The following is a 56,799-nucleotide window of genomic DNA, read 5'->3' on the forward strand; positions in this document are numbered from 1 at the left end:
CGGCCGGTGAGCGGCAGGATGGGCCGGGGTCGGGGTCGGGAAGCGTTCGGGGGAACGGGGACCATGACGGAGACAGGTTCGGCGGGGGTGCCGCGGGTGACGGGCCAGGGGGCGGGCCGCCGGGCCACCCGGTTGCTGCATCGGGCGCGGGAGGCGCGGCTGGCGGGCGAGCCGTCCGGTGTGGTGCCCCGGGCGGAGATCGACGCCTCCTGGGACCGGGTGGTGCGCAGCGGAATCGACCCCGACCAGTCGCCGGAGAGCGAGCTGCTGGAGGCGGACGAGATCGAGCACCGGCGGCGCAGCACGGCGCTCGGTGAACTGATGCCGTTGCTGCGGGCGGGACTGGCCTCGATCGCGGACGCCGCGCAGCAGATCATGGTGGTGACCGACACCGAGGGCCGGGTGCTGTGGCGGCAGGGCAACACGGGGGTGCTGCGCCGGGCCCACGACATCTGCCTGGAGGAGGGCGCGGCCTGGGCCGAGGCGGCGACCGGGACGAACGCGATCGGGACGGCGCTGGCCGCCCGGGTCCCCATCCAGGTGCACTCCGCCGAGCACTTCATCCGGGCGCTGCACGGCTGGACCTGTGCGGCGGCCCCGGTGCGGGATCCGCGCGACGGGCGGCTGATCGGGATCGTCGACATCAGCGGTCCCGCGTCCACGTTCCATCCGGCGACGCTGGCCCTGGTCGACTCGGTGGCCCGGCTCGCCGAGGGCGAGATCCGCACCCGGCACCTGGCGGAGATCGAGCGGCTGCGCGCGGTGGCCGCGCCGATCCTGTGCCGGATCGGCGGGCGGGCGCTGGCGGTGGACGTGCACGGGCGGCTGGCGGCGGTGACCGGCATGCCTCCGGTGGACCGGCTGCCGCTGCCGAAGTCGTTGCGGCCGGGTCCGGTGTGGCTGCCCTCGCTCGGCATGTGCCGGGTCGAGCCGCTGCCGGGCGGCTGGCTGGTGCAGGTGGACGACGTCGGGACGGTGCGGGGGGCGCCGCGCCGGGTGGTGCTGGACCTGAGCCGGCCCCGGGCGCTCGCCGTGCATCTGACCGGGCCGCTGGGCAGCGTGAAGCAGCGGCTCTCGCCGCGCCACGCGGAGCTGCTGTACGCGCTGGCGGTGCACCGGCAGGGGCGGACGGCCTCGGAGCTGGCGCGGGACATCTTCGGGGACGCGACCCGGACGGTGACGGTCCGCGCCGAGATCTCCCGGCTGCGGCGTCATCTGGCGGAGGTCCTGGCCCACCGCCCGTACCGCTTCGGGGACGGGGTGGAGGTGGAGGTGATCCGTCCGGAGCACGACGCGGATCTGCTGCCGCACTCGCTGGCGCCGGTGGTGGCGGAGGCCCGCGGGGCGGCGCGGGCCACCTGAAGGGGGCGCTGTGCGCCGGTGTGCGGCTCCATGGTTTTCTGGCCGTCATGAGCGACATCCCGCAGCCCGCAGCGCCGACCACCGAGGTGACCGTCTGGTCCCTGGAACAGACCTCGCCCGCCGACCTCCGCCCGGCGCGCGCACCGGAGGGCGATGTCCGCATCGTCCGGTCCGAGGTTCCGCTGCCGGAGTTCAGCCGCTTCCTCTACTCCGCGGTGGGCGGGGACATCCGGTGGACCGACCGGCTGAGCCTGACGTACGCCCAGTGGCAGGAGGTCCTGGAGCGGCCCGGCGCGGAGACCTGGGTGGCGTACGAGAAAGGGACGCCGGCCGGGTACGTCGAGCTGAACCCGCAGGACGACGGCGTGGTCGAGATCATGTACTTCGGGCTGATCCCCGCGTTCCGGGGGCGGCGGATCGGCGGTCATCTCCTCAGCTACGGCGTGGCGCGCGCCTGGGACCTGGCGGAGCGCTGGCCCGAGCGGCCCGTGACGAAGCGGGTGTGGCTGCACACCTGCTCCAAGGACGGGCCGCACGCCATGGACAACTACCTGCGCCGCGGCTTCCGGCTCTTCGACACGAAGACCGAGGTGGAGCCGGAGGTGGCGACGCCCGGTCCGTGGCCCGGGGCGTACGCCTCCTGATCGTCGGTGTTCCCCTGGGGGCGGTGGAGTGACCGCCCCCTCTTCGCACTCCCTCTCCGGGCCCTGTGCGGGCGATTTGTCGGTAATGTCGATGAGGCACTCCGTGACCGGCACCACATCGTCCCACCCTTCGAGACCCAGCCGTCCACATAGCGGATAGTGGTGGACTGCCCCGAGATGTGCGTGACACGCTTCCGTCATGCCTGGAACTGGAATTGCCTTGGTGAGTCGACGCCACGTCGACCTCGGCCGCATGTCCAGCGCCATCTGTCCGGCGAGCTGAGAGACCCAGCACCGCCGCTCTTCGTCTTCCCTCTGAACCGCCTGCGCACCGCCGCGCCTCAGCGCGAGTGTGCCGCTCAGAGCCGCCCTCCCGCAGTCCCGAAGGACGTATTGTCATGGCCGCCACCCCGGAACAGCCTGCGACCACCACGCCCCGCCGCAAGGCCGGACGCCACCGTGGCGAGGGTCAGTGGGCCGTGGGCCACCACACCCCGCTCAACGGGAACGAGCAGTTCAAGAAGGACGACGACGGTCTCAACGTACGGACACGTATTGAGACGATCTACTCCAAGCGCGGCTTCGACTCCATCGACCCGAACGACCTGCGCGGACGCATGCGCTGGTGGGGGCTGTACACCCAGCGCAAGCCCGGCATCGACGGCGGCAAGACGGCCGTGCTGGAGCCGGAGGAGCTGGACGACAAGTACTTCATGCTGCGGGTCCGGATCGACGGGGGCCGGCTGACCACGCAGCAGCTGCGGGTGGTCGGGGAGATCTCGCAGGAGTTCGCGCGCGGGACCGCCGACCTCACCGACCGGCAGAACGTGCAGTACCACTGGATCCGCATCGAGGACGTGCCGGAGATCTGGCGGCGGCTCGAAGAGGTGGGCCTGTCCACCACCGAGGCCTGCGGTGACACGCCCCGCGTGATCCTCGGCTCCCCCGTCGCGGGCATCGCCGAGAACGAGATCATCGACGGCACCCCCGCGATCGACGAGATCCAGCGCCGGTTCATCGGCAACCCCGACTTCTCCAACCTGCCCCGCAAGTTCAAGTCCGCCGTCTCCGGCTCCCCGCACCTGGACGTGGCGCACGAGATCAACGACGTCGCCTTCGTCGGTGTGAACCACCCGGAGCACGGCCCCGGCTTCGACCTCTGGGTCGGCGGCGGCCTCTCCACCAACCCCAAGCTCGGGGTGCGGCTCGGCGCCTGGGTGCCGCTGGACGAGGTGCCGGACGTGTACGGCGGGGTCATCGGGATCTTCCGCGACTACGGCTACCGGCGGCTGCGCACCCGCGCCCGGCTGAAGTTCCTGGTCGCGGACTGGGGCGCGGAGAAGTTCCGCCAGATCCTGGAGGACGAGTACCTCAAACGGAAGCTGGTCGACGGGCCCGCGCCCGAGCAGCCCGCCCAGACCTGGCGCGACCACCTCGGGGTGCACCGGCAGAAGGACGGCCGCTTCTACGTCGGCTTCGCCGCGCGGGTGGGCCGGGTCGACGGCTCGACGCTCACCAAGATCGCCGACCTGGCGGACGCGCACGGCTCCGGCCGGGTGCGGACCACCGCCGAGCAGAAGATGATCGTGCTGGACGTGGCCGAGGAGCAGGTCGACTCCCTGGTCGCCGGTCTGGAGGCGCTGGATCTCAAGGTCACCCCGTCCCCGTTCCGGCGCGGCACGATGGCCTGCACCGGCATCGAGTTCTGCAAGCTGGCGATCGTCGAGACGAAGGCGCGCGGTGCTTCCCTGATCGACGAACTGGAGCGCCGCATCCCGGAGTTCGACCAGCCGATCACCATCAACATCAACGGCTGCCCGAACGCCTGCGCCCGCATCCAGGTCGCGGACATCGGTCTCAAGGGCCAGCTGATGCTGGACGAGAACGGCGAGCAGGTCGAGGGCTACCAGGTGCACCTCGGCGGGGCGCTGGGCCTGGAGGCCGGGTTCGGCCGCAAGGTCCGCGGTCTGAAGGTCACCTCGGCCGAACTGCCGGACTACGTCGAGCGGGTGCTCGGCAAGTTCCAGGAGGAGCGCGAGGACGGCGAGCGCTTCGCGACCTGGGCGGCGCGCGCCAGTGCGGAGTCGCTGTCATGAGCGAACGAGCCGCCCCGTTCTACTGCCCGTACTGCGGCGACGAGGACCTGCGCCCCAACGAGACCGGTCACGGCGCCTGGGAATGTGCTTCCTGCAACCGTGCGTTCCAGCTGAAGTTCCTGGGTCTGCTGACCCGGGGCGTTCAGCGCAACGACGGTGAAGGGGACGCGATATGACGGACACTCTGCTGAGCGGAGAGCTGACCGACGATGAGCTTCGGGAGCTGGCCGAGCGGGCCGGACGGGAGCTGGAGGACGCCTCCGCCACCGAGATCCTGAAGTGGGCGACCGACACCTTCGGGCCGCGCTTCTGCGTCACCTCCTCGATGGAGGACGCCGTGGTCGCGCATCTGGCGTCGCGGGTGCTGCCGGGCGTGGACGTGGTCTTCCTGGACACGGGCTACCACTTCCCGGAGACCATCGGCACCCGGGACGCGGTGGACGCGGTGATGGACGTCAACGTCATCACGATCACCCCGCGGCAGACCGTCGCCGAGCAGGACGCGGAGTACGGCGAGAAGCTGCACGACCGGGACCCCGACCTGTGCTGCGCGCTGCGCAAGGTGAAGCCGTTGGAGGACGGCCTGACCACGTACGCCGCGTGGGCGACGGGGCTGCGCCGTGACGAGTCGCCGACCCGGGCGAACACCCCGGTCGTCGGCTGGGACGCCAAGCGCCGAAAGGTGAAGGTCTCCCCCATCGCCCGCTGGACCCAGGACGACGTGGACGCCTACGTCGCCGAGCACGGCGTGCTCACCAACCCGCTGCTGATGGACGGTTACGCCTCCGTCGGCTGCGCGCCCTGCACCCGCCGGGTGCTGGAGGGCGAGGACGCACGGGCCGGCCGCTGGGCCGGACGGGGCAAGACCGAATGCGGGCTGCACGGCTGATGACGACTGATCAGGAGACTTCGATGAGCGTGACGGAGACGGGGGCCACGATCTGGCTCACCGGTCTGCCGAGCGCGGGCAAGACCACCATCGCGTACGAGCTGGCGGGCCGGCTGCGGACCGAGGGCCACAAGGTGGAGGTGCTCGACGGCGACGAGATCCGCGAGTTCCTCTCCGCGGGCCTCGGATTCTCCCGCGAGGACCGGCACACCAACGTGGCCCGGATCGGCTTCGTCGCCGAACTCCTCGCGGCCAACGGCGTGAAGGTGCTGGTCCCCGTCATCGCCCCGTTCGCCGACAGCCGCGAGGCCGTCCGCAAGCGGCACGCCACCGAGTCCACCACCTACCTGGAGGTGCACGTCGCGACCCCCGTCGAGGTGTGCTCCGTACGCGATGTGAAGGGCCTTTACGCCAAGCAGGCGGCCGGCGAGATCAGCGGGCTCACCGGGGTCGACGACCCCTACGAGGCCCCCGAATCGCCCGACCTGCGGATCGAGTCGCACCAGCAGACCGTGCAGGAGTCAGCGGCGGCGCTTCACGCGCTGCTCACCGAGAGGGGCCTGGCGTGAGTGCCGTCACCACCACCGTGTCCGAGGGCACAGCGAACCCGTACGCGCTCAGCCACCTGGACTCCCTGGAGTCCGAGGCGGTCCACATCTTCCGCGAGGTGGCGGGTGAGTTCGAGCGGCCGGTGATCCTGTTCTCCGGCGGCAAGGACTCCATCGTGATGCTGCACCTGGCGCTCAAGGCGTTCGCGCCCGCGCCGGTGCCGTTCACGCTGCTGCACGTGGACACCGGGCACAACTTCCCCGAGGTCCTCGACTACCGCGACCGTACGGTCAAGAAGCACGGGCTGCGGCTGCACGTCGCCTCCGTGCAGGAGTACATCGACGCCGGGAAGCTCCGCGAGCGCCCCGACGGCACCCGCAATCCGCTCCAGACCGTGCCGCTGACCGAGGCCATCCAGCAGCACCGCTTCGACGCGGTGTTCGGCGGCGGTCGGCGCGACGAGGAGAAGGCTCGCGCCAAGGAGCGGGTGTTCTCGCTGCGCGACGAGTTCTCCCAGTGGGACCCGCGCCGCCAGCGCCCCGAGCTGTGGCAGCTGTACAACGGCCGGCACGCCCCCGGGGAGCACGTCCGGGTCTTCCCGATCTCCAACTGGACCGAGCTGGACGTCTGGCAGTACATCGCGCGCGAGGGGATCGAGCTGCCGGAGATCTACTTCGCCCACGAGCGCGAGGTGTTCAACCGCAACGGCATGTGGCTGACGGCGGGGCACTGGGGCGGGCCGAAGGAGCACGAGGCCACCGAGACCCGGCTCGTGCGCTACCGCACGGTCGGCGACATGTCCTGCACCGGGGCCGTCGACTCCGACGCCACCACGTTGGACGCCGTGATCACCGAGATCGCCGCCTCCCGGCTCACCGAGCGGGGCGCGACCCGCGCCGACGACAAGATGTCCGAGGCCGCGATGGAAGACCGCAAGCGCGAGGGGTACTTCTAAATGACCACCACAGCTGAGCAGTTGAGCGCCACCACCCTGCTGCGCTTCGCCACCGCCGGGTCCGTCGACGACGGCAAGTCCACCCTGGTGGGCCGGCTGCTGCACGACTCCAAGTCGGTCCTCACCGACCAGCTGGAGGCCGTCGAGCAGGCGTCGCTCAACCGCGGGCAGGAGGCGCCGGACCTGGCGCTGCTGACCGACGGGCTGCGCGCCGAGCGCGAGCAGGGCATCACCATCGACGTCGCCTACCGCTACTTCGCCACCACCCGGCGGCGGTTCATCCTCGCCGACACCCCGGGCCATGTGCAGTACACCCGGAACATGGTGACGGGTGCCTCCACCGCCGAGCTGGCCGTGGTGCTGGTCGACGCCCGCAACGGGGTCGTCGAGCAGACCCGCCGGCACGCCGCCGTCGCCGCCCTGCTGCGCGTCCCGCACGTGGTGCTGGCGGTCAACAAGATGGACCTGGTCGACTACGCGGAGCCCGTGTTCGCCGCGATAGCCGAGGAGTTCACCGCGTACGCCGCCTCCCTCGGCGTCCCGGAGATCACCGCGATCCCGATCTCGGCGCTGGCCGGGGACAACGTCGTGGAGCCGTCCGCGCACATGGACTGGTACGGCGGGCCGACCGTCCTGGAGCACCTGGAGACGGTGCCGGTCAGCCACGACCTCACCGCCTGCCACGCGCGTTTCCCCGTGCAGTACGTGATCCGCCCGCAGTCCGCCGAGCACCCCGACTACCGGGGGTACGCCGGTCAGATCGCCGCCGGGGTGTTCCGGGTCGGCGAGTCCGTCTCCGTACTCCCCTCGGGGCGTACGACGACGATCACCGGTATCGACACGCTCGGCGAGAGCGTCGACATCGCGTGGGCCCCGCAGTCGGTGACGCTCCGGCTGGCCGACGACATCGACATCTCGCGCGGCGACCTGATCGCCCCCGCCGACGACGCCCCGCCGGTCACCCAGGACGTCGAGGCGACCGTCTGCCACGTCGCGGACCAGCCGCTCTCGGTGGGCCAGCGGGTGCTGCTCAAGCACACCACCCGCACGGTCAAGGCGATCGTCAAGGACATCCCGTCCCGGCTCACCCTGGACGACCTCTCCCAGCACCCGGCGCCCGGGCAGCTGGTCGCCAACGACATCGGGCGGGTCGTCGTGCGCACCGCCGAGCCGCTCGCGCTCGACGCGTACGAGGACTCCCGGCGCACCGGCTCGTTCCTGCTGATCGACCCGGCGGACGGGACGACGCTGAGCGCCGGAATGGCGGGCGCCGCGTTCGCCGCCGCCGCCGAGGCCGTCGTGACGGCCGACGACGACGCCGAATGGGACTTCTGATGGCCACCGATTTCTTCTCCTCCTTCGCGAAGGAGGGCGGCCGGGTGGGCAGCGGCGCCCTCGGCAGCGGCCAGGGCGGGGTCGGGCGATGTGCGTGATGACGTACGCGCACCGCTCGCGCGCCCCGCACCCGTACCGCCGCAGACCTGCCGACCTTCCGGTCCCACCCCCCTGACCAGACAGCGGGGTGAGATCGGGCCAACGAGAGGAAAACCTCCCGTGCCTGCCCCCCGTCCCACCGTTCGTCGCGGCCTCGCCGCCGTCGCCGCCCTGCCGCTGCTCGCTCTGGCGGCCACCGCCTGCGGCTACGGTTCCCAGGCGAAGGACGACGACGCCAAGACGAACGTCTCCGCCACAGGGAAGAAGCTCTCCTCCGACACCGTGAGGATCGGGTACTTCCCGAACCTCACGCACGCCACCGCCCTGGTCGGTATCCACGAAGGCACCATCCAGAAGGAACTGGGCGGCACCAAGGTCGAGTCGACGACCTTCAACGCGGGTCCGTCCGAGATCGAGGCGCTGAACGCCGGTTCCATCGACATCGGCTTCATCGGCCCCTCCCCCTCCATCAACGGGTACAGCAAGTCCCAGGGCAAGGGGCTGCGGATCATCGCCGGTTCGGCCTCGGGCGGGGTGAAACTGGTCGTCAACCCGGACAGGATCAAGACCCTGGACGACCTCAAGGGCAAGAAGATCGCCACCCCTCAGCTCGGCAACACCCAGGACGTGGCCTTCCTCAACTGGATCTCCGAGAAGGGCTGGAAGGTCGACGCCCAGAGCGGCAAGGGCGATGTCTCCGTGGTCCGCTCGGACAACAAGGTGACCCCGGACGCCTACAAGTCCGGTGACCTGGACGGGGCTTGGGTGCCGGAGCCGACGGCCTCCAAGCTGGTCTCCGAGGGTGCGAAGGTGCTCCTCGACGAGAAGGACCTGTGGCCGGACAAGAAGTTCGTGATCACGAACATCATCGTGTCGCAGAAGTTCCTGGACGAGCACCCGGACGTGGTCGAGGCGGTGCTGAAGGGTTCGGTGTCCACCAACAAGTGGATCAACGCCAACCCGGACGAGGCCAAGGCGTCCGCCAACAGGGCGCTGGAGAAGCTGAGCGGCAAGCCGCTGCCCCAGGAGATCCTCGACCCGGCGTGGGAGTCCATCGAGATCACCGATGACCCGCTGGCCGAGACGCTCAAGACGCAGGCCGGCCACTCGGTCAAGTCCGGCCTGCTCAAGGAGCCGAACCTCCAGGGCATCTACGACCTGGGCCCGCTGAACAAGATCCTCAAGGCCGAGGGCCTGCCCGAGGTCGCCGACGCCGGTCTCGGCGTCAAGTAGCCCGCCCATCCGCAGCAGGACGTAAGGATTCCCAGGAGGTGACGACCATGGCGACCCCTACCCTCACCAAGGCCGAGGACCGTACGACGGTCGAGCACACGGCCCGTCTCGCCAACGTCTCGAAGTCCTTCGCCGGACCCACGGGGCAGCAGCTCGTGCTGGACGACATCACCCTCGATGTCGCTCCGGGTGAGTTCGTCACCCTCCTGGGAGCGTCCGGGTGCGGAAAGTCGACGCTGCTCAATCTGGTGGCCGGACTCGACCGCCCGTCGAAGGGGTCCATCGAGACCCCCGGCGGGCGGCCGGCCCTGATGTTCCAGGAACATGCCCTCTTCCCGTGGCTGACCGCGGGCAAGAACGTCGAACTGGCCCTGCGGCTGCGCGGGGTGCCGAAGTCGGAGCGCCGCACCGAGGCGGAGCGGCTGCTCGAACTGGTCCGGCTCGGCGGGGCGTACGGCAAGCGGGTGCACGAGCTGTCCGGCGGTATGCGCCAGCGGGTGGCGATGGCCCGGGCGCTCGCGCAGGACAGCCAGCTGCTGCTGATGGACGAGCCGTTCGCGGCGCTGGACGCCATCACCCGCGATGTGCTGCACGACGAGCTGACCCGGATCTGGGCGGAGACGAACGCCTCGGTCCTCTTCGTCACCCACAACGTGCGTGAGGCCGTACGGCTCGCGCAGCGCGTCGTGCTGCTCTCGTCCCGGCCGGGCCGGATCGCCCGGGAGTGGACGGTCGACATCGAGCAGCCGCGCCGCATCGAGGACACCGCCGTGGCGGAGCTGTCCGTCGAGATCACCGAAGAACTGCGTGGGGAGATCCGCCGACATGGCCAGCACTGACATCACGTCCGACCGGAAGCGGCCGGACAGGGCGGCCGCCGGACCGGTCGGCAAGAAGCCCGACGACCTGGCGGGCCTGGAGGCCGGCCTCGACGCGCTCGACGCCGTGCAGATCCGCCGCACCCCCGTACGCGAGGTGTTCCTGCAGAAGGTGCTGCCGCCGGTCGTGGCGGTGGCGCTGGTCCTGGTGGTCTGGGAGCTGCTGGTCCGCGCCCAGGTGACGGAGATCTACAAGCTGCCGCCGCCGTCCGCGGTGTGGGACAGCGCGCGCGAGATGTGGCTGGCGGGCACGCTGCTGGAGGTCGTCTGGACCAGCGTCTCGCGCGGTCTGCTCGGCTTCCTGCTCGCGGTCGCCATCGGTACGCCGCTGGGGCTGCTGGTGGCCCGGGTGAAGCTGGTCCGGGCCGCGATCGGTCCGATCCTGTCCGGGCTCCAGTCGCTGCCCTCGGTGGCGTGGGTGGCCCCGGCGGTGATCTGGCTCGGGCTGAACGACCAGATGATGTTCGCGGTGATCCTGCTGGGCGCGGTGCCCTCGATCGCCAACGGTCTGGTCTCCGGCGTCGACCAGGTGCCGCCGCTGTTCCTCCGGGCGGGCCGCACGCTGGGCGCGACCGGGCTGCGCGGGACCTGGCACATCGTGCTCCCGGCAGCGCTGCCCGGTTATCTGGCGGGCCTCAAGCAGGGCTGGGCGTTCTCCTGGCGCTCCCTGATGGCCGCCGAGATCATCGCCTCGTCGCCCGAACTGGGCCTGGGTCTTGGTCAGTTGCTGGAAAACGGCCGCAGCAACTTCGACATGCCCGGGATCTTCCTGTCGATCCTGCTCATCCTGTTCGTCGGCATCGCCATCGACCTGCTCATCTTCAGTCCGCTGGAGCGGTGGGTGCTGCGCAGCCGCGGTCTCCTCGTCAAGAACTGAGCCTTCCCATGACGCATCCCACTCTCCTCGTCATCGCCCACGGCAGCCGCGACCCGCGGCACGCCGCGACCGTGCACGCGCTCACCGAGCGGGTCCGCGCCGAGCGGCCGGGACTGCGGGTGGAGACGGCGTTCCTGGAGTTCAACGCCCCGTCCGTCAACCGGGTGCTGGAGCGCCTGGCAGCACAGGGGGCGGACGAGATCGTCGCCCTCCCCCTCCTCCTGACCCGAGCGTTCCACGCCAAGACCGACATCCCCTCGGTCCTGCGCGAGGCCCGCGCCCGGCTGCCGAGGCTGCACATTCGGCAGGCCGACGTCCTCGGCCCGTCCCCGCTGCTGGGCGCCACCCTGGGGCGGCGGCTGCGGGAGGCCGGGGTCCGTACCGGCGACCTCCCCCGGACCGGGCTCGTCCTGGCCTCGGCGGGATCCACAGACCCGGAGGCGATCGCAGTGATCGCTGAAATCGCGCGGGAGCTGCGGCACACCGGTTGGTGCGCCGTGCGGCCTGCGTTCGCCTCCGCACTCCTTCCCCGTACCGAGGACGCGGTACGGGCCCTGCGCGCCGAGGGCGTGGACCGGGTGGCGGTGGCCCCGTATGTCATCGCACCCGGCCGACTCCCCGACCGCATCGCGGCGGGCGCCGAGGCGGCCGGTGCGGACGTCCTGGCCGATGTCCTGGGCCCCGCCCCGGAGTTGGCACGGCTGCTGCTGAACCGCTTCGACGAGGCGCGGGTGCGGGTGGGGGCGTCGCTGTCGGCCTGAGGGCCCGGGGAGGGCGGAGCGGCTATCGGCCGATCAGTCCGGCGACCGCGCAGACGACGGCCCCGAGGGCCATGGCGTCCGCGCCCACCGACCCAGGTGAACCGCCGCTCCACCGCCGCGTAGCGCGGGGACGCCTTGCGGCACCGGGGCGAGCCCGACCGGGCCGAACGCGCTCGGGGCGACTTCGATCGGGCCATCCGGACGTGGGCTTCCATGGCATCGGCACAGACGCCGGAGAAGTCGTAGAACAGGTCCCACGAAGACCAGGACACGGAGGCTGTCGAAGAGACCGGCCGCCTCCGCGCCGCGCGGGATCGTGTTCAGGACCGGACCGAACCAGACCGTGCCGTCGACGTGGATCGTCGGTGTGCCCACGGACGCGCCCTGTTCCGGGTCCTTGCCCGCGTCGTGGTGGCGGGCGACCTCGTCGTCATACGCCGTGGAGTGCGCGGCCTCCGCCAGGGCGGCGGGCAGGTCCAGTTCGGCCAGGGAGGCGGCGATCACGGCGTCGAAGTCCTCCTCCTCCTTGTGCGCTGGTGGATTTCCAGGCGAACGGGCAGGCGGGGTCGAAGAAGAAGTCGACGGTGGTGCGGGCGGCGGGACCGATGGCGGGGTGCTGTGTGCTCATGCGCCTCGGCCCAGACAGCGAGTGGCACGGACTCACGGGCCAATCCGGGGCCGGTGCGGTGGGCCAATTCCCGTACGCCTCCCGGGTGGGGAACGGCCGAACAGGCGCCGTTGACGGGCAACGGGCCGCATGTCAGCGTCGGTTCGCGCGGAACGACCGTGCGCGGTCCCGCCGGCAGGGCGGGCGACCGGGAGGGGAACCATCATGAGAAGACGCGGGTCCACGACGATTCCGGCGTTGGCGCTGGCGCTGTCCGGGGCGATGCTCGCCGCCGGGGCGGCCGCACCGGCCCTGGCCGCCGGCAACGGGCACACCGGCACACCGCCGGTCGCCGAGGCGTTCCGGCTCCAGGCCGATCCGACGCCCGAGGAGCAGGAGCGTCTGAGGGAGATCGCAGGCGCCATCTGGACGCCCCAGCTGGCCGCCGGCTGGAACATGAACGCCGAGGTCGCCGGCGTACTCTCGCAGGCCACCGACCAGATCCTGCGGTGTTCCGAGGCGTTCGCGCTGGTGCCCCGGCCGCCGGGCTTCGTGCCGGGCCTCGGCTACCTCGTCCAGTACTGGAAGAACCTGCGCGACTACTTCCTCGTGGTGAAGGACAACCGCACCTACCGCGCCTGCGTGGTCGCGACGGCCGCCAACTACCGTTCCGTCATCGAGATGGCGTCGGCGGGCATCTGAGCCCGCAGCGGGCGGGCCGCCGTAGGGGCGGATACGGTGCGGCGGCCCGTCGGCCGAGAGTCTTGGCGGACTCCTCGGACTCCGGCTCAGGGGTGTGGTGGCGGCCGACGCGATGACGTGGTCCGCGTACCGGCAGGCCTGGTTGAGGTCGTGGAGGACCATGACCGGGGTGCCCTGGACGACGGCCATGGCGATCCAGGCGCGCCGGCGCCGGCCGCCGGAGAGTTCGAGCGCCGCTGGGTCCGACGAGCGGCAGCCGAGCGGTGCGGCACAGCCCTGGACGATCTGCGGGGCGGCAAACGCGGCCGGCAGCGGTAGCAGCCAGCGGTGGTCGGGGCCAAAGGACTTGAAGCGGGGCACGCCCATCTTGGCGCCCTTGCGGGTGCCCTTCAGCGAGGCGAAGAAGTTCTTGTAGGCGGCCTCGGCGTCCCGCAAGGACTGCTGGAGGACAACCGCGGAGACCTCGCTCAGCCAGGAGCGCTCGATGGTCCCTTCGCCTCGGTAATCAGCGTCTTCGACAGCTCGCCGGCTGTCGGGAAGGGTTTGCCCTCCTGGCGTGCACTCTCGCGGGTGCGCACGGCGTCGTGAACACGACGCGAGCGCACCCGAACCCTTTGGCCGGCGCACCGCGCCGGCGGTAGTCCGGGTACAGACGGAATCCGTACCTGAGCTGCTGCGCGCAACGCCATGTATCTGAGTCATGAACGAGACGCAGAAGATCAGAACTGGTCGGCACTGCATTCGCGATGTCCCACGCGAACGGCCCCGGAATGCCGAGGTCGGCCGACGGGTCGCGAGGCGGCGCGCTCAGGGGTGCGGTGCGCCGGTCCGGCTGCCGGACCAGGCGCGCCACAGGGCGGCGTACGGGCCGTCCGCGTCGCGCAGTTCGTCGTGCGGGCCGCTCTCGACGACGCGGCCTGCCTCCAGCACGACGACCCGGTCGGCGGCGACGGCCTGGGTGAGGCGGTGGGCGACGATCAGGGCGGTGCGGCCGGCGAGGGCGGCCTCGGCGGAGCGTTCCAGGACCCGGGCGCCCGCGCTGCCCGCCTCGGCGGTCGCCTCGTCGAGGACGGCGAGGGCGGGGTCGGCCAGGACCAGCCGCGCGAGGGCGAGTTGCTGGGCGCGGGCGGGGTCGAGGCGGTGGCCGCCCTCGCCGACGACGGTGGCGAGCCCGTCGGGGAGCGCCTCGGCCCAGTCGAGGGCGTGCACCGTGGCGAGGGCCGTGCGCAGGTCGGCGTCGGTGGCGTCGGGGCGGGCGAGCCGGAGGTCCTCGGCGAGGGTGCCGGTGAAGACGTGGACCTCCTGGGTGACCAGGACGACCGGGTGTTCGCCCGCGCCCGCCGGTGCGGTGACCGTGCCCGCGGTGGGCTGCTGGACGCCCGCGACGATCCGGGCGAGGGTCGACTTCCCGGCGCCGCTGGTCCCGACGAGCGCGACGTGTTCGCCCGGCTCCAGGGTGAGGGAGACCTCGTGCAGCACGGGGCGGCCGGGCCCGTAGGCGTGGCTGACGGCGTGTGCGGTGACGGCGGCGCCTTCGGGGGCGGTGCGCTGACGCGGTACGGAGGCGGGGGCGGCCTTTGCGGCCGCCGGCTCCGGCTGGTCCGCCAGGTCGGTCACGCCGACCAGCCGGGCCAGTCCGGCCGCCGCCGACTGGGCGTCGTCGAGCAGCACGAGGGCGGCGTTGACGGGTCCGAAGAGGCTGTGGAAGTAGAGGGCGGCGGCCGTGGCCGTACCGATCGACACCGCGCCGTCGCGGACCAGCCAGAATCCGGCGATCAGGACGGCGGCCAGCCCGATGTACTCGGCGACGTGCAGCCGCCCGTAGAACCCCAGCACCAGGTTGACACTGCGCATGGTGAGGTCGACGGCCTTGCGCGAGCGTCCGGCGCTGCGCTCGGTGTGCTGCTCCTCCAGCCGGTGGCCGCGTACGGTCACGGCGCCACCGATGGTCTCCAGGAGCTGTTGCTGCTGGGCCCCGTTGGCGACCCGCTGGTCGCCGTAGAGGGTGAGGGCGCGGCGTACGTACCAGCGGGCGGTGAGCAGTTGGACGGGGACGGCGAGGAGCGCGGCGAGCAGGAACCGTACGTCGAGCAGGGCCAGCGCGCCGAGAGTGAGGAGGATCGCGAGGACGGAGCGGGCCATCTCGGGGAGCGCGGAGCGGACGGCCTCGGCGACCCGGGCGACGTCGCCGGTGACGCGGGCGGTGAGGTCTCCGGCTCCGGCGCGTTCCAGCCGGTCGGCGGGGAGGTTCAGGGCGCGTTCGACGAACCGCTCGCGCAGCCGGGCCAGTACGGTCTCGCCGAGGCGGGCGATCCGGGTCAGCCCGAGCGTGGTGGTGAGGCCCTGGACGACGGCGACCGCGACGAGGAGGACGACCGGGAGGGTCAGGTCCCCGGCGGGGCGGCCGTCGGCGACGATGTCGACGATCCGGCCGAGCAGCGGCTGGACGAGGAGGCCGACGGCGGTGGCCGTGACCAGGATGCCGATGCCGGTCAGGGCGAGGCCCCGGTCCGGGCGGATCAGCGTGCGCAGGGCGGCCCGGGTGCGGGCGGGGGTGGCGATGGGGAGCAGCTCGGCGCTGTCGTCGGCCGTGGGCGAGCAAGTGGTCATGTGAGCACCGCCGTGCGGTAGACGGGATGGTCGCGTACGAGGTCCTCGTGCGGGGCCTCGGCGGTGATCGTGCCGCCGTCGACGAGGACGACTCGGTCGGTGGCGGCGAGCAGGGCGGGGCTGCTGGTGACCAGGACGGTGGTGCGGCCGGTGCGGGCGCGCCGGATGCCGGCGGCGATCCGGGCCTCGGTGGCGGCGTCGACGGCGGTGGTCGGGTCGTGGACGACGAGGACGCCGCGGTCGGCGGCGAGGGCGCGGGCCAGGGCGACGCGCTGGCGCTGGCCGCCGGAGAGCGAGCTGCCGCGCTCGCCGATCCGGCCGCCGGTGCCGCCGGGCAGGGCGGAGGCCACCTCGTCGACGGCGGCGGCGTCCATCGCGGCGTGCGGGTCGCTCCCGGCGGGGGCGGCGGCGGTGACGTTCTCCAGGAGGGTGCCGTCGAAGAGCTGGGCGTCGTGCTCGGCGACGAGCAGCGTCGAGCGCAGGGCGGCGGGGGCCAGTTCGGTGAGGGGGACGCCGTCGAGTTCGACGCTCCCCCGCTCCGGGTCGCAGCGGCGGGCCAGACAGTGCAGCAGGGTGGCGGCGTCGGCCGGGTCGGTGACGACGACGCCGAGGTGTTCGCCGGGGCGGACGGTGAGGTCGAGGGCGTCGAGTCCGGCGTGGCCGAGTCCGTTCAGGCGCAGTTCGCCGGGGGCGGGGGCGGCCGGTTCGGCGGTACCGCCGGCCGTCTCGCCCGGGGCGGCCAGCACGTCGGCGATCCGGGCGGCGGAGGCGCGGCCCTTGGCCAGTTCGGCGCCGACCCAGGCCAGCACGCTGATCGGGCCGGGGAGGAAGAGGGCGAGGCCGACGGCGGAGACGAGGGCGCCGAGGCCGATGGAGCCGCTGAGGACCAGGCGGCCGCCGACGAGGGCGACGAGCGCGATGAACGAGCCGGTGAGCGTGAGCATCAGGCCGGTCTGGAGGGCGGCGGCGCGGGCGGCGCGCACATGGGCGTCGCGGGATGCCTGGCTGGTGGCGCGGTAGCGGTCGGCCGCGGCGCGCTCGGCCCGCAGGCCCTTGAGCACACGGACCCCGGCGACCAGGTCGGCGGCCACCCCGGAGGCGTGGGCGGCCTGTTCCTGTTCGGCTTCGCTGCGGTGTTCCAGGGGCCGGGCCAGGAAGTGGCCGAGCGCCATCAGGGCCGGGGCGCCGATCAGGACGAGGAGCCCGAGGGGCAGGGAGGCGCGGAGCAGGAGCACCGCGCCGGCGACGACGCCGACGACCGCGGCGATGCCGAGGGTCAGGGCCATGTTGACGGCCCCGACGCGGCGGGCGTCCTCGGTGGCCACGTTCACCAGCGCGCCGGGCGGCCGGCCCGCCTCCGCGCCGCCGTGCGGGGCGAGGACCCGGCGGACGACGTCCAGGCGCAGCCGGTGGGCGGCCTGTTCGGCGGCGCGTTCACCGGCGCGGGCGCCGAAGCGGAAGCCGAAGGAGAGCAGGGTGTAGACGACGGCGAGGACCACCAGCCAGATCGCCAGCGCTCTCCCGTCGGGGCGCACCACGGCGCGGTCGACGATCAGCCCGATGAGTACGGGGACGAGCGCCTCGCCGATCTGATGGCAGGCGCCCAGGACCGATCCGACGGTCACGTCCCGACGCTGTCCCGCGACAGCACGGCGTATGACGCCGCGCCCGGCGCTGTCAGCCCCCACTCACCTGCTCCTCAGCATGTCCACGAACAGTGGAGGGGGGATTTCAGGCCACCTGCCTCCAGCCAAACAAAGGCAAGGCTAACCTGCCCGTCCGGCGGTGGGGGCCCCGGCCCCCACTCTTCGGCCGACGGGTCGTCGGCGAAGGGTGTCGCCTGGTGGAAGTAGAGCCGCCAGCCCTGTGGGGTGAGCCGCCACAGGGAGCTGCGGTGCGAGCGGATCCCCCTGGCCTCCGTGTCGAAGGTGAGGTGCACCAGATCGGCGCAGAGCCGCACGCCGTGCATCCTCGACGCGGTCAGCGGGCCGGGGCGCGGGGCGTCGTCCGCGGTGAGCGAGGCGATGATCGTCTCCCGGGTCCAGTGCCGGCCACGGGAGTCGATCTCCCGGAACCCGGGGTGCAGCAGCTCGGCGAGAAGCTCCGCCCGGGCCCGTACCGCCCGGTCCAGCAGGCGCAGCTCGCCCTCGATGGCCGCTGCCACGGCGGGCGACGGCTCAGTCACGGGTCAGCTCCACCAGTTTCGCCACGGTGTTCCAGTTACGGGTGGTGGCGACGACGCCTTTGACATGGCGGGGGCGGCCCAGCGCGACGGCCAGCTTGGAGCGGCCGAGGCCGTCGGGGGCGTACAGGTACACACAGCGGTCGCCGAGCCGGAACTCCTCCGGCAGGAACGCTTCCGCGTCCAGGTCCGCGAAGCGTTCGGGGCCCAGGGGCCGGTCGACGTAGGTGACGTGGAGCTGCTTGCCCTCCAGCTCGGCGGCGGGGAAGGGACAGGCGTCGGCGACGGCCGCGAGATACGCGGCGTCGCGGACGAGGCAGTCGACGGCGAACCCGAACCGCTCCCGCAGGGCCTGCTCCAGGGCCGCGGCGAGGGCGTCGGCATCCTCGCTGTCGCTGCGGAATACGGCGTTGCCGCTCTGCAGGTGGGTGGCGATGCCGGTGTGCCCCAGTCCGGCGAGCACATCGCGCAGTTCGGGCATCGGGACCCTCTTGCTGCCGCCCACGTTGATCCCGCGCAGGAGCGCTGCGTACGTCGTCATGGCCACCCACCCTAGAACGCTTCCCCGGACACGCCGCAGCCGCCGCGCCCCGTGGGGGCGAGCGCGGCGGCTGCTCTGCGGATGGGGCCGGGCGGCGGGGTGCGTGACCACCGCCGCCCGACGCCCGGTCGGAACCGGGGTGCCGACCGGGGTGTTACTCGACGACCTTGAGGAGCTTGTTCGGCGTGCCCTCGGTGGCGTTGCTGATGGCGTCCGGGGTGGCTCCCTCGGTGAGCGCCGTGGCGACGGCCTCCGGGGTGGCGTCCTGGTGGCCCGCCAGGTAGACGGCGGCCGCACCGACGACGTGCGGGGTGGCCATGGACGTACCGGAGATGGTGTTGGTGCCGCTGTCGCTGTCGTTCCAGGTGGACGTGATGTCCGAGCCCGGGGCGTAGATGTCCACGACCGAGCCGTGGTTGGAGAAGTCCGACTGCTCGTCGGCCTCCGTGGACGAGGCGACGGTGATCGCCTCGGGGACGCGGGAGGGCGAGCCCTGGCCGGCGTCGCTGGACTCGTTCCCGGCGGCCACACCGAAGGTGATGCCCGCGGCGATGGCCTTCTGGACCGCCTCGTCGAGGGCCGGGTCGGCCCCGCCGCCGAGGCTCATGTTGGCGACGGACGGGCCCTTGGCGTTGGCGGCGACCCAGTCGATCCCGGCGATGACCTGCTCGGTGGTGCCCGAGCCGTTGTCGTCGAGGACGCGGACGGCCACGATGTTCGCCTTCTTGGCGACGCCGTGCGCGGCCCCGGCTATGGTGCCCGCAACGTGGGTGCCGTGCCCGTTGCCGTCGTCGGCGTCGTCGTCGTTGTCGACGGCGTCGAAGCCGGAGGTGGCGCGGCCCTCGAAGTCCTCATGGGTGACGCGGACACCGGTGTCGATGACGTACGCGGTGACGCCCTCGCCCGCGGCGTCGGGGTAGTTGTACGCCTTGTCGCCGGCGGTCTCGGTCTGGTCGATGCGGTCCAGACCCCACGACGGCGGGTTGTCCTGAGTGGCGTTGATGCTGAACTTCTTGTTCTGCACCACCTTGGCGACGGCCGGGTCGGCGGCGAGGCGCTTGGCCTCGGTCTCCGAAAGGCCGCTGGCGGAGAAGCCGTTGATGCTGGACTTGTAGTCGCGCTTGAGCTTGCCGCCGTACTCCTTGGCGAGCTCGGACTTGTCGGCCTTCTTCTCGTCCAGCATGACGATGTAGCTGCCGGAGACAGCGGTCGCGGCGTCCGCGCCGTAGACCGTGCCCATGGGGGCCGGTGCGGCTCCCGCGAACGAGGTTCCGAGAAGGGTGACTCCGGCGGCGGCCGCCACGGCGGTGATCGCGGCGGTGAGCTTGATGCGACGGGTGCGCTGGTGCTTGGCCATGGAGAGGGTTCTCCTCGTCATTCTTTGTGGGGGGATTGGCCCTCGGCCGGAAGATCTCCGGGGGCTGGCTCGAAACCCTGACCGATTGACGAGCACAGATCAAGACCTTCACGGAGGCGTGACTTGCTCAACAAGGTTTCGTAATAAGAAATCGGCCATGGCTGGTCACAACGGCCGCGGAGGCCGACCGGGCGGTCACCTCGCCCGGATCGGCGGTTCCGCGACCACCCCGTGAAGGCCCTCCCACCCGGCATTCCGCCTGTTCAGAGCGGCACTTGATGCACCGGGCGCTCCCAGCCCGGGCGGCGCCCGCAGCCTCCCCGTGCCCTCTGGGGCAGGAGTGACCATGCGTGAAGACACGTGAAGACCCGTGAAGGTGTGCGCATGAGGGGTGAACACCCGGCCCTGGGTGTGAAATCGCGAGGGCGTGCGTGCAGATGCGCCGACCGGACCCGTCGCCCCATCGGCTTCACAGAGCCGAAACAAAGGCGTCCCGCCCCGAGTAACCGCAGGCCGCGGCGGTCGGGACGGGACGGAGAACGTCCGGATAACAGTCAGGCGGATCCGCTCAGCGCGACAACTCCGCCTCGATGAGGTCGGCGGCCCTCGGCGTGCCGCCCTCCCGCGCCATCTGCTCGCTCAGGCGCGCGCACCGGGCGGCCACTTCGGGGTCGCCCACCAGGGCGAGCACGGCCTCGCGCAGACTCGCGGCGTTCGCCTCCTCCATCGGCAGATGCCGGGCCACCCCCAGCGACTGGAGCATGTCCGCGTTGCCGAACTGGTCGACGGCCTGCGGTACGGCGACCATCGGGGTGCCCGTGGCGAGCCCTTCCTGGCTGCCGCCCGCACCGGCGTGGGTGATGAAGGCGTCGGCCTGCTCGAGCACGGCCAGCTGCGGCACCCACGTGCGCACCTCCACGTTGCCCGGTACGTCACCGAGTTCGGCAGGGTCGACGTGCGCGCCGATCTGGAGCACCACATGCCAGCCGGGCAGGTCGCCGAAGGCCGCGACGCACTCGCGGTAGAAGGCGGGCTGCTTGGTGAACGAGGAGCCGAGCGAGACCAGCAGCACCTTCTCGGCGTCGGCGGGCCGCCGCCACTCTCCCTGGTCGGCACGGTCGCCCTGGCAGGCGCCGACGAAGGTGTACATCTCGCGGTTCACCCGGTCCGCGTTGGGCTGGAGCGCCTCGGGGATCAGGACGAGGCCGCGGCGCGGGCGGGAGACGAAGTCGTCGGCGGGGATGTGGCCGAGGCCGTTCTCGGTGAGCCAGTTCTCGAAGCGCGTGTAGTACGCCTGGCCGCGCTCGGTCTGCTTCAGCTCGGCGGTCATCGGCTCGGCCACCTCCTTCTCGTACCCGTCCCAGGGGACCAGGTTGGGCCAGAGGGAGACGGCGGGGACGCCCCAGCGGTGGGCGAGGACGCGGGCGGGATAGGAGGTGATGTCGTGCAGGACGAGGTCGGGCTCGTCGCCGGCGAAGGCCTCCGCGAGCTGCGGGAGGGCCTGGATGGCGTCGGCGAGGAAGGGTTCGATGTTGTCGATCAGCTCCGTCCCCCAGGCGTCGGGGTCCTCGTCGGTGGGCAGGGTCGAGGTCCAGATCACCGGCTCGGCGCCGGTGGCGGCGACCTTCTCCGCGAAGGAGGCGGGGATGGCGTAGCTGACACGGTGTCCACGGTCGACGAGCTCGCGGATGACGTCGAGGCTCGGGTTCACATGCCCGTGGGCGGCGATGGAGAACATGGCGATGTGGGCACGCGGGGATTCCGTCATGCCGGCGACTCTAAACGAGACGAGACGTCTCGTGCAACCTCTTTCCGTACCGCGATCAGCGTTGGTAGCGGGCCAGCACCCGGTTCCCGTCCTCCACCAGCCTCTTGCTCAGCTCGTCGGTGTCGATCGCGCCGCTGTAGAACTCCTGGTACGCGGGGGTCGCCACCTTGTCCTTCCACTCGGGATAGCCGCGCACCGACTGGGCGGGCGCCGGCCGCAGCCCCTCGGCGAGCGCGGTGCCGACGGCCCACCCGTGCTCGGTCTCCCGCAGCGACGGATCGGCCAGCGCCTCGGCCCCGGTGGGCAGCATCCAGTCGCCCCGGGCGAGGCGCACCATGTTCGCGGGGCGCAGCAGGAAGTCGATGAACGCGACGGCCTCCTTCTTGTGCGGGCTCTCCTCGGCGACCGACAGCGTCTGCGGGCTCACGCCCTGCACCGCGCCGCCCGCGCCCGCGGGCATCGGCAGGACCGTCCAGTCGAACCCCTCGGGGGCCTGCTGGATGATCTGCTGACGGTACGAGAACCCGAGCGGCAGCATCGCGTACTTGCCGCCGAAGAACCCGGGCAGCGCGTCCGACCCGCCCATGCCCAGCGCGCTGCGGGCCGCGCTGTTGTCGGTGTTGACCTGGTCGTGGATGGTGCCGGTGACCACACCGTCGCCCGGTTCGAAGCGCAGCACCGCCTTGCCGTCACCGTCGCGGTGGAAGAGCTGCCCGCCGCCGGACAGGCCCAGGTTGAGGGTGACGGAGACGGGCTCCTTGAGCGGCCAGGCGATCCCGTACCGCCCCTTGCCGGTCAGCTCCTTCGTCACCTGCCGGAACTCCTCCCAGCTCCAGGGGCGCTCCGGGGTCGGGGGGCGCGCGCCCGAGGCCTTCAGCAGCTTCGTGTTGGCGATCAGGACCCGGGGCTCCTGGAGGAAGGGCACCCCGTGGACGCCCTCGCCGAACGTGGTGGTGCGCCAGGACTGTTCGGGGATGTCGACCTTGAGCCGTTCGGGCAGGAGGGGGCGCAGATCGGCGAGGTAGCCCCCGTAGGCGAAGTCGGCCAGGTCGTCGGAGGCGTCGTGGATGATGTCGGGGGCCTCGCCGCCCTCGAAGGAGGTGAGGAGCTGGTCGTGGACGCTGTCCCAGCTGCCCTGGACGTACTCCACCTGGATGTCGGGGTGGGCGGCGTTCCACTCCTTCACCAGCCGCTTGTTGGCGTCGACGGACTCCTTCTGCCAGGCCAGCGACTGGAACCGGAGCCGGATCGTGCCGTCCGCGTCCCGCCCGTCGTCGCCGCCGCCGGAGCAGCCGGTGAGCAGCAGGGCCAGGACGGCGACGGCGGTGGCCGCCCGCCGGACCGTGGCGCGCATCAGTGCTTCACCGCCCCGGCCGTCATCCCGCCGGTGATCCGCCGCTGGATGAAGGCGAAGAGCACGAGGGAGGGGAGGGTGGCGAGGAACGCGGCGGCGGCGAGCGGCCCGAGGTCGGCCACGCCCTCCGCGCCGAGGAAGTGGGTGAGGACGACCGGCAAGGTCTGCTTCTCCGGGGTCTTGAGCAGGACGAGCGCGAAGAAGAACTCGTTCCATGCGGTGATGAACGCGAACAGCGCGGTGGCGACGATGCCGGGGGCGAGCAGCGGGGCGACGACCGAGACGAGGGTACGGACGCGGCCCGCGCCGTCCACGGCGGCGGCCTCCTCCAGTTCGGCGGGCACGGCGCGCACGTACCCGGCGAGCATCCACAGCGCGAAGGGCAGCGACCAGACGACGTAGACGAGGATCAGCCCCCACAGGGTGTTGATCAGATGCAGGTTCTTCAGGATCAGGAAGAGCGGGATGATCACCAGGACGAACGGGAACGCCTGGCTGACCACGACCCAGCCGGTCGTCGCGGTGGCGAGGCGGCCGCGGTGGCGGGCCATCACATAAGCCATCGGGGTGGCGATCACGACGGCGATCAGGGCGGCGGAGACGGCGGCGACCAGCGAGTTGCCCGCGGCCTGGAGCAGCGGCTGCTCGTCGAAGGCCTGCCGGAAGTTGCCCAGGGTGGGGTTCTCGGGGATCCAGGTGGGGTGCAGGGAGCCCAGTTCGCGGGCGGGTTTGAAGGCGGTCGAGATCAGCCACACGAACGGGAACGCGAGGAAGACCAGATACGCAAGGAGGGCCAGATACTGCCCGGTGCGCGCGGCCCGGCCGGTACGCAGCCCGGTGGACTCACGGGCGACGGCTCCGCGCCTCATCGGTCCTCACCTCCCCTGAGCCGGCCGACGAGGTAGAGGGCGAGGAGCACGGAGATCACCGCGACCATCACACAGCCCATCGCCGCGGCGTAGCCGAACTGGCCGTAGCGGAAGGCCTCCTCGTAGGCGAAGAGCATCGGCAGCCGGGTACGGCCGCCGGGTCCGCCGCTGGTCAGGACGTAGACCAGGGCGAAGGAGTTGAAGTTCCAGATCAGGTTGAGCGCGGAGATCGCGAGCGCGATGGGCTTGATCGCGGGCCAGGTGACCGTACGGAACCGGCGCCAGGCGCCCGCTCCGTCCAGGGCGGCCGCCTCGTGGAGTTCGCGCGGGGAGTTCTGGAGTCCGGCGAGCAGGGCCACGGTGGTCTGCGGCATGCCCGCCCAGATGCCGACCAGGATCACGGCGGGCAGCGCGGTGGCGAGGCCGGTCAGCCAGTCCCGCCCGTCGCCGAGTCCGAGGTCGCGGATGGTCTCGTTGAGGATGCCGGCGTCCGGGTTGTAGACGAGCCGCCACATGATGCCGACGACGACCTCGGGCATCGCCCAGGGGACGATCGCCAGCGCCCGGGCCAGCCAGCGCAGCCGCAGGTTCTGGTTGAGCAGCAGGGCGAGGCCGAGAGCCAGGAGGAACTGCGGGACGGTGACGCCGACGGCCCAGACCAGGCCGATCCGGAACGAGTCCCAGAACAGGGTGTCGTGCAGCAGGTCCTGGAAGTTCAGCGTGCCGATCCACTGGGTGGAGCGGGTCCGGCCGGACTGGTCGTCGGTGAAGGCGAGCGCGATGCCGTAGAGGAGCGGTCCGACGCTGAGGATCAGGATCGGGATGAGTGCGGGCAGCACCAGGAACCAGGCGGCCCGGTCCCCGAACGCCTTGCCCCGGGGCGGCGGCCCCGGGGGCTCCGGCCGCCAGAACCTCGGCGGTCGCCCTCCCTGTCCGCCCTGTCCGTCCCGTCCGCTGCACCCGCCGTGCGGGTCGTCCGGTCCGGACCGCTTCGTCGCGGTCACCGATGTCACGAGAAGACCCCTCTGTCCCGTATCTGCCTGATGTGCATCCGAGGTGGACTTCATCCCGTTCCGGCTGCCCGGGAGGCCTCCGTCATCGTGCTGACGGGCCGTCGGTTCGTCAAGGTGGCCTGCAAGGATGCGAAAATCGCACCCATGGACGAGATGCGTGCGCGCGAGGTGCTGACGGCCGCCGGGTTCTCCGGTGCGGCGGAGCTGCTCGCGCTGGGCGAGAACGCGGTGTTCGCCGCCGGCGACCTGGTGATCAAGGTCGGCCGGGACGCCACCGGCCACCCCGAGCTGCGTGCCCGGGCGGAGCGGGAGGTGGCGCTCGCCGACTGGCTCACCGCGTCCGGTGTCCCGGCCGTCCGCGCGGCCGAGCGCGAACCCCGCCTGGTCGAGGGCCACCCGGTGACGCTGTGGCACCGGCTCCCCGACCCCGTACGCCCCGCCGAACCGCGCGACCTCGCCCCGCTGCTGACCCTGGTGCACGCGCTGCCCGCCCCGACGGGCTTCACGCTCCCGCGCCGCGAGCTGCTCGGCGGGGTCGAGCGCTGGCTGACCCTGGCGGGCGACGCGATCGACCCGGCGGACGCCGACTACCTCCGCGAGCGCCGCGACGGCTTCGCGGCCGCGGCCGCCGCTCTGGTCCCCCACCTCCCGCCGGGCCCGATCCACGGCGACGCGCTCCCGCGCAACGTCCATGTCGGCCCGGACGGCCCGGTCCTGGTCGACCTGGAGACGTTCTCCGCGGACCTGCGGGAGCACGACCTGGTCGTCCTCGCCCTCTCCCGCGACCGGTACGGCCTCGACCCGGCGGCCTATGACGCCTTCACCACCGCGTACGGCTGGGACGTCCGGGAGTGGGAGGGATGCGCGGTGCTGCGCGGCGCCCGCGAGGCGGCGAGCTGCGCCTGGGTCTCCCAGCACGCCCCGGCCAACCCGAAGGCACTCGCGGAATTCCGCCGCCGGGTTGCATCACTGCGCGAGGGTGACTCCGAGGTCCGCTGGTACCCGTTCTGAACGACCCCGGGGCGGCGACCGGCGTCTGATGATCCTTCCGTACTATGCATCGTGGCCGTCAGGCCGAACAGGTCGGATTGCAACGGGGGTTGCCCATGGGTACCGGAGAAGGCGGCGAGCAGAAGCTCACGAGCTCGGCGAGCGACAAGCAGCGCGCGGCGAAGTACATGAAAGACCACATGATGCCCGACACCCGGTCGGCCGGCAGCATGGCGGCCGGCGGCGGATCGGTTCGGGTTCCCTTCCTCGCCCCGTCGGCGGCTCCCTCGAGCCCTCTGATCAAGCAGGACACCGGGCTGAAGGGGCTCTCCGCCTGGGCCTCGGACCAAGGCGTCTCCGACGCACTGGGCGCTTGGCAGGCGCAGGTCAACCGGCTGATGGGACGGTTGCAGCGGGAGCTGAACGGCCTGGAGGGCGCGAAGACCATCTTCAACAACCAAGACCTCGCCACCGGCGGCCAGTTGAACTCCATACGCCCGCCCAGCAGCTTCGACGGGATGTGACGGGCGCCATCATGACGCTGAACTATCAGGACGTGATGACGGCCGATCTGTCCTCGTTCACGGACGTGGCCGCCGCGTGGAAGAAAATGGGCGAGCGCTTCGGTGAGCTGAAGACCGACTACGCGCAGAACGTGCAGGCCGTGCTCACAAACGGGAACTGGCAGGGCGAGGCCTTCGGCGCCCAGCAGAGCGGCGCCCAGGCCACCGCCTTCGAGTTCGGGGCGGCGAAGGCCGAGGCGCTGGCCGTCGCCAGTCTTCTCACGGACGCGCAGACCGAACTGAGCCGCCTGCAGAAGGCGGTCAAAGAACTGGTTGCGGACGCCGAGAAGAAGGACTACAAGGTCGACAGCACCGGCAAGGCGACCTATGTCGGGTACGACAACCTCTCCGCGCAGGAGAAGTACGCCTTCCAGCACGACCCCGACCACACCCGTCTGCTGGCCGACGCCCGGGAGAAGGCGCAGGGCTGGACCGACCAGATAGCCAAGGCGGTCAAGGCCGTCGACGACGTCGACCAGAGCGTGAAGCGGGCGCTGTCCCGGGCGACGAACGACGTCTCGATGGACGGCATCGGCATCGGCGGGTTCAACACGTCGGCCGTGGGCGATCTGGCGAAGGCCGGCAAGAAGGACCCCGAGCCCGGCAAGAAGGACGGGTGGGTCTCCGAGGGCGAGTCCGAGGCCTCGGGACCAGGGGTGGGGACGGACGCCAGCGGTCCGAACGTCGGAAAGGGCAAGCTCGCCGAAGCCGAGGCGCACGCCGACCTCGGTCGCGCCAAGGGGGAGGGCACGCTCACCAACGGTCCGATGAAGCTGGCCGGAGAAGCGGAAGCCTATGCAGGCGCCAAGGCCTCAGCAGCTGCGGGCATCACCAATGAGGGCGCTCAGGCCGAGGCCAAGGGCTTCGCGGGCGGCGAGGCCTCGGCGAGCGGCACCGCCGACGCGGGCCCCGTCGGCGTGTACGGCCGGGCCGAGGCCATGGCGGGCGCGGAGGCCGGGGTCAACGCACAGGCGGGTCTGGACGGCGTGAACCTGGGCGCCGAGGCCTTCGCCGGGGCCAAGGCCGGCGCGGGCGCCGGCGCGGACGTCGGCGGACTCGGTGCGGGTGTCACGGTCGAGGGCTGGGCCGGTCCCGGCGCCGAGGCGAGCCTCAACGCCAGCAAGGATGCCAACGGGGTATGGCATTTCGGGCCGAAGGTGGGCATTTCCCCCGGCCTCGGGGGCGCCGTGGGCTTCGAGTTCACAGTCGACCCGGGGAAGGTCGTCGATACGGTGGGCGATGCGGCCGGGGCCGTGGGCGATGCGGCGAACTGGGTAGGAGACGGCATCGGCAGCCTGTTCTGACGTATGCCGACGAGGACCCGCTGCCGTGAGTACACCGTTACCGTAAGGAGAGACCGGGATGACCACCACCCTGCCCGTACCGATCGCGTTCGAGCTGCCGGACGGCTGGCGCGCCACGCCGCCGGACGGGGTGGGTGCGCCGGGCGCGGCGTTCGTCGCCCTGCACTCGCACCCGGATGCGGGGTTCACCGCGAACATCACGGTCGACGGCGCGTTCCGCCCGGACCCGGCGTCGCTCCCCGAGATCGCCGACGAATCGGTGGCGAACCTGCGCGGGTCCGCCGCCTCGGTCGACATCACGGAACGCCGTGAGGTCGGTTCCGAGGAGGCTCCGGGACTCACCCAGACTCTGGCGATCTCGACGGTCGCCGGGGGCACGCTCCGCGACCTCGTCCAGTCGCAGGTCTACCTGGCCATGCTGGACGTCGACGATCCGAGCAAGCGAGCGGTGATCCGGCTGATCCTGACGGTGACCGCGGCCCAGCACGGCGATGTCGTCGAGGACTTCCGGGACTTCGTCCGGACGGTCCGCCCGGACACCGACGCGACGTCGTAGGGCGTCCGCCGGGGTGACCGGCCCCTTTCCGCACCGACAATCCGACCCGATCATAGGTTGACCTCATGGGATTCTTCGACAAGCTGACCGGAACCAAGTACCCCGAGGCCGGGCTGGCGCCATGCTCGGCCGCGGAGTTGCGGGCGGCCCTGCTCGGTCTCAACCGGCCGGATGTCCCCTACATCATCAGCGACGGCTCGACGCAGGGCGCCGACCTGGTGGCGGAGTGGCGGCTCGCCGAGCCCACCTGGCAGAACTTCTTCATCGGGTCCCAACTGACGCATGCCATCCGGATCCGGATGCGGCTGGCCGAGGACATCCCCGAGGTGCGTGCCGTCGAGGAGAGTTGGGAAGTCACCCGCGTCGGAAATCCTCCCCGGCTCCAGACCTCGGCGGAGTACGGACGCGGCGGCGGGAGGACCATCTCGCGACGGTACACGCTGCAACGGGGGGAGAGCGGCCGCCTGGAGGCGACCGAGTCATTCAGCTTCGACAGCGCACAGCTGACGGGCCCCCTGCGGGACACCACCCTCAAATCGGGCTGGACGTGGCGCGGAGTGATCTTCGGCAAGCTCTGAGTGGCCCGTCGGCACCCTCCGGCGACATATCGGCGGCGCGGTGCCACGTATGCTTCCGCCGACCGTCTCGCATTACTCGAAATGGAGCCCCCATGCCCATAGCCCGTTCGACCACAGTGACGTGGAGCCTCTCCGCCGTGGCCGCCGGCGCGCTGCTCGTCGGCTGTTCGGGGTCGGTCAGCGTCGGAAACTCGGACCCGAAGCTCTCTTCGGACAAGCTCGCCACGACCGTCTCCGAGAAGCTCGCGGCCACCACGAACCAGCCCGAGCCGGACATCACCTGTCCCGAGGACCTCGCCGGGAAGGTGGGTACCACCACCCGCTGCACGCTCACGGCGAAGGACGGCAGCACGCTGGGCGTCTCGGTCAAGGTGACCTCGGTCGAGGGAGACCAGATCAACTTCGACATCAAGGCCGACGACACGGCTTCCCCGGCCCCCAGCTGACACGTGGGCCGACTGGGCCACTGCGTCGGATCCTTCCGCGGAGAGCGCTGACCGGAAACCGGTCAGCGCCTCCGGGGGATGACCGGCCAGGCCGACTCGACCACCGCCGCCGGATCCGTGGTGCGCCGCAGATAGGCCTGGAGCGAGGCCGACTGTTCGGCCGCCGCCCGTATCTGAAGGGCGTGCAGTTCGTCGGGCGGCAGCGTGGCGACGGGCCGGTGGCGCTCCCCCATCCGGCGTACCACGCGCACCGCCGCCACCGCGTCGGCGGTCGCGTCGTGCGCTCCGTCGAGCGTGACCCCGTAGTGGTCGCACAGTGCCTGGAGGGCCCGCTTGCCCTTGCGGTACTTGTCGACGTGCTTGTCGATGACCAGCGGGTCGATGACGGGTGACGGCGCGCCGCCGACGCGCTCCTCGACCGACGGCAGTCCGTACCTGCGGCACTCGCGGTCCAGCAGCGAGAGGTCGTAGCGGGCGTTCATCACCACCAGCGGGACGTCCGAGCACAGCACTTCGGCGACCGCCCGGGCGATCTCCTCGACGGCCGAGGCGGCCCGCGCCCCGTGCTTGCGGGCGTGGTCGGTGCCGATGCCGTGGATCGCGGACGCCTGCTCCGGTATCGCCACGCCCGGATCGAGCAGCCAGGTCCGCTGCTCGGCGACCGTGCCGTCCGGGTCCAGCCGGACGAGTGCGGCGGTGACGATCCGGTCGCTCTCGACGTCGGTCCCCGTCGTCTCCAGGTCGAAGCCGACCAGTGTGCCCCGGTGCCAGCTCATCCCGATACCTCCTTCGTGGTGCTCCCCCGTGGTGCTCCCCCCGAGTGATGACCACCTTCGCACGGGCCACTGACAACGCCGGTGGAGGGTCAGGAGGGTCAGGAGACCGGCCTCGAGTCCGTCCAGACCGATTCGAACTCCTCGCGGTAGGTCTCGAAGAGCCCGTGTTCGTTGTCCTGCCCCTCCCGCACCACCGTGCGTCTGCCCCCGCCGCGCAGCACGAGCACCGGGGCCTCCATGCCCCGGGCCCGCCGCAGATAGGGCTGGACGACGCCCACCGCGTCCGGGCCGTCGCCGTCCACCAGGTAGGCGGTGAAACGCGGGGTCTCGTCGAAGACCTGGATCTGGAACGCGCCGGGGTCGCGGAGCTTGGAGCGGACGCGGCGCATGTGCAGGATGTTCATCTCCACCGAGCGGCTCAGCTCGCCCTTCTTGAGGCCGAGTTCCCGCTCCCTGCGGCGCACCGCGCTGCTGGCCGGGTTGATGAACAGCAGCCGGACCCGGCAGCCCGATTCCGCGAGCCGGACGAGCCGGCGGCCGGAGAAGTTCTGCACGAGCAGGTTGAGGCCTATGCCGATGGCGTCGAGCCGGCGCGCCCCGCCGAACAGGTCCTCGGCGGGCAGCTGCCGCTGGAGCCGGACCCGGTCGGGGTGGACGGAGACCACGTCCGCGTACCGGTCGCCGACCAGCTCCTCCACCGCGTCCACCGGCAGCCGGTCCGCCGACGGCACCCCGGCCCCGCTGCCGAGGATGTCGAGGAGACGGGCGGAAGCGCGCTCCGCCTGGGCGAGGACCGCCTCGTTCAGCGCCCGGTTGCGGGAGACGACATTGCGCGCGACCTCCAGCTCGTCCAGGGCCAGCTCGACATCGCGCCGATCGTCGAAGTAGGGCTCGAAGCACGGCCAGTGCTGGACCATCAGCTCACGCAGCTGCGGCAGCGTCAGGAAGCTGAGGACGTTGTCGTCGGCCGGGTCCAGCAGATAGCCCTTGCGGCGCGAGACCTCGCGTACGGCGACGGCGCGCTGCACCCACTCCTGCCCGGCCGGCCCGGCCGCGGCCACCACCCACTCCTCGCCGTGCACCGGCTCGTAGATCGGCCGGAGCACCGCGGCGACGACCGCCCGTAGGCGTTGTTCGACCAGATTCAGCCAGATATAGGCCCGCCCGGCGCGCTGGGCGCGCGTGCGCACCTCGCCCCAGGCCTCCGATCCCCAGTCCAGCTCGGCGCCTATCTCCATGGGCTGCGCGAGGGACACCGCCCCGGGCGGGGCATCGGTCGATTCCCCCTCGTGACCTGCGTCACCTGGGGGTAGCTCGAACCCTCCCGAGCTCACCCGCGTACCGCCTTCCACTCCCCCACCCAACGATCAAGGAAGGGTACTCCGGGAGCGTGATCCGACGCAGCCCGATGCGCAGGCGACTTTCTCAACTCCCCTGATCGTAAGGCTTGTTCCTTGCGGCGAGATCGGGTGGAGTGAGCGGATTCATAGTGATTGGGGCCCTGTCCCGCAGCGGGAATCGGACGCTCCCCGGGCGGCGGGGTCCGCAAGCACGTCCGGGGCGGCACGGGTGTGTCCGAAGTTGACCGGTGTGGCCGGGACCCGGCGACCGGATGCGGCCGCACCGCGCGACGTCCTAGGTGAGCGCCCCGTTTTCGGGGAAGATTCGGGACGTATTCGGGAAGTCTTCGAGGAGTATCGGGCCGAGGAAAGCCACCGCACCCGGATCAGAAGTGGAAGAGTCTTCATCATGCAGGTCTGGCCGGGACACGCTTACCCCCTCGGCGCCACGTACGACGGCGCCGGCACCAACTTCGCGGTCTTCTCCGAGGCCGCCCACCGGATCGAGTTGTGCCTGTTGCACGACGACGGTTCAGAAACGGCGGTGGAGCTCCGCGAGACCGACGCCTTCGTGCGCCACGCCTATCTGCCCGGGGTGATGCCGGGTCAGCGGTACGGCTTCCGGGTGCACGGGCCCTACGAACCGCAGCGCGGGACGCGGTGCAACTCCGCGAAGCTGCTGCTCGACCCGTACGCCCGTGCGGTCGCCGGGAAGATCGACTGGGGCGAGGCGGTGTACGGCTACCCCTTCGGGAAGCCGGACGCCCGCAACGACCTCGACTCCGCCCCGCACACCATGAGCTCCGTGGTGGTCAACCCGTACTTCGACTGGGGCGACGACCGCCGCCCCCGGACCGACTACCACCGGACCGTCATCTACGAGGCCCATGTGAAGGGCCTGACCATGCTCCATCCGGGGCTCCCGCCCGAGCTGCGCGGCACGTACGCGGGGCTCGCGCACCCGGAGGTGATCGCCCACCTCACCGAACTGGGCGTCACCGCGATCGAACTGATGCCCGTTCACCAGTTCGTCCAGGACCACCGCCTCGCGGACATGGGGCTGGCCAACTACTGGGGCTACAACACCATCGGCTTCTTCGCCCCGCACAACACCTACGCCTCCTGGGGCGACCGCGGCGAACAGGTGCTGGAGTTCAAGCAGGCGGTGAAGGCGCTCCACCAGGCGGGAATCGAGGTCATCCTCGACGTGGTCTACAACCACACCGCCGAGGGCAACCACCTCGGCCCCACGCTCTCCTTCCGCGGTCTCGACAACGCCTCCTACTACCGGCTGACCGATGATCAGCGCTACTACATGGACACCACGGGCACGGGGAACTCCCTGCTCATGCGGTCCCCGCACGTCCTCCAGATGATCATGGACTCGCTGCGGTACTGGGTGACCGAGATGCATGTGGACGGCTTCCGCTTCGATCTGGCGGCCACGCTCGCCCGCCAGTTCCACGAGGTGGACCGGCTGTCCTCGTTCTTCGACCTGGTGCAGCAGGACCCGGTGGTCAGCCAGGTGAAGCTGATCGCGGAGCCGTGGGACGTCGGCGAGGGCGGTTATCAGGTGGGTAACTTCCCACCGCTGTGGACCGAGTGGAACGGCAAGTACCGCGACACGGTCCGCGATCTGTGGCGGGGCGAGCCGCGCACGCTCGCGGAGTTCGCGGGCCGCCTCACCGGCTCCTCCGACCTCTACCAGGACGACGGCCGCCGGCCGCTCGCCTCGATCAACTTCACCACCTGCCACGACGGCTTCACGCTGCACGACATGGTCTCGTACAACGAGAAGCGCAACGACGCCAACGGGGAGGACAACCGGGACGGCGAGAGCCACAACCGCTCCTGGAACTGCGGTGCCGAGGGCGAGACCGACGACCCGGAGATCCTGGAGCTGCGGGCCCGCCAGATGCGGAACTTCATCGCCACCCTGATGCTGTCGCAGGGCGTGCCGATGCTGAGCCACGGTGACGAGTTCGCCCGCACGCAGAAGGGCAACAACAACGCCTACTGCCAGGACAACGAGCTGGCCTGGGTGCACTGGCCCGACCCGGACGAGCCGGCCGACGCCCCCGCCTCCACCCTGCTGGAGTTCACCCGGGCGATGGTGTGGCTGCGCCGCGACCACCCGGTCTTCCGGCGCCGCCGCTTCTTCCACGGGCGGCCGGTGGAGGGCACCCACGACGAACTGTCCGACATCGCCTGGTTCACTCCCGAGGGCGAGGAGATGACCCAGCAGGACTGGCAGGCGGCGCACGCCAAGGCGATGACCGTGTTCCTGAACGGGCACGCGATCTCGGAGCCGGGGCCGCGCGGGGAGCGGATCTTTGACGACTCGTTCCTGCTGATGTTCAACGCGAGCGCCGAGACCCTGCAATTCGCGGTCCCGGTCGACCACGGGGAACAGTGGCAGGTCGTCGTGGACACCGCGCGCCCGGACGGGGTGGAGCCGGGCACGGGTCCGAAGGTGGCCGAGGGCGAGCGGGTCACGCTGATCGGGCGCAGTCTGACGGTGCTGAAGCGGCCCGCCTGAGGCCTGGGGGGTGTCCGGCTGATCTTGACCGGGTCGGGACGGCTGGGGTGAGGTTCCGCCCGGGGTGACACGGTTCGCCCCGGGCGGGGTACGTAGAAGTCCATGACGCCCTCCGCCACGTACCGGCTTCAGCTCCAGCCCGACTTCCCGTTCGCCGCCGCCGAGAAGGCCGTGCCGTATCTCGCCGCGCTCGGCGTCTCGCACCTCCATCTCTCCCCCGTCCTGGAGGCGGTCCCCGGCTCCACCCACGGCTACGACGTGGTCGACCACAGCCGGGTCCGCGCGGAGCTGGGCGGTGAGGAGGGGCTGCGGTCGCTGGCCTCGGCCGCCCGGGACCACGGGCTCGGGCTGGTCCTGGACATCGTGCCCAACCACATGGCCGCCTCGCCCCGGCACAACCGCCGGCTGTGGGAGGTGCTGCGCGAGGGCGCGGCCTCCCCGTACGCCCGCTGGTTCGACATCGACTGGGCGGCGGGCGGCGACCGGGTGCTGCTGCCGGTGCTCGCCGGGCCGCTCGGCCAGGAGCTGGGGCACCTGGCCGTGGACGGGGAGGTGCTGCGCTACCACGATCTGGAGTTCCCGCTCCGGGCCGGCACGGCTGATCTTCCGCTGCCTCGGCTGCTGGAGGAGCAGCACTACCGGCTCGGATGGTGGCGGCTGGCCCGCACCGAGCTGAACTACCGGCGGTTCTTCACCGTCCCGGAGCTGATCGGAGTCCGCGTGGAGCACCCGGAGGTCTTCGAGGACACTCACGCCAAGGTCCTCGAACTGCTCCGCGACGGCGTGCTCGACGGGCTGCGCATCGACCACCCCGACGGGCTCGCCGCCCCCGCCGCCTATCTGGAGCAGTTGAACGAGGCCACCGGCGGGCGCTGGACGGTGGTGGAGAAGATCCTCACCGGCGACGAGCACCTCCCGGCGGAGTGGGCGGTCGCGGGCACCACCGGGTACGATGCTCTGCGCCGGATCGACGGGCTGTTCACCGACCCGTCCGGAGCGGAAGAACTGGTCTCCTGTTACCGGGAGTTCGCGGGCCCGCCCGGCGACCGGGGCGGCGACTGGACGAAGACGGTGCGGCGGGCCGCTTACCGGGTGGCAACGCACGAGCTGGCCGCCGAGACGGCGTGGCTGACCCGGCTGGCGGCCCGGATCTGCGACCGGGACCCCGCGCTGCGGGACCACGCCCCGTGGGCGCTGCGGACGGCGGTCCGGGAGCTGCTGGTCCGTGTCCCGGTCTACCGGCCGTACGTCACGGCGGGCGAGCCGCCGACCCGGATCGCCGAGGAGACGCTGACCGACGAGGCGGTACGGGACGCGAAGACGGTGTTCTCCGTGCCGGAGGAGGCGGCGGCCGTGGACGTCGTACGGGATCTGGCGCTCGGGCGGCTCGGCGGCGGGGAGGAACAGTCGGCGTTCTGCGCCCGGTTCGCGCAGACCGCGTCAGCGCTGCACGCCAAGTCGGTGGAGGACACCGCGTTCTACCGGTACGTCCCGCTCATCTCGGCCACCGAGGTGGGCGGCGACCCGGGCCGACCCGCCGTGTCACCACAGGAGTTCCACTCGTTCGCCGCGAGGATCGCCCGCGACCGGCCCGCCACCGGCACGGTCCTGACCACGCACGACACAAAGCGCAGCGCGGACGTCCGGGCCCGGATCGCGGTGCTGTCGCAGTGCCCGGAGCGGTGGGCGGCGCTGGTGACGGAGCTGACGGCGGCGACGCCGGTCGCCGCCCCGGACCCCCAACTTTCCTGGGCCGCCTGGCAGTCGGCGTACGGCTGCGCGGAGATTCCGCCCGACGAGCTGGGCGAGCGGCTGGAGCCGGCGCTGCTGAAGGCGGTGCGCGAGGCGGGGCTCTTCACCAGCTGGACGGAGTCCGACCCGGCCTACGAGCGCGCGGTGTCGGACTTCGTCGCGGCCGGGCCGGGGCGTGGGGAGGGCGTGCCCCGCAGGCTGATCGCCGAGTTCGCGGACGCGCTCGCCCCGCATGTCCGGGCCCAGGTGCTGGGGGCGGCGCTGGTCCATCTGACGATGCCGGGGGTGCCGGATCTCTACCAGGGCACGGAGAGCGAGTACCTGGCCCTGGTCGACCCGGACAACCGGCGGCCGTTCCGGCGGCCGGACGTTCCGGACGAGAAGCAGACGCTGACGGCGGCCGCGCTCGGACTGCGCCGCGAACTGCCAGGCGTGTTCGGCGAGTCGGGGACGTACGCGCCCCTGACGGCGACCGGCGGGGCCGCCCCGCATCTGCTGGCGTTCTGCCGCTCGGGCGAGGTGGTCACAGCGGTGACCCGTCTGTCGCTGCGGCTGGCCGAGGGCGGCGGCTGGCGGGACACGGTGCTGGAACTGCCGGACGGGGGCCCCTGGCGGGACCTGCTGTCGGCGTCGCCGGGCCGGGAGTTCACGGGGAGCACGGTGGTGGCGGGCGAACTGTTCGCGGAACGGCCGGTGGCGCTGTTGCGGCGGGTGGGCGGCTGAGGAGCCGGCCCCGGAGGGCGGCGGCGCGCCGCCGGGGAGGGGCCCGCCCGGGACGTGCGCGGTCGGCCCGTGCCCCCTCCCTCAGGACGGGCGTACGAGCAGAGCGCGCGGGCCACGGGTGAGGAGGCCGCCCGCCACCGGGCGGAAGCCGTCGGCCCAGCGGATGCCGGGCATCGCCGCCAGCAGGGCACGCAGCCCATGTTCGGCCTCCAGCCGACCGAGGAGGGCGGCGGGGCAGCCGGCCGGACCGATGAGCAGCGGGTCGGCGTCGGCGCGCAGCGGGTCGAACCGGTCGGGTGCGGCGAACCGGGCCGGGTCGCGGCCCGCCGCCCCGATGAGGCAGGCGACGGGTGCGTCGGCGGGGAGCGTGCCCCCGCTGACGGCGACCTCGGTACGGGTGCGGCGCAGCACGATCTGGACGGGCGGATCGCGGCGCAGTGTCTCGGCCCAGGCCCGCCCGAGCAGCGCCCCGGAGCCTGCCCCGCCCGCGCCCCCGCCCGCTTCGCCGGCGGTCGCGGCGGCCAGCAGGTCGGGATCGTCGAGCATGTTCGCGAGGAACGAGGCGAGGGCGTGCTCGCGGAGCGCGGTGGTCCCGGTGCAGTCACCGGCTCCCCCGCCGGTACGCCGGTGGCGGGCACCCCTGGGCAGGTTTCTCAGGTCCGGGTGGGCGAGCCCCGCGGCCGCGGCCGCGGCCCCGGCGGGCAGCCACCGGCAGAAGTCGGCGACCAGGTCCGCCCGCTCACGCCCGGCGATCCGGCGGGCCAGGACGTACGCCGTGCGCTCGACGGCGGGAGCGGCGGTGCTCCACGGCACGGTGAGCGGGCCGCAGACCAGGCTGCCCCGGCAGAGGCCGAGCGGGACGGGGGCCCGGCCGCGCGGGGCCCCGTCGTGCGGGTAGCCGGTGAACCGGGGGTCCGTGAGGGCCAGGGCCACATCCGCGTACCGGCTCAGCAGCCAGGCGCCGAGGGCCGGGTCGTAGCCGAGGGGGTAGTCGGTGCGCAGCAGGCGGTAGAGGCGCAGCCGGTACGGATCCGTCGTGGCCCCCGGCGCCAGCAGGCCCGGCAGGCCGCCGGAGAGCCGGTGCGGACGACGGGCGGCGGGCAGGGCGTCGGGGCGGTCCACCGGCATCCCGCACCCCCTGGACTCGGTGCGCCGGCGGTCGGCGCGCGTCCTCTCAGCGGACCACCGACGGGGGCGCGCCGCAGTCGGCGTACGGCCGTTCGGGTGAGGGTTCGCCGGGGCGCGGGGGGCGGATTCCAGCGGTGGGCAGGGTGCTGAGCAGGTGTGTGAAGGCCGCCGCCGCCCCGGTCAGGGCCACCCGGGAGAACACGCCCAGCGAGCGCAGCCAGGGCGGGTCGATGACGAGGACCGCGCAGTCCTCGCCGACCGCGCCCCGGACGAGGTGGGCGGGGGCCATGGACACGCCGACGCCGGCCGCCGCCATCCGCACGGCGGTCGACGTGTGCTCGGTCCACAGCGCCGTGCGGGGAGCGAAGCCCGCCGCCTCGCAGACGCCGTCCAGGAAGGGGCGGCCCTCGACGACCGGCTCCATGGCGCACCGCACCCAGGACCGGTCGGCCAGTTCGTGGAGGCCGACCGAGGAACGCCCGGCCAGCGGGTCGTCGAACGGGACGACGAGAACGATCTCCTCCTCCCCCACCGGGACCACGGGCCCGGCCCAGCCCACCGGCAGCGGCCCCACGGCCAGGTCGGCGATACCGCGCTCCACCTGGTCCTCCAGGGCGTCGGTGGTCGCGTACTCGTGGAGGACGAGGCCCACACCGGGACGGGTGCGCCGCCAGTGGGCGAAGACCTCGGGGAAGACGCCGACGGCCACCGAGTGCACGGTGGCGATGTGCAGTTCACCGCCTTCCGCACCGGCGGCGGCGCGGGCCGCACGGCGTGCCTGGGCGGCGCTGCGGACGGAGCGTTCGGCGTGCGGGAGGAAGGCCCGGCCCATCGGAGTGAGCAGGACGCCGCGCGGCAGCCGTTCCAGCAGGTCGCCGCCGACTGTCCGCTCCAGCGCCTTGATCTGGTGGGAGAGGGCGGGCTGGGTGACGTGGAGCCGTTCGGCGGCGCGGGTGAAGGAGGACTCCTCGACGACCGCGACGAAGTACTCCATCTGACGCAGACTCATGTACGGCACCCCCCGGTCGACTTCCGCACCACGCTCGCCAACGCCGGCCCATGAACGTTGTGCATCGGCTCCACACGCATTCTGCCTTGGACGCATGGCCGGGGCCGGGGCGAGGGTGGAACGCATGACACGGACGAGCACGGAACAGACCGAGCAGACCGAGCAGGCGGCGAGCCCCGGGGGCACCACCACGGACGTACTGGTCATCGGCGGCGGGACCGGCGGCTACTCGACGGCGTTGCGTGCGGCGGCCCTGGGGCTGCGCGTCGTGCTCGCCGAGCGGGACGCGGTGGGGGGCACCTGCCTGCACCGCGGCTGCATCCCGAGCAAGGCGATGCTGCACGCCGCCGAACTCGTCGACGGCATCGCCGAGGCCCGGGAGCGGTGGGGCGTGAAGGCGACGCTCGACGCGGTGGACTGGTCTTCTCTGGTCGCGACCCGGGACGACATCGTGGCCCGCAATCACCGCGGGGTCGAGGGGCAACTGACCCGGGCCGGGGTGACGGTGGTACGCGGCAGCGCCGAGTTGACGGGCCCGTGCTCCGCCCGGATCGGCGGGCACGGGGAGGTCGTCGCCCGGCGCGGGGTGGTGCTGGCGACCGGCTCGCGGCCCCGGATGCTGCCGGGCGGGGCGGCGGACGGGCGGCGGGTGGTGACGAGCGACGACGCGCTGTACGCACCGGGGCTGCCCGGGTCCGTGCTGGTGGTCGGCGGCGGGGCGATCGGCGTCGAGTACGCCTCGCTCCACCGGTCGTTGGGGGCCGATGTGACGTTGGTGGAGGCCGCCGACCGGCTGGTGCCGCTGGAGGACGCGGAGGTGTCGCGGCATCTGGCCAGGGGGCTGCGGAAGCGGGGTATCCGGGTGGAGGCGGGCGCGCGGCTGCTGGAGTGGACGGTGGTGGACGAGGGAGTGCGGGCCGTGGTGCGGACCGCCCGGGGCGAGTCGGTCGCGGTGGCGGCTGAGCGGCTGTTGGTGGCGGTCGGCCGCGAGCCGGTGACGGACGGGCTGGGGCTGGCGGCGGCGGGGCTGGTCACGGACAGGCGGGGCCATGTGGTGCCCGCCGACTGGTCACGTCTTGAGACGGCGGTGCCGGGCATCCATGTGGTGGGCGACCTGCTGCCGCCGCCGTCCCTCGGGCTGGCCCACGCCTCGTTCGCCGAGGGGCTGTTGGTCGCGGAGACGCTGGCCGGGCTGCGTACCTCCCCGGTCGACTACGCCACCGTTCCCCGCGTCACGTACTCCTCACCGCAGACGGCCGCGGTGGGGCTGACCGAGGCGCAGGCCCGGGACGCGGGGCACGACGTGGTGGTGAACACTCTGCCGCTGACGGCTGTCGCCAAGGGCATGGTGCACGGCAGGGGCGGTCTGGTGAAGGTGGTGGCGGAGCGGGCGGGCCGGGTCCTCGGGGTGCATCTGGTCGGCCCGCACGTCTCGGAGATGATCGCGGAGAGCCAGCTCGTGGTGGGCTGGGACGCGGAGCCCGCCGATGTGGCCCACCACATCCATCCGCATCCGACGCTCGTAGAGGCGGTCGGCGAGGCGTTCCTGACGCTGGCCGGGCGCGGACTGCACCAGCAGCACTGACACCCGGGACCGGCGCGGGCCCGGCGTCCCGGCGTGGGGTCAGCCGGGCGGGAGGCCGGGGCCCTGCGGCGGACGGCCGGGGTCGTGCCGCTGCTGGTCGGGCCCGTTCGACGGAGGCTCGGGAGCATGCGGCGGAAGCTGGGGCTGCGCGGCGGCGGACGGCCGGGGCGGTGCGTGCTGCGGCAGTTCGGGCAGCCGGTCCTGCGGCCGGGACATCGGTGCCGGAAGGCGGTCCGGGGCGGTGAGGCGGAAGCTCATCCGGCCGAAGCTCACCTGGTCGCCGTCGCGCACCGGAATGGAGCCGACGAGCCGCTGGCCGTTGACGCAGGTGCCGTTGGTGGAGCCGAGGTCGCGCAGCACCCAGCGGCCGTTCTGCGCGGAGAGTTCGGCGTGCAGCCGGGAGACCGTCTCGTGGTTGAGGCGCAGCCCGTTCGCCGGGTCGCGGCCGATGAGCAGCGGATACGGGCCGGGCGCCGGGAGCAGCAGCTTGGGGAGCCGCTCGGTCTGCCAGGCGCGGCGCAGCCGCCCGGGAAAGGCGGAGATCCCGCCCACCGCACGGACCAGTCCCTTCGACCAGTTGCCGCCGCTCTCCAGGTCGGCGGTGAGGGCGGCCAGCTCCTCCGGGCGACGGGCGACGAGGGCGAGTTCCATACGGCGCATGAAGGTGTCGTGCGACAGCTTGCCCTGTGCGGCACCTTCTCTGAGCACGCCGACGACACGGTCGCGCTGGGCGTCCGACAGCCGCGCGGGACTCATGGGGAACTCGAACGAGGATGTCACGTCGACGATTGTCGGGCCGAAGGGCCCGGAGTGTCCAGACGAGGCCGTGTTTCCTCCCGCGCTGACCTGCGCCGCTGCCGCGCGGACCGCCTTGCTAACGTCTGCGGCTCACTGATCACGAGGAGACCGTGTGCCCCCTGTTCCCGCCCGCTTGACGTTCCGTCCGCTGTCCGGGCCCGGCGAACTCGACCTGTTCCGCCGCCTTTCGTACGTTCTCGACCATGAGCTGGCCGACGACCTCGTCACCGGACGCCGCCTCCCGGAGTGGATGTGGGTCGCCCTGGACGGCGAGCGGGTCGTCGCCAGGGCCGCCTGGTGGACGAACGCGCCGGGCGGCGAGCCGCTGGCGCTGGACTTCTTCGACCTTGACGACGCGCTGCCCGCCCCTGAGCGGATCGAGATCGGCGTCCGCCTGCTGGAGAGGGCGACCGAGGCCGTGGTTCCGGCCGGTGCGCAGCGGCCGGAGTACGGGCGGTTCGTACCGCCGGACTGGCGCGAGGACCCGGGGGCGCGGGATGTCGTCGGGGCCCGGATCGCGGTGATGGAGGCGACCGGGGCGCGGATGCTGGTGGAGCGGCTGCGGCTGGAGTGGCGGGCCGGTACGCCGGTGCCCGGGGGCTCCGGCCGGCTGGTGTTCCGTCCGGTCACCGGCCGGGAGGATCTGCTGGCGCTGATGGCGCCGGTGATGGAAGGCACCCTCGACGCCCATGGGCAGGAGGACCTGGCGTCCGGGCTCGACGCCCGCGAGGCGGCCGAGAAGCACTACGACGAGGAGCTGGCGGGCTATTCGACCCCGATGGCCTGGTGGCGGATCGCCGAACTGCCCACCGGCGAGCCGGTCGGCTTCGTGATTCCGGCCCGCAACAACTACAACCCGATCATCGCGTACATCGGGGTGCTGCCCGCCCGGCGCGGCCACGGGTACATCGACGACCTCCTCGCCGAGGGCACCCGGGTGCTGGCGGCCGAGGGCGTGGAGCGCATCCGGGCGGCGACCGACCTCGGCAACGTACCGATGGCGAAGTCCTTCGAGCGGCTCGGGTACGTCAACTTCGAGCGGTCGTTCAACATGGTGTGGGACGCGGAGAAGGGTGGGAGCAAGGGCTAGGACCAGGGCTGGGGCGGGTCCTGGACCGCTTCCCGGATTATTCGGTGGACGGCGGGCGTCGGCGTTGGCTACGGTCGGCACCGACATCCGACGCCCGTCGTGGAAGGAGGCGAGAGACATGCGAGGGAACGGCCGCACCACCATCCGCAGTACATCTTTCTCGCGCCCCCGTCCCGTCCGCCGGGCGGTGTCGGACCTCGTCTGACCGGGAGCGCGGCATTCCGTCCCGGAGGACACCTTCATGACCGATCTGGTCATCCGCGCGCTCACGCCGAGCGACGCCGCACTCTTCACCACGTTCCAGGACAGCCCCTTCGTCGGCCGGGCCGCCTTCGGCCAGCACTACACCTCGACCGCCGACGGCGGCGAGTACCGCCCCGACTGGTCGTGGGTCGCCCTGCGCGACGGCAAGGTGGTCGCCAGAGCCGCCTGGTGGGGCGGGCCCGGGGACACCGAGCCCGTCGTGCTCAACTGGTTCGACTTCGCGGACGGGGAGGCGGAGGCGGGCGCCGAACTCCTGCGCCGCGCCCCGTTCGACAAGGAGTACGAGCTGATCGCGCCCGCCGGCTGGCGGGACGACCCGGCGGCGCGGGCCGCCGTCGAGGAGCGGGTCGCCGCCGCGACGGCGGCCGGGATGAAGCCGCTGGTCGAGCGCTACCGCTACCGCTGGACCCCCGGCTGCCCGCTGCCCGAGCGAACGGGCCGGCTCACCTACCGCCCGGAGCCGGACGACGAGGTCATCCTCGATGTGCTGCGCCGGGTGCACTCGTCCACGCTGGACGCCCACGCCCGCAAGGCCATCGAGGGCCCCGGCGGTCTGGAGGCGGCGGCGCGCGAGGAGTTGGAGTTCTTCCACTGGTGCCCCTCGCCGAGGGAGTGGTGGCGCCTCGCGTACACCCCGGACGGGGAGGTGGCGGGCATCCAGGTGCCCGCGCACAACCCGTCGGGGCCCTGCGTCGGCTTCATCGGGGTCGTGCCCGAGGCGCGCGGACACGGGTACGGCTACGACCTGCTGGTGGAGTGCACGCGCTTCCTGGTCGAGCAGGGCGCCGAGTTCGTCGCGGGAGCGACGGACCAGGGGAACGCGCCGATGGCCGCCGCGTTCGCCCGTGCCGGATACCCCGTCACCCAGGAGTGGGTCCATCTGGCGTGAGGGCCCCGGCCCCCTCGGCCAGCCACTCCAGGCGGAGCAGCTGCTCGGCGGGGATCGTCGCGTCCTCGCCGCGTGGCCCCACGTTGAGCAGGACGTTGCCGCCGTCGGCCGCCGTGTCGCGGACCAGTGAGGTCAGCGTCGCGCGGTCGATGAAGGCGTCGGGGCCGGAGTTGCGGTTGTAGCCGAAGCTGTGGTCGACGCCCCGGGTGATCTCGTACGGGTCGGAGCCCTCGTAGCGGGCGTACTCCGGCGTACGGAAGTCGAAGACGGGCGGTGTGCGCGGGACGAAGCCCTCGCCCTGCGCCACCGTCCGGCGGTCCCACCAGTTGTACAGCGCCTTCGCGCCCGGCAGGCCCAGCCCTCGCCAGTGCGGTGCGTAGGGCAGCAGACGGTCGTTGACGACGCCGTGCGGGACGGTGAAGCGGTAGAAGTCGACCAGCGAGCGGATCTCGTCGGCGGAGGCGGGCCAGGCGATGTCGTTCCAGAGGATGTCGGGCCGGTAGCGGCGGATCAGCTCCCGCAGCTGCGCGTCGGCGTAGGCGGGGTAGCGTCCGCGCGGGACGGCGGAGAACATGTCGGCCGCCGTGCCGATGGGCCGGTCGTCGAAGGTCCAGTCGAGCCCGCCGGAGTAGTAGACGCCGAAGCGCAGGCCCTCGGCCCGTACGGCTTCCGCGAACTCGCCGACCACGTCCCGGGTGGTGTGCCAGCCGGTGCGGTGCGGGTTCTCCGTTTCGGAGGGCCAGAGGCAGAACCCGTCGTGGTGCTTGGTGACCAGGACCGCGTATCCGGCCCCCGCCTCACGGAAGGACCGGGCCCAGGCGGCCGGGTCCCAGCCGGCGAGCCCGTCCTCGAAGTCGCGGCCGAAGTCGGAGTAGGGGCGCGTCCCGTAGGTGGCGCGGTGGTGGGCGGCGACCGGGGAGCCGGGGAAGCGGAGCGCGTTCTCGTACCACTCCGCGTACGAGGTCCAGCCCAGCGGAGCACGCCGGCCCGCCGCCGGGAGTTCGGCGGCGGGGACGTAGGGCGGGGCCCAGCCGGGGACGGATGCGGGTGTCCAGTGAACGAAGATCCCCAGCCGGGTCCGGGACCACCATGAAGCGACCATGGCGGGAGTATTGATCATTCGGGCGGTGCCGCGTAAGCCCCCTCGACCGCCGGGTTCCGCTCCTGGGCCACCCGGGACTCCTGTGCGCTCTGTGTCTTCTGTGCGCGGATCAGGTCGCGGTACCAGGCGTACGAGGCCTTCGGCGTACGGGTCAGGGTCTCGTAGTCGATGTGTACCAGGCCGAACCGCTGCGATGCCCCTTCCGTCCACTCCACGTTGTCGGTCAGCGACCAGGTGAAGTAGCCGCGTATGTCCACCCCGGCGTCCATCGCCGTGCGCAGGGCGGTGAGGTGGCTCTCCAGGTAGGCGATGCGGCGGTCGTCGGCGTGGGGTTCCTCCAGGGCGCAGCCGTTCTCCGTGACGTAGAGCGGCGGGAGGCGGTCACCGTAGCGGGTGTGCAGGGTGGTGACGATCTCGGTGAGGCCCTCGGGGACGACGGGCCAGCCGAAGCCGGTCTTCTCGTACCCCTCGATCTCCCGTATACCGAAGGGGAGTTCGGCGGGCATGGTGAAGCCGGAGAAGGTCTCCAGGGCCTCCGGGCGGGGTGCGCCGACGAGGGTCGGGTTGTAGTAGTTGATCCCGTACCAGTCGAGCGGGGTGGAGATGACCTTCAGGTCCTCGGCGACCGGGCCAGGCATCAGGGCGGCGAGGTTCTCGTCCGGGTAGCGGCAGGTGAGGACGGGGTCGGCGAAGAGCCAGTTGGTGAGCGTGTCGTACAGCTCCGCGCCGAAGCGGTCCTCGTCGCTGTCCCCGGCCGTCCAGACCGGGGCGTGCGAGAAGGCGGCGCCGATGTTGTCCGCGCCCGCCGCGCGCAGGGCGCGGACGGCGAGGCCGTGGGCGAGGAGCTGGTGGTGGGCGGCGGGCAGGGCGTCGAAGAGGAGGGTGCGGCCGGGGGCGTGCTCGCCGAGGGCGTAGCCGAGGAGGGTGACCTCCGCGGGTTCGTTGATCGTGATCCACATGGGGACCCGGTCGGCGAGGCGTTCGGCGACGATGCCCGCGTATTCGGCGAAGCGGTAGGCGGTGTCCCGGTCGAGCCAGCCGCCCGCCTCCTCCAGCGGGAGCGGGGTGTCCCAGTGGTAGAGGGTCGGGGCGGGGGTGATGCCGTGGGCGCACAGCTCGTCGACGAGCCGGTCGTAGAAGTCGAGCCCGTCGGCGTTGACCGCCCCGCTGCCTCCGGGCACCACGCGGGGCCAGCTGACGGAGAATCGGAAGGCGTCGGCGCCGAGCCCGGCGAGCAGGGCGACGTCCTCGCGGTAGCGGGCATGGAAGCCGGTGCCCCGGGTGGTGTCGGTGCCGTCCTTGATCCGGCCGGGCAGCGCGGCGAAGGCGTCCCAGCCCGAGGGGCCCTTGCCGTCCGCGTCCACCGCCCCCTCGGTCTGGAACGCGGAGGCGGAGGCTCCCCAGAGGAAGCCGGGCGGGAAGATCGGCAGGGACATCGCGGCCTCCAGCAGCCGTACGTGGGAATCCGTATGAGCGGGCGCCTCGCCGGGCAATGATCAGGACCAGACCTTAATCGCCGGTGGCGGGCGGCAACAGAGCCTGTCGCGAGGATCGTGGAGCCCGTCCCGGGCGACCGCGCGCCCCGCCCAGGGACGAGGAGTGGTGGATGCAGTTCGAGGTGTGGGCCCCCGACGCGGACTCGGTCGTCCTGGAGGCGGCGGACATCCGGTCCCCGATGGAGCGTGACGCGGAGCGCGAGGGGTGGTGGACGGCGGAGGCCGAGGCCGCGGACGGGGACCGGTACGGCTTCCGGGTGGACGACGGACCCCTGCTGCCGGACCCCCGTTCGCGGCGGCAGCCGGACGGGCCCGACGGCCCGAGCGCGGTCGTCGACCAGGAGGCGTACGCCTGGCGCAGCGGGTGGGCGGGGCGGCGGCTCAACCGGGCCGTGCTGTACGAGCTGCACGTGGGGACGTACACCCCGGAGGGCACCTTCGACGCGGCGGCGGCCCGGCTGGGCCATCTGGCGGAGCTGGGGGTCACCCATGTGTCGCTGATGCCGGTGTGCCCGTTCCCGGGGGTCAACGGCTGGGGGTACGAGGGCGTCTCGCTGTGGGCGGTGCATGAGCCGTACGGCGGACCCGAGGGGCTGAAACGCTTCGTCGACACGGCTCACGAGCTGGGTCTCGGGGTGGTGCTGGACGTCGTCCACAACCACCTGGGCCCCTCCGGCAACCACCTCCCCGCCTTCGGCCCGTACTTCACCGACACTCACCACACCCCGTGGGGCGCGGCGGTCAATCTGGACGCGCCGGGCTCGGACGAGGTGCGGGCGTTCCTGCTGGGCAGCGCCCTGGCCTGGCTGCGCGACTACCGGCTGGACGGGCTGCGGCTCGACGCGGTGCACGCCCTGGCCGACACCCGGGCGCTGACGTTCCTGGAGGAGCTGTCGGCGGCGGTCGACACGCTGGCGGTGGAGCTGGGGCGGCCGCTCGGCCTGATCGCCGAGTCCGACCTCTGCGATCCGCGCACCACGACCCCGCGCCCGGCGGGCGGCCTCGGGCTGCACGCCCAGTGGAACGACGACTTCCACCATGCCCTGCACACCGCGCTCACCGGTGAGTCCCAGGGCTACTACGCCGACTTCGCCCGGGCCCCGCTGGCCGCCCTCGCCAAGACCGTGACATCGGCGTTCTTCCACAACGGGACGTGGTCCAGCTTCCGGGGCCGGAGCCACGGCCGCCCGGTCGACGTGTCCCGCACGCCGGCGCATCGCTTCGTCGGGTACGCGCAGACGCACGACCAGATCGGCAACCGGGCGCTGGGCGACCGGCTGGCCTCCTCCCTCTCCCCCGGCCTCCAGGCGTGCGCCGCCGCGCTCGTACTGACAGGCCCCTTCACCCCGATGCTGTTCATGGGCGAGGAGTGGGGGGCGCGCACCCCTTGGCAGTTCTTCACCGACCACACGGACCCGGAGCTGGCCGAGGCCGTACGCAACGGCAGGCGGCGGGAGTTCGGGGCGCACGGCTGGGCGGAGGAGGAGATCCCCGACCCGCAGGACCCGGCGACCCGGGACCGGTCCTGCCTCGACTGGTCCGATCCGGAGCGCGAACCGCACGCACGCCTGCTCACCTGGTACCGCGAACTGATCGCGCTGCGGCGGACGTTGCCCGATCTGCACGACCCCGATCTGGCGTCGGTGAAGACCGCGTTCGACGAGGACGCGCGGTGGTTCGCCTACCGCAGGGGGGACCTGCGGGTCGTGGTGAACCTGGCGGACAAGCCCGCCGCGATCCCGCTCGGCCTCGGACGCCACCGCCGTTCCGGGGGGCGGGTGCTGGCGGCCTGGGAGCCGGTCGAGCCGCCGGGGCCGGACGGGGTGCTGCATCTGCCGCCGGAGTCCTGTGTGGTCCTCGCGGACGACTGAACGCCCTTGAACTCCCTTACAGGCGGGCCTACTCCACGACAACGAGTTCACGGGCGGTGGCATTGAGGCGCCGCCCGCCGTCCTCGGTCACCGCCACGATGTCCTCGATCCGGACCCCGAAGCGGCCGGGGAGGTAGATGCCCGGCTCCACGGAGAAGCACATGCCGGGGACGAGCGGCTGCTCCTCGCCCTCGATCATGTAGGGCGGCTCGTGGGTGGTGACACCGATGCCGTGGCCGGTGCGGTGGATGAACCGGTCGCCGTAGCCGAACTCGGTGATGACCGCGCGGGCGGCCCGGTCGATCTCCTGGCAGGCGACGCCGGGCCGGACGGCGGCGCAGCCCGCCTGCTGGGCCTCTCGGACGATGTCGTGCACCCGCTGCTCCTCGGCGGTGGGCTCGCCGACATGGACCGTCCGGGAGGTGTCGGAGCCGTAACCGTGCTTCAGGCCGCCGAAGTCGAGGACGACCATGTCGCCGCGCTCGATGGTGCGTTCACCCGCCTCGTGGTGCGGGTTCGCCCCGTTGGGGCCGGATCCCACGACAGTGAAGTCCACCTGGGAGTGTCCGAACTCCCGCAGCAGCGCGGCGAGATCCATGGCCACGTCGACCTCCCGGCGGCCGGAGAAGCGCACCTTGAGGATCTCCTCGTACGTGGCGTCGGCGGCGGCCCCGGCGGCGGCGAGCCGTTCCAGCTCGGCAGCGTCCTTGACCGCGCGGAGCATCGGCAGGGCTTCGGTGAGCGCGGTGTAGGAGGTGCCGGGCAACTGCCGCTGGAGGCCCAGCAGATGCATCGCCCAGGCGTTGTCGCTGACGCCGAAGCGGCCCTGGGTCTCCAGCAGCGGGGCGGTCACCTCGTACGGGTCCTTGCCGTCGGTCCAGTCCCGCAGGGTCAGCGCGGGCGCCCCGGTGGCGGCGGCCGCGTCGGGGGCCTCCAGGGTCGGGACCACCAGGACCGGGTCATGGCCGGCCCGCAGCACGAGGAGGGTGAGGCGCTCGGTGCTCACGGGGCGGTAGCCGGTGAGGTGGACGAGGTCGGGGCCCGGCGCGACGATCACCCCGGCGAGCCCGGCCTCGGCGGCGGACTCGGCGGCCCGCGCCATCCGGGCCCGGTAGTCGTCGGCGGTGAAGGGCGGGGGCGGAGCGGACTGCTGGGCGAACGGGCTCGGGCTCGACATCAGGACCTCCTGGCGGTGCGACACGGCACACAGCATCCTGCCCGCCGGGCGGGGCGTATGCGACCGGCTTCCGGCCGCGTGTCAGACATCGGCCGCCGCCGGTCGTCGCCCGTCGGGCAGCCGCACGATCAGGTCCGCCCGATCGCGGCCCCGCTCCACCAGCCGGGCGTTCGTCTCGTCGGACCGGGCCACCCACTCCTCCGCGTCACGCCGGAGCCTGCCGTGGTGCACATGCCGGTCGACAAGTCGACGTACTCGCACCTCCGGGTCGAGATCCAGGAACCACACCTCGTCCAGCAGCCCGCGCACCGGGGCCCAGGGCCCGTCGTCGAGCAGCAGGTAGTTGCCCTCGGTGACGACGAGGGGGACGTCCGGCGGGACGGGCAGCGACCCCGCGACCGGCTCCTCCAGGGACCGGTCGAAGGCCGGGGCGTAGACCGCGTGCACCGGGTCCGGCGTCCGCAGCCGTCGCAGCAGCGCCGCGTACCCGGCCGCGTCGAAGGTGTCGGGCGCGCCCTTGCGGTCGGCGCGGCCGAGGCGGTCCAGCTCGGCGGCGGCCAGATGGAAGCCGTCCATCGGGACGAGGGCGGCGCGTCCGTCCAGGGCCGCGACCAGCCGGTCCGCCAGAGTGGACTTCCCGGCCCCGGGCGGGCCCGCGATCCCGAGGATGCGCCGCTGTCCGGTGTCCGCGAGGGCGCTGGCCCGGTCGTTCAGCGCGGCCCGGCCGGCGGTGCTCGTAGCGTCCACGAAGTCCATGCGGCGCATTGTGCCCGGCGGCCGGGGACCGAAGCGCTAGTGTTACGTATAACGTCACCGCACCCGACCCCTCGCCGCCGTAGAGCTTCCGAAAGGCCCCCATGTCCCACATCCCCCTGGTCACCCTGGTCGTCCGCGACTACGACGAGGCGCTCGTGTTCTACCGCGACGCGCTCGGCTTCGAACTGGTGGAGGACACCGACCGGGGCGACGGCACCCGCTGGGTGGTGGTGCGCCCGCGCGGGGCGGCGGACGGCACGGGGCTGCTACTGGCCCGCGCGAAGGATGCGGCGCAGGCCGGGGCCGTCGGCGCGCAGACGGGCGGCCGGGTCGGCTTCTTCCTGCACACCGAGGACTTCGCGGCCGACCACGAGCGGATGCGCGCGGCCGGGGTGCACTTCCTGGAGGAGCCGCGCCACGAGACGTACGGCTCGGTCGCGGTCTTCGAGGACCTGTACGGCAACCGGTGGGATCTGCTCCAGCCGGCCGGCTGAACCCGTGGCGAGCGCGCCCTGACGGTCATCGGCTTCCGGACCGCTCGATGAGCGAGGCGACTCCGTCCAGCAGCCGGGCGAGCCCGAATGCGAAGAGTGTGTCGAGTTCGAGGTCGAACTCCTCCTCGCCGAAGAGGGCGAACAGGGTCGGGTAGCCCCCACCGGTCTGGATCTGTTCCAGCCGCGCTTCGTTGGAGGCCAGCCACTCGTCGGGGGTCATGCCGGTGTCCTGGCGCGCCTGCGCCTCCAGCTCGACGGCCGCGGCGACGCCCTGGGCGTACCCGAGGAGAGCGAGGTGGACGTGGATGGTCTGCGTCGGTGTCAGCCCCAGGCCGTTCAGGGCGCTGAGGACCCGCTCGGTGTACCGCATCGCGTGGGGCGAGGCCATCGGCCGGGTGAGGGCTGCGGTGGCCCGGGCCAGCCAGGTGTGGCGCTGGTAGCGGGTCCACAACCACCGCGCCTCCCGCTCCAGTTGCGCCCGCCAGCCGACGGGCCGGGGCCCCGGCGGTTCTCCGTCGAAGACCGCCTCCGACATCAGCCGTACCAGCTCGCCCCTGTTCGGGACGTGGCGGTAGAGCGCCATGGTGGAGACGCCGAAGTCGGTGGCGACCCTCCGCATGGAGAGCGCCGCGAGTCCTTCGGCGTCGGCGAGAGCGATCGCCGCGCGGATGACGCGGTCCCGGGTGAGCCCGCGCCGGGGAGCCGTGTCCCGTTCGCGTCCCGATACGGCGACCACGGTGCCGACGCCGGGCACGGCCCGCACGAGACCGTCCTGCTGCAGGGCGGCGAGCGCCTTCGTCGCGGTCGCCATGGCGACGCCCCAGTCCTGGGTGATACGCCGGGTGGAGGGGACGCGGGCGCCGGGCGCCAGCTCGCCCGAGGCGATCCGCCGGCGGATGTCGCCGGCGATGCGGAGGTAGGGCGGTTCCATGACCATGACCGCACTGTACTAGTGCACTCGTCCGGCATTCGGGCTGCTGGAGACCCGGACACAGCCGAGTGCACTAGGTTCCTGTTTGCCGTGTACGCCCCGTGCCCCGTTCCCTGCCGTGCATGGAGAACAACACACCCGGCCCCCGCGCGGGGCGCAAGGAATGGACCGCCCTCGGCGTCCTGATGCTGCCCCTGCTTCTGGTCTCGATGGACATCTCGGTCCTGTACTTCGCGATCCCCTATGTCAGCCAGGACCTGGAACCCAGCGCGACGCAGCAGCTGTGGATCCTCGACATGTACGGCTTCGTCCTCGCCGGGCTGCTCATCACGATGGGGGCGCTCGGCGACCGGATCGGCCGGCGCGCATCGGTGCTCGCGGGAGCGGTGCTGTTCGGGGCGGCCTCGGTCCTCGCCGCGTACGCGCAGACGTCGGAGATGCTCATCGCGGCACGCGCGTTGCTGGGTCTCGGCGGTGCCGCCCTGATGCCCTCGACGCTCGCCCTGATCCGCAATCTCTTCCACGACGCGAAGCAGCGCGGCAAAGCGGTGACCCTGTGGACCACCGTGATGACGGCGGGCATCTCCCTGGGGCCCGTGGTCAGCGGTCTGCTGCTCGAACACTTCTGGTGGGGATCGGTCTTCCTGGTCAACCTGCCCGCGATGGTGCTGCTGCTCGTACTGGTGCCCTTCCTGGTGCCGGAGTTCAGGTCCGCGCGGCGTGAGCGATTCGACCTGCTGAGCTCGCTGCTGTCCCTGGCCGCCGTGCTCCTGGTCGTCCACGGCATCAAGGAATGGGCCCGGCACGGGTACGACCCGCTGCCAACCGTCACGATGGGCGTGGGGCTCGTGCTCGGCTTCGTCTTCGTACGCCGTCAGAAGCACCTCGCGCATCCGATGATCGACCTCGGGCTGCTCGGCCGGCGTACCTTCGGCGGCCCGGTGTTCGCCAATCTCCTGGCGATGTTCGCGACCGTCGGGATGGCCGTCTTCCTCACCCAGTACCTGCAGTCCGTCCTCGGCCTGAGCCCGTTCGGGGCCGCCCTGTGGAGTCTGGTACCGGCCGTCGGCGCGGCCGTCGCGGCTCCGGTGGCGGCCGCGCTCGCCCAGCGCGTCGACCGGGCGTACGTCATGGGCGGCGGATTCTCCGTCTCCGCCTGCGGCTTTCTGTGGATGACCCAGGTGCGGGCCGACTCGGCGCTCTGGTTCGCCCTGACCGGCGCCGCCCTCTACGCGGGAGGTCTGGTCGCCGCGATGGCCCTCGCCACCGAACTCGCCCTCGGCGCGGCCCCGCCCGAGCGCGCGGGTTCGGCGTCGGCCGTGCTGGAGTCGGGCCAGGAGCTCGGTGGAGCGCTGGGGATGGCCGTCCTCGGGTCCATCGGCGCGGCGGTCTACAGCCGGGACATGGCCGAGGCCGTGCCCGCCGGGATGCCTCATGCCGAAGCCGTACGCGAGACGCTGGGCGGGGCGACGGCCGCCGCGGCCCGGCTGCCCGACGAGACCGCCGACGCCGTACTGACGGCGGCGCGCGACGCCTTCACGCACGGGATGAGCTTCGCAGCGGTCGGCGCGGGCGTCGTCATGGCCGCGGCCGGTGTCTTCTCCGTCGCCCGGCTGCGGGGTGCGGGCCGGGCGAAGCCCCCGGCGGAATCGGCCGAGCCCCGGACCGCCGCCCTCCCGTCGTGAGGGCCGACGCCCCCTGGAGTTCGCCCGGCGCGGGTTCCGGCCGGCCTGAGCCGGGTCGCGGAGCGCGGGCGGGGGGCCACTCGGAGCGCCGAGCCCTACGGCCCTCGGGTCAGGACCGGGCGGCCAGCCCCGCCTCGCGTACGGCCACCGCCTCCATCGCGTCCAGCACCGGCCGGATCAGCGGATGGCCCTCGGCCCCCTGGCGTACGGCCGCGAAGACCCGGCGGGTGGGGGCGCTGCCCTCGACCGGGCGGACGACGACCCCGGTCAGCTCCATTCCGCGCAGCGCCGAGCGGGGCACCAGCGCCACCCCGGCGTCCGCCCCGGCCAGGGCGACCACCGCGTGGAAGTCGTCCGACGAGTGGTCGAGGCGCGGAGCGAAACCGGCGTACTCGCAGGCCAGGACCACCACGTCATGGCAGGGGTTGCCCGGGTAAGGACCGATCCACGGGTCCTTCGCGAGATCGGCGACCGCCACCTGGGCCTGGCCGGCGAGGCGGTGACCCACCGGGAGCACCGCGTCGAACGGCTCCGAGTACAGCGGGACGCGGGTGAGCCGGCGGTCGTCCTCGGCGGGCGCGCCCCGGTATTCGACGGCCACCGCCACATCCACCTGCCGGTCCAGGACCATCGGCACGCTGGCGTCGCCCTCCCGTCGCCCTCCGCCACATCCACCTATCCACCTGCCGGTCCAGGACCATCGGCACGCTGGCGTCGCCCTCCGCGTCCTGGACCTTGACCCGGATGCCGGGCGCGGTGCGGGCCAGCTCGGTGAGGGCGGGGGCGAGGACGAGGCCGATGCCGGTGGCGAACGCGGCGACCGTGACCGTACCGGCGACGCCCGCGCTGTAGTCGGCCAGCTCCGCCTCGGCCCGCTCCAGCTGGGCGAGGACCAGGTTGGTGTGGCTGAGCAGGATCTCCCCGGCGGCCGTGAGCCGGGCGCCGCGCGCCCCGCGTTCGACGAGGCGGTGGCCGGTCTCCTGCTCCAGGGCGGCGAGCTGCTGGGAGACGGCGGAGGGGGTCAGGTACAACGCGGCGGCGGCCGCGGTCACCGTGCGGTGGTCGGCCACCGCACGGAGGATTCGCAGCCGCCGCGCATCGATCATGTGCCCATTGTCCCAGGTGGTGGCGGAACCACCGACCCGGTCGGCGGGTCAGGCGGCTTCCGCCTCCAGCGCGGCCCGGGCGTCGACGAACGCGTCCACGGCACGGTTCACATCCGCGGTGGAGTGGGCGGCCGAGAGCTGGACGCGGATACGCGCAGCGCCCTGCGGGACGACGGGGTACGAGAAGCCGATCACGTACACGCCGCGCTCCAGGAGCAGTTCCGCCATCCGGCCCGCCTTGCCCGCGTCGCCGATCATGACGGGGGCGATGGCGTGGTCGCCGGGGAGGATGTCGAAGCCCTCCGCGGTCATCCGGGTGCGGAACAGCTCGGTGTTGGCGGCGAGCTGCTCGCGCAGGTCCCCGGCGGACTCCAGCAGGTCGATGACCTTGAGGGAGGCGGCGGCGATGACCGGGGCGAGGGTGTTGGAGAAGAGGTACGGGCGCGAGCGCTGGCGCAGCAGGGCGACGATCTCCGCGCGGGCCGCGACGTAACCGCCGGAGGCTCCGCCGAGCGCCTTGCCGAGGGTGCCGGTGATGATGTCGACCCGGTCCATCACGCCGTGCAGCTCGGGCGTGCCGCGGCCGCCGGGGCCGACGAAGCCGACGGCGTGCGAGTCGTCGACCATGACCATGGCGTCGTAGCGGTCGGCCAGGTCGCAGATCTCCTGGAGCGGGGCGACGTACCCGTCCATGGAGAAGACGCCGTCGGTGACGATGAGACGGCGGCGGGCCCCGGACGCCTCCTTGAGCTGCGTCTCCAGCTCGGCCATGTCGCGGTTGGCGTAGCGGTGGCGCTTGGCCTTGGAGAGCCGGATGCCGTCGATGATGGAGGCGTGGTTGAGGGCGTCGGAGATGACGGCGTCCTCGGGGCCGAGCAGGGTCTCGAAGACTCCGCCGTTGGCGTCGAAGCAGGAGGAGTAGAGGATCGTGTCCTCCTGGCCGAGGAAGGCCGAGAGCCGCTGCTCCAGCTCCTTGTGGACCTCCTGGGTGCCGCAGATGAAGCGGACCGAGGCCATCCCGTAGCCCCAGCGGTCCAGCGCCGCGTGGGCGGCGGCGATGACCTCGGGGTGGTCGGCGAGGCCGAGGTAGTTGTTGGCGCAGAAGTTGAGGACCTCGCCGGGGCGGCCGCCGGAGGTGACCTCGACGGTCGCGGACTGCGGGGTGCCGATCACGCGCTCGGGCTTGTGCAGCCCGGCGGCGCGGATCTCGTCGAGGGTGGTGCGCAGATCGTCGCGTACGGAGTCGAACATGCGGATTCCTTAAAAGATCAGGTAACGGACCAAGGGGAGGCGGTCAGGCGGTCCAGTCGAGGATGACCTTGCCGCCGAGGCCGCTCGCCGCGTCGTCGAAGGCGGCCTCGAAGTCGCGGAAGCCGTACCGGCCGGTGATCACGGGGGCCAGGTCGAGGCCGCCCTCCAGCAGGACGGACATGGCGTACCAGGTCTCGAACATCTCGCGGCCGTAGATGCCCTTGATGGTGATCATCGAGGTGACGATGCGGGCCCAGTCGACGGCGAACTCCTCGGCGGGCAGGCCGAGCATGGCGATCCGGCCGCCGTGCGTCATGTTCGCGACCATGTCGCGCATCGCCTCGGGGCGGCCGGACATCTCCAGGCCGATGTCGAAGCCCTCGCGCAGGCCGAGTTCGCGCTGCCCGTCCGCGATGGTGCTCTCCGCGACGTTGAGGGCGAGGCTGACGCCGACCTTGCGGGCCAGGGCGAGGCGGGCCTCGCTGACGTCGGTGATGACGACATTGCGGGCGCCGGCGTGCTTCGCGACGGCGGCGGCCATGATGCCGATCGGGCCGGCACCGGTGATCAGGACGTCCTCGCCGACGAGCGGGAAGGAGAGCGCGGTGTGCACGGCGTTGCCGAACGGGTCGAAGATCGCCGCGATGTCGAGGTCGACGGGGACCCGGTGCACCCACACGTTGGAGGCGGGCAGGACGACGTACTCCGCGAACGCCCCGTCGCGGCCGACGCCGAGGCCGATCGTGGAGCGGCAGAGGTGGCGGCGGCCGGCGAGACAGTTGCGGCACTTGCCGCAGACGAGGTGGCCCTCGCCGCTGACCAGGTCGCCGGTGGCGATGTCGGCGACGTCGGAGCCGATCGCGGCGACCTCGCCGACGAACTCGTGGCCGAGGATCAGCGGGGTGGTGACCGCCTGCTGGGCCCAGCCGTCATAGGCACGGATGTGCAGGTCGGTGCCGCAGATACCGGTGCGCAGGACCTTGATCAGGACGTCGGTGGGGCCGTACTCCGGCTCCGGCACGTCCATCAGCCACAGTCCGGGCTCGGCCTTCTGCTTGACGAGTGCCTTCACGGCTGTGGCTCCCTGACGTCGGTACGCGAGTGAATACCCCGGGCCGCGGGGCATGTCGGAGGACCCTGTGGCCCGGGGTGGTCTTGGGTGTCACCCCCCATGGTGGGGGTTCGGCGGGACGGGACGGAGCATCTCGGAAAGCTCCACGCGCCGTCCCCGGCCGTCATCGAGAAGGCTGCCGTACGGCGGGGTCCCCGGTCCATCGAGGATTTCTTAAGCGCCGCCGCAGGAGATCTTCACACCTGGCCGGGGCTTCACCGACCGCTGCCGTCGGACGTCTACCGGACCTGGCCGTACGGGCCCAGGAAGCGGGGGCGCCCCTGCTCGATGCGGTAGAGGAAGATCCCGTCCGGGATGCGCACCTGGCGGGTCGAGGCGTCGAAGGTGAGGGTCCGCACGATCCCCCGGTGCTCGGTGCGCACGAGCCGCCCGCCGATCCCGCTGCGCACCTCGCCCGAGGCGCTGGTGGTCCCGGCGGCGCGGGCGATCAGGCCGACCGCGTCGTACGCCTCGGCGGCCCAGGTTGCCGGGGGTGCGCCGAAGCGCTTGCGGTGGGCGGCGGTGAAGGCGCGGGCGGCCGGGAGCGCGGCGGGGTCGGCGTACGCCTCGGCGAAGACCCAGCCGTCGGCCGCCGCGCCCGCCCCGTCGAGAAAGGCGGGTCCGAGGGCGGGTCCGGCGGCGACCCGGGCGCCGGTGAAGCCCTCGCCCGCGAGTGCGGTGGCGAGGCGGGCAGCGCGGGACGCGTCGCCGCCCGCGTGGACCACGGCGTCCGCCCCGCTGCTCATCGCCTTGCGGGCGACCGCGCCGAAGCCCTCGTCGCCCCGGGCGAGGGGGTGTTCGAGGAGCG

General features: G+C 72.4%; 47 protein-coding genes and 6 pseudogenes (1 of these 53 only partly in view). 28 read left to right on the plus strand and 25 right to left on the minus strand.

Annotation, left to right across the window (positions count from 1 at the left end):
• Positions 1-63: 63 nt before the first annotated feature.
• From D3105_RS03940 to D3105_RS04000, 13 genes are all read left to right on the plus strand, one after another.
• Positions 64-1,362 carry a GAF domain-containing protein gene (locus tag D3105_RS03940; RefSeq protein WP_118900027.1) on the plus strand — a complete coding sequence of 433 codons (1,299 nt, stop codon included), beginning with the start codon at positions 64-66 and terminating at the stop codon, positions 1,360-1,362.
• A 47-nt stretch (positions 1,363-1,409) separates the two neighbouring features.
• Positions 1,410-2,006, plus strand: a complete 597-nt coding sequence (locus D3105_RS03945) for a GNAT family N-acetyltransferase (protein ID WP_118900030.1) — start codon at positions 1,410-1,412, stop codon at positions 2,004-2,006.
• A 199-nt stretch (positions 2,007-2,205) separates the two neighbouring features.
• The gene (locus D3105_RS35845) at positions 2,206-2,289 is read left to right on the plus strand and encodes a putative leader peptide (protein WP_310739661.1); all 84 of its coding nucleotides are present in this window, start codon (positions 2,206-2,208) and stop codon (positions 2,287-2,289) included.
• Positions 2,290-2,404: 115 nt separating this feature from the next.
• Positions 2,405-4,102 (plus strand): nitrite/sulfite reductase, encoded by a 1,698-nt coding sequence (locus D3105_RS03950; protein ID WP_118900032.1) that lies wholly within the window; start codon positions 2,405-2,407, stop codon positions 4,100-4,102.
• Positions 4,099-4,278, plus strand: coding sequence for a hypothetical protein (locus tag D3105_RS03955; protein WP_010059284.1), 180 nt, complete (start codon positions 4,099-4,101; stop codon positions 4,276-4,278). The genes D3105_RS03950 and D3105_RS03955 overlap by 4 nt, the downstream gene beginning before the upstream one ends.
• Positions 4,275-4,991 (plus strand): phosphoadenylyl-sulfate reductase, encoded by a 717-nt coding sequence (locus tag D3105_RS03960; RefSeq protein WP_118900035.1) that lies wholly within the window; start codon positions 4,275-4,277, stop codon positions 4,989-4,991. The genes D3105_RS03955 and D3105_RS03960 overlap by 4 nt, the downstream gene beginning before the upstream one ends.
• Positions 4,992-5,014: 23 nt before the next feature.
• On the plus strand, positions 5,015-5,560 hold the full coding sequence (gene cysC / locus D3105_RS03965; protein WP_030585060.1) for an adenylyl-sulfate kinase: 546 nt from the start codon (positions 5,015-5,017) through the stop codon (positions 5,558-5,560).
• Entirely contained in the window at positions 5,557-6,495 is a 939-nt protein-coding gene (gene cysD / locus D3105_RS03970) for a sulfate adenylyltransferase subunit CysD (RefSeq protein WP_118900037.1), read from the plus strand. Before cysC ends, cysD begins: the two co-directional genes overlap by 4 nt.
• A complete protein-coding gene (locus D3105_RS03975) occupies positions 6,496-7,830 on the plus strand; it encodes a sulfate adenylyltransferase subunit 1 (protein WP_118900039.1) in 1,335 nt (444 codons plus the stop codon).
• A gap of 219 nt (positions 7,831-8,049) precedes the next feature.
• Entirely contained in the window at positions 8,050-9,162 is a 1,113-nt protein-coding gene (locus D3105_RS03985) for an aliphatic sulfonate ABC transporter substrate-binding protein (protein WP_118900041.1), read from the plus strand.
• Positions 9,163-9,209: 47 nt separating this feature from the next.
• The gene (locus tag D3105_RS03990; RefSeq protein ID WP_118900108.1) at positions 9,210-10,001 is read left to right on the plus strand and encodes an ABC transporter ATP-binding protein; all 792 of its coding nucleotides are present in this window, start codon (positions 9,210-9,212) and stop codon (positions 9,999-10,001) included.
• Positions 9,988-10,917: an ABC transporter permease gene (locus D3105_RS03995; protein ID WP_118900043.1), complete on the plus strand. Its 930-nt coding sequence runs from the start codon at positions 9,988-9,990 to the stop codon at positions 10,915-10,917. Before D3105_RS03990 ends, D3105_RS03995 begins: the two co-directional genes overlap by 14 nt.
• A gap of 8 nt (positions 10,918-10,925) precedes the next feature.
• The gene (locus D3105_RS04000; RefSeq protein ID WP_118900045.1) at positions 10,926-11,678 is read left to right on the plus strand and encodes a sirohydrochlorin chelatase; all 753 of its coding nucleotides are present in this window, start codon (positions 10,926-10,928) and stop codon (positions 11,676-11,678) included.
• 264 nt (positions 11,679-11,942) lie between these two features.
• On the opposite strand, the pseudogene D3105_RS04010 reads toward D3105_RS04000, so the two are convergent.
• A pseudogene (locus D3105_RS04010) lies at positions 11,943-12,203 on the minus strand (disulfide bond formation protein DsbA); the annotation flags it as partial.
• Positions 12,204-12,510: 307 nt separating this feature from the next.
• On the opposite strand from D3105_RS04010, the gene D3105_RS04015 reads away from it, so the two are divergent.
• Positions 12,511-12,987, plus strand: coding sequence for a hypothetical protein (locus D3105_RS04015; protein WP_240646794.1), 477 nt, complete (start codon positions 12,511-12,513; stop codon positions 12,985-12,987).
• Positions 12,988-13,095: 108 nt separating this feature from the next.
• Here the strand turns inward: D3105_RS04015 and D3105_RS35960 are convergent.
• From D3105_RS35960 to D3105_RS04070, 10 genes and pseudogenes are all read right to left on the minus strand, one after another.
• Positions 13,096-13,702, minus strand: a pseudogene (locus D3105_RS35960) (helix-turn-helix domain-containing protein); the annotation flags it as partial.
• Between the two features lie 92 nt (positions 13,703-13,794).
• Positions 13,795-15,597 (minus strand): ABC transporter ATP-binding protein, encoded by a 1,803-nt coding sequence (locus tag D3105_RS04030; protein WP_118900050.1) that lies wholly within the window; start codon positions 15,595-15,597, stop codon positions 13,795-13,797.
• Positions 15,594-17,285: an ABC transporter ATP-binding protein gene (locus D3105_RS04035; RefSeq protein WP_118900052.1), complete on the minus strand. Its 1,692-nt coding sequence runs from the start codon at positions 17,283-17,285 to the stop codon at positions 15,594-15,596. Before D3105_RS04035 ends, D3105_RS04030 begins: the two co-directional genes overlap by 4 nt.
• A gap of 119 nt (positions 17,286-17,404) precedes the next feature.
• A pseudogene (locus tag D3105_RS04040) lies at positions 17,405-17,782 on the minus strand (DUF4440 domain-containing protein); the annotation flags it as partial.
• Positions 17,775-18,320, minus strand: coding sequence for a DUF1697 domain-containing protein (locus D3105_RS04045; RefSeq protein WP_118900054.1), 546 nt, complete (start codon positions 18,318-18,320; stop codon positions 17,775-17,777). The pseudogene D3105_RS04040 and the gene D3105_RS04045, both read right to left, overlap by 8 nt.
• A gap of 154 nt (positions 18,321-18,474) precedes the next feature.
• Positions 18,475-19,677 carry a S8 family peptidase gene (locus D3105_RS04050; protein ID WP_118900056.1) on the minus strand — a complete coding sequence of 401 codons (1,203 nt, stop codon included), beginning with the start codon at positions 19,675-19,677 and terminating at the stop codon, positions 18,475-18,477.
• 568 nt (positions 19,678-20,245) lie between these two features.
• Positions 20,246-21,482: pseudogene (gene mgt / locus D3105_RS04055) on the minus strand (macrolide-inactivating glycosyltransferase).
• An 18-nt stretch (positions 21,483-21,500) separates the two neighbouring features.
• Positions 21,501-22,799, minus strand: coding sequence for an ABC transporter substrate-binding protein (locus D3105_RS04060; protein ID WP_118900060.1), 1,299 nt, complete (start codon positions 22,797-22,799; stop codon positions 21,501-21,503).
• Complete coding sequence (locus D3105_RS04065) at positions 22,799-23,668, minus strand: carbohydrate ABC transporter permease (RefSeq protein WP_118900062.1); 870 nt, start codon at positions 23,666-23,668, stop codon at positions 22,799-22,801. The genes D3105_RS04060 and D3105_RS04065 overlap by 1 nt, the downstream gene beginning before the upstream one ends.
• Positions 23,665-24,672 (minus strand): carbohydrate ABC transporter permease, encoded by a 1,008-nt coding sequence (locus D3105_RS04070; RefSeq protein ID WP_240646795.1) that lies wholly within the window; start codon positions 24,670-24,672, stop codon positions 23,665-23,667. The genes D3105_RS04065 and D3105_RS04070 overlap by 4 nt, the downstream gene beginning before the upstream one ends.
• A gap of 153 nt (positions 24,673-24,825) precedes the next feature.
• Here D3105_RS04070 and D3105_RS04075 point away from each other — a divergent pair, with 153 nt between their 5' ends.
• From D3105_RS04075 to D3105_RS04100, 6 genes are all read left to right on the plus strand, one after another.
• Positions 24,826-25,692, plus strand: coding sequence for a phosphotransferase enzyme family protein (locus tag D3105_RS04075; protein WP_118900067.1), 867 nt, complete (start codon positions 24,826-24,828; stop codon positions 25,690-25,692).
• Between the two features lie 95 nt (positions 25,693-25,787).
• A complete protein-coding gene (locus D3105_RS04080) occupies positions 25,788-26,195 on the plus strand; it encodes a DUF148 domain-containing protein (protein WP_240646796.1) in 408 nt (135 codons plus the stop codon).
• Between the two features lie 11 nt (positions 26,196-26,206).
• Positions 26,207-27,538, plus strand: coding sequence for a hypothetical protein (locus D3105_RS04085; protein WP_069736802.1), 1,332 nt, complete (start codon positions 26,207-26,209; stop codon positions 27,536-27,538).
• 58 nt (positions 27,539-27,596) lie between these two features.
• Positions 27,597-28,094, plus strand: coding sequence for a hypothetical protein (locus D3105_RS04090; protein WP_118900071.1), 498 nt, complete (start codon positions 27,597-27,599; stop codon positions 28,092-28,094).
• A 65-nt stretch (positions 28,095-28,159) separates the two neighbouring features.
• On the plus strand, positions 28,160-28,672 hold the full coding sequence (locus tag D3105_RS04095) for a hypothetical protein (protein WP_069736661.1): 513 nt from the start codon (positions 28,160-28,162) through the stop codon (positions 28,670-28,672).
• Between the two features lie 92 nt (positions 28,673-28,764).
• Entirely contained in the window at positions 28,765-29,118 is a 354-nt protein-coding gene (locus D3105_RS04100; RefSeq protein ID WP_069736660.1) for a DUF4333 domain-containing protein, read from the plus strand.
• A 62-nt stretch (positions 29,119-29,180) separates the two neighbouring features.
• On the opposite strand, the gene D3105_RS04105 is transcribed toward D3105_RS04100, so the two are convergent.
• Both D3105_RS04105 and D3105_RS04110 read right to left on the minus strand, forming a co-directional pair.
• Positions 29,181-29,894, minus strand: coding sequence for a 3'-5' exonuclease (locus D3105_RS04105; RefSeq protein ID WP_118900074.1), 714 nt, complete (start codon positions 29,892-29,894; stop codon positions 29,181-29,183).
• Between the two features lie 98 nt (positions 29,895-29,992).
• Positions 29,993-31,228 (minus strand): SAV2148 family HEPN domain-containing protein, encoded by a 1,236-nt coding sequence (locus tag D3105_RS04110; RefSeq protein ID WP_029182173.1) that lies wholly within the window; start codon positions 31,226-31,228, stop codon positions 29,993-29,995.
• 415 nt (positions 31,229-31,643) lie between these two features.
• Here D3105_RS04110 and glgX point away from each other — a divergent pair, with 415 nt between their 5' ends.
• Both glgX and treY read left to right on the plus strand, forming a co-directional pair.
• Positions 31,644-33,773, plus strand: coding sequence for a glycogen debranching protein GlgX (gene glgX, locus D3105_RS04115; RefSeq protein WP_118900076.1), 2,130 nt, complete (start codon positions 31,644-31,646; stop codon positions 33,771-33,773).
• Between the two features lie 102 nt (positions 33,774-33,875).
• Positions 33,876-36,248, plus strand: a complete 2,373-nt coding sequence (gene treY / locus D3105_RS04120) for a malto-oligosyltrehalose synthase (RefSeq protein WP_118900079.1) — start codon at positions 33,876-33,878, stop codon at positions 36,246-36,248.
• Between the two features lie 81 nt (positions 36,249-36,329).
• On the opposite strand, the gene D3105_RS04125 is transcribed toward treY, so the two are convergent.
• Both D3105_RS04125 and D3105_RS04130 read right to left on the minus strand, forming a co-directional pair.
• Positions 36,330-37,376 carry a cytochrome P450 gene (locus D3105_RS04125; RefSeq protein WP_118900081.1) on the minus strand — a complete coding sequence of 349 codons (1,047 nt, stop codon included), beginning with the start codon at positions 37,374-37,376 and terminating at the stop codon, positions 36,330-36,332.
• 46 nt (positions 37,377-37,422) lie between these two features.
• A complete protein-coding gene (locus D3105_RS04130) occupies positions 37,423-38,385 on the minus strand; it encodes a LysR family transcriptional regulator (RefSeq protein ID WP_240646797.1) in 963 nt (320 codons plus the stop codon).
• Between the two features lie 124 nt (positions 38,386-38,509).
• Here D3105_RS04130 and lpdA point away from each other — a divergent pair, with 124 nt between their 5' ends.
• On the plus strand, positions 38,510-39,970 hold the full coding sequence (lpdA, locus tag D3105_RS04135; protein ID WP_206272647.1) for a dihydrolipoyl dehydrogenase: 1,461 nt from the start codon (positions 38,510-38,512) through the stop codon (positions 39,968-39,970).
• A gap of 222 nt (positions 39,971-40,192) precedes the next feature.
• Here the strand turns inward: lpdA and D3105_RS04140 are convergent.
• Positions 40,193-40,750 (minus strand): annotated as a pseudogene (locus tag D3105_RS04140) (DUF1707 and FHA domain-containing protein); the annotation flags it as partial.
• Between the two features lie 130 nt (positions 40,751-40,880).
• Here D3105_RS04140 and D3105_RS04145 point away from each other — a divergent pair.
• Complete coding sequence (locus tag D3105_RS04145; RefSeq protein ID WP_118900089.1) at positions 40,881-41,858, plus strand: GNAT family N-acetyltransferase; 978 nt, start codon at positions 40,881-40,883, stop codon at positions 41,856-41,858.
• 241 nt (positions 41,859-42,099) lie between these two features.
• Positions 42,100-43,011: a GNAT family N-acetyltransferase gene (locus tag D3105_RS04150; RefSeq protein ID WP_118900091.1), complete on the plus strand. Its 912-nt coding sequence runs from the start codon at positions 42,100-42,102 to the stop codon at positions 43,009-43,011.
• Here the strand turns inward: D3105_RS04150 and D3105_RS04155 are convergent.
• Together D3105_RS04155 and D3105_RS04160 are read right to left on the minus strand one after the other, a co-directional pair.
• The gene (locus D3105_RS04155) at positions 42,983-44,113 is read right to left on the minus strand and encodes an alpha-L-fucosidase (RefSeq protein ID WP_118900093.1); all 1,131 of its coding nucleotides are present in this window, start codon (positions 44,111-44,113) and stop codon (positions 42,983-42,985) included. The genes D3105_RS04150 and D3105_RS04155 overlap by 29 nt on opposite strands.
• A gap of 14 nt (positions 44,114-44,127) precedes the next feature.
• A complete protein-coding gene (locus D3105_RS04160; protein WP_118900095.1) occupies positions 44,128-45,549 on the minus strand; it encodes a GH1 family beta-glucosidase in 1,422 nt (473 codons plus the stop codon).
• A 170-nt stretch (positions 45,550-45,719) separates the two neighbouring features.
• Here D3105_RS04160 and treZ point away from each other — a divergent pair, with 170 nt between their 5' ends.
• On the plus strand, positions 45,720-47,480 hold the full coding sequence (treZ, locus tag D3105_RS04165; RefSeq protein WP_118900097.1) for a malto-oligosyltrehalose trehalohydrolase: 1,761 nt from the start codon (positions 45,720-45,722) through the stop codon (positions 47,478-47,480).
• A 28-nt stretch (positions 47,481-47,508) separates the two neighbouring features.
• Here treZ and D3105_RS04170 read toward each other — a convergent pair whose 3' ends face one another.
• Positions 47,509-48,657, minus strand: a complete 1,149-nt coding sequence (locus D3105_RS04170; RefSeq protein ID WP_118900114.1) for an aminopeptidase P family protein — start codon at positions 48,655-48,657, stop codon at positions 47,509-47,511.
• A gap of 81 nt (positions 48,658-48,738) precedes the next feature.
• Entirely contained in the window at positions 48,739-49,413 is a 675-nt protein-coding gene (locus D3105_RS04175) for a nucleoside/nucleotide kinase family protein (protein WP_206272649.1), read from the minus strand.
• A gap of 101 nt (positions 49,414-49,514) precedes the next feature.
• On the opposite strand from D3105_RS04175, the gene D3105_RS04180 reads away from it, so the two are divergent.
• On the plus strand, positions 49,515-49,907 hold the full coding sequence (locus D3105_RS04180; RefSeq protein ID WP_118900102.1) for a VOC family protein: 393 nt from the start codon (positions 49,515-49,517) through the stop codon (positions 49,905-49,907).
• 25 nt (positions 49,908-49,932) lie between these two features.
• Here D3105_RS04180 and D3105_RS04185 read toward each other — a convergent pair whose 3' ends face one another.
• Positions 49,933-50,844 (minus strand): TetR/AcrR family transcriptional regulator C-terminal domain-containing protein, encoded by a 912-nt coding sequence (locus D3105_RS04185; RefSeq protein WP_118900104.1) that lies wholly within the window; start codon positions 50,842-50,844, stop codon positions 49,933-49,935.
• A gap of 116 nt (positions 50,845-50,960) precedes the next feature.
• Between D3105_RS04185 and D3105_RS04190 the strand changes: the two genes are divergently transcribed.
• Positions 50,961-52,523, plus strand: a complete 1,563-nt coding sequence (locus D3105_RS04190) for an MFS transporter (protein WP_118900116.1) — start codon at positions 50,961-50,963, stop codon at positions 52,521-52,523.
• Between the two features lie 109 nt (positions 52,524-52,632).
• On the opposite strand, the pseudogene D3105_RS04195 reads toward D3105_RS04190, so the two are convergent.
• From D3105_RS04195 to D3105_RS04210, 4 genes and pseudogenes are all read right to left on the minus strand, one after another.
• A pseudogene (locus D3105_RS04195) lies at positions 52,633-53,629 on the minus strand (LysR substrate-binding domain-containing protein).
• 48 nt (positions 53,630-53,677) lie between these two features.
• A complete protein-coding gene (locus tag D3105_RS04200) occupies positions 53,678-54,880 on the minus strand; it encodes a glycine C-acetyltransferase (protein WP_010059350.1) in 1,203 nt (400 codons plus the stop codon).
• Positions 54,881-54,923: 43 nt separating this feature from the next.
• On the minus strand, positions 54,924-55,952 hold the full coding sequence (gene tdh, locus D3105_RS04205) for an L-threonine 3-dehydrogenase (protein ID WP_118900106.1): 1,029 nt from the start codon (positions 55,950-55,952) through the stop codon (positions 54,924-54,926).
• 278 nt (positions 55,953-56,230) lie between these two features.
• Positions 56,231-56,799 carry part of the coding region annotated (locus tag D3105_RS04210; protein WP_165890960.1) for an ABC transporter substrate-binding protein on the minus strand (this coding region is incomplete at its 5' end). The annotated region continues 810 nt past the right edge of the window, so 569 of the 1,379 annotated nt are shown.

Source organism: Streptomyces globisporus, from assembly GCF_003501885.1.
Lineage (GTDB): Bacteria > Actinomycetota > Actinomycetes > Streptomycetales > Streptomycetaceae > Streptomyces > Streptomyces globisporus_D.

What these genes read in the sequence shown, in the direction of transcription:
- cysC (WP_030585060.1), top strand. Translation starts at nt 5,015, where the DNA reads ATGAGCGTGACGGAGACGGGGGCCACGATCTGGCTCACCGGTCTGCCG.
- D3105_RS04000 (WP_118900045.1), top strand. Translation starts at nt 10,926, where the DNA reads ATGACGCATCCCACTCTCCTCGTCATCGCCCACGGCAGCCGCGACCCG.
- D3105_RS04075 (WP_118900067.1), top strand. Translation starts at nt 24,826, where the DNA reads ATGGACGAGATGCGTGCGCGCGAGGTGCTGACGGCCGCCGGGTTCTCC.
- D3105_RS04030 (WP_118900050.1), bottom strand. Translation starts at nt 15,597, where the DNA reads ATGACCACTTGCTCGCCCACGGCCGACGACAGCGCCGAGCTGCTCCCC.
- D3105_RS04130 (WP_240646797.1), bottom strand. Translation starts at nt 38,385, where the DNA reads ATGAGTCTGCGTCAGATGGAGTACTTCGTCGCGGTCGTCGAGGAGTCC.
- D3105_RS03955 (WP_010059284.1), top strand. Translation starts at nt 4,099, where the DNA reads ATGAGCGAACGAGCCGCCCCGTTCTACTGCCCGTACTGCGGCGACGAG.
- D3105_RS04180 (WP_118900102.1), top strand. Translation starts at nt 49,515, where the DNA reads ATGTCCCACATCCCCCTGGTCACCCTGGTCGTCCGCGACTACGACGAG.
- D3105_RS04050 (WP_118900056.1), bottom strand. Translation starts at nt 19,677, where the DNA reads ATGGCCAAGCACCAGCGCACCCGTCGCATCAAGCTCACCGCCGCGATC.
- D3105_RS04065 (WP_118900062.1), bottom strand. Translation starts at nt 23,668, where the DNA reads ATGAGGCGCGGAGCCGTCGCCCGTGAGTCCACCGGGCTGCGTACCGGC.
- D3105_RS03945 (WP_118900030.1), top strand. Translation starts at nt 1,410, where the DNA reads ATGAGCGACATCCCGCAGCCCGCAGCGCCGACCACCGAGGTGACCGTC.
- D3105_RS04155 (WP_118900093.1), bottom strand. Translation starts at nt 44,113, where the DNA reads ATGGTCGCTTCATGGTGGTCCCGGACCCGGCTGGGGATCTTCGTTCAC.
- D3105_RS03960 (WP_118900035.1), top strand. Translation starts at nt 4,275, where the DNA reads ATGACGGACACTCTGCTGAGCGGAGAGCTGACCGACGATGAGCTTCGG.
- D3105_RS04160 (WP_118900095.1), bottom strand. Translation starts at nt 45,549, where the DNA reads ATGTCCCTGCCGATCTTCCCGCCCGGCTTCCTCTGGGGAGCCTCCGCC.
- D3105_RS04200 (WP_010059350.1), bottom strand. Translation starts at nt 54,880, where the DNA reads ATGTTCGACTCCGTACGCGACGATCTGCGCACCACCCTCGACGAGATC.
- D3105_RS04085 (WP_069736802.1), top strand. Translation starts at nt 26,207, where the DNA reads ATGACGCTGAACTATCAGGACGTGATGACGGCCGATCTGTCCTCGTTC.
- D3105_RS35845 (WP_310739661.1), top strand. Translation starts at nt 2,206, where the DNA reads ATGCCTGGAACTGGAATTGCCTTGGTGAGTCGACGCCACGTCGACCTC.
- D3105_RS04190 (WP_118900116.1), top strand. Translation starts at nt 50,961, where the DNA reads ATGGAGAACAACACACCCGGCCCCCGCGCGGGGCGCAAGGAATGGACC.
- D3105_RS04175 (WP_206272649.1), bottom strand. Translation starts at nt 49,413, where the DNA reads ATGGACTTCGTGGACGCTACGAGCACCGCCGGCCGGGCCGCGCTGAAC.
- D3105_RS04170 (WP_118900114.1), bottom strand. Translation starts at nt 48,657, where the DNA reads ATGTCGAGCCCGAGCCCGTTCGCCCAGCAGTCCGCTCCGCCCCCGCCC.
- D3105_RS04150 (WP_118900091.1), top strand. Translation starts at nt 42,100, where the DNA reads ATGACCGATCTGGTCATCCGCGCGCTCACGCCGAGCGACGCCGCACTC.
- D3105_RS04100 (WP_069736660.1), top strand. Translation starts at nt 28,765, where the DNA reads ATGCCCATAGCCCGTTCGACCACAGTGACGTGGAGCCTCTCCGCCGTG.
- D3105_RS04015 (WP_240646794.1), top strand. Translation starts at nt 12,511, where the DNA reads ATGAGAAGACGCGGGTCCACGACGATTCCGGCGTTGGCGCTGGCGCTG.
- D3105_RS04095 (WP_069736661.1), top strand. Translation starts at nt 28,160, where the DNA reads ATGGGATTCTTCGACAAGCTGACCGGAACCAAGTACCCCGAGGCCGGG.
- D3105_RS04125 (WP_118900081.1), bottom strand. Translation starts at nt 37,376, where the DNA reads ATGCCGGTGGACCGCCCCGACGCCCTGCCCGCCGCCCGTCGTCCGCAC.
- D3105_RS04045 (WP_118900054.1), bottom strand. Translation starts at nt 18,320, where the DNA reads ATGACGACGTACGCAGCGCTCCTGCGCGGGATCAACGTGGGCGGCAGC.
- D3105_RS04060 (WP_118900060.1), bottom strand. Translation starts at nt 22,799, where the DNA reads ATGCGCGCCACGGTCCGGCGGGCGGCCACCGCCGTCGCCGTCCTGGCC.
- D3105_RS03995 (WP_118900043.1), top strand. Translation starts at nt 9,988, where the DNA reads ATGGCCAGCACTGACATCACGTCCGACCGGAAGCGGCCGGACAGGGCG.
- D3105_RS03975 (WP_118900039.1), top strand. Translation starts at nt 6,496, where the DNA reads ATGACCACCACAGCTGAGCAGTTGAGCGCCACCACCCTGCTGCGCTTC.
- lpdA (WP_206272647.1), top strand. Translation starts at nt 38,510, where the DNA reads ATGACACGGACGAGCACGGAACAGACCGAGCAGACCGAGCAGGCGGCG.
- treY (WP_118900079.1), top strand. Translation starts at nt 33,876, where the DNA reads ATGACGCCCTCCGCCACGTACCGGCTTCAGCTCCAGCCCGACTTCCCG.
- D3105_RS03950 (WP_118900032.1), top strand. Translation starts at nt 2,405, where the DNA reads ATGGCCGCCACCCCGGAACAGCCTGCGACCACCACGCCCCGCCGCAAG.
- D3105_RS03990 (WP_118900108.1), top strand. Translation starts at nt 9,210, where the DNA reads ATGGCGACCCCTACCCTCACCAAGGCCGAGGACCGTACGACGGTCGAG.
- D3105_RS04185 (WP_118900104.1), bottom strand. Translation starts at nt 50,844, where the DNA reads ATGGTCATGGAACCGCCCTACCTCCGCATCGCCGGCGACATCCGCCGG.
- treZ (WP_118900097.1), top strand. Translation starts at nt 45,720, where the DNA reads ATGCAGTTCGAGGTGTGGGCCCCCGACGCGGACTCGGTCGTCCTGGAG.
- glgX (WP_118900076.1), top strand. Translation starts at nt 31,644, where the DNA reads ATGCAGGTCTGGCCGGGACACGCTTACCCCCTCGGCGCCACGTACGAC.
- D3105_RS04090 (WP_118900071.1), top strand. Translation starts at nt 27,597, where the DNA reads ATGACCACCACCCTGCCCGTACCGATCGCGTTCGAGCTGCCGGACGGC.
- D3105_RS04105 (WP_118900074.1), bottom strand. Translation starts at nt 29,894, where the DNA reads ATGAGCTGGCACCGGGGCACACTGGTCGGCTTCGACCTGGAGACGACG.
- D3105_RS04080 (WP_240646796.1), top strand. Translation starts at nt 25,788, where the DNA reads ATGGGTACCGGAGAAGGCGGCGAGCAGAAGCTCACGAGCTCGGCGAGC.
- D3105_RS03940 (WP_118900027.1), top strand. Translation starts at nt 64, where the DNA reads ATGACGGAGACAGGTTCGGCGGGGGTGCCGCGGGTGACGGGCCAGGGG.